This window comes from Parabacteroides sp. AF48-14 (assembly GCF_003477465.1).
Lineage (GTDB): Bacteria > Bacteroidota > Bacteroidia > Bacteroidales > Tannerellaceae > Parabacteroides > Parabacteroides acidifaciens.
In genome coordinates this window covers 1-57,671 of record NZ_QUDI01000006.1, presented here as the reverse complement: position 1 = coordinate 57,671, position 57,671 = coordinate 1, and the positions used below count along the sequence as shown (strand labels likewise).

Sequence of the window (57,671 nt, the reverse complement as noted above, 5' to 3'; positions counted from 1 at the left end):
AAAGACCGTTTCCAACACCTTGAAGATATCACTCTTCTTCGTATTCACAGAAACCCGGCGATTCAAATCGACATGTTTCGTATTGAAAAAGAACGAAAAATCCGACTGGTTTTCAATTTCATCCAAAACTGATTGGACAGTTTGATTCTGTATATTCAAACTGACAGTGGCTTTTTGAGCATAGCTGTTCGTGGCTTGAACCAAGCTGATCGAACAGAATAGTAAGAAGATGTATAACTTCATAACTCTTGGAATTTTGTTTAAGGTAAACCAAAGCGACTCTGGTACCCAAAACAGTTGGGTATTAAAATGTTTTTGCATAACTTTGTAGTGATCTGATTAAAAAAAATGATTTATTACTGCTTGTCGCCAAACAAGCGTTTTAAAGTTAACTCATTTCATCCGGGAAAATACGCCAATATTTTTCCGGATGTTTTTTCTTTAGGGAGGTCTGTTTCTCATGTTTACTTGATTTTTAATAGATTTCTATCCTCGTTTTTTCATTCATGGTATCCTGCGTATCCAAATAACGCCATTTGATATTAGATGATATTTTAAAGATTTCCAATATACGTTCCAACCGCTGATTACTGAAAGACCCGGTAAAAGCTTCCTTACGAAGCCGATCGTTGGATAAAACAAATGTCACATTAAACCGCTTTTCCAGCATCCGCAATGCTTCGGGCAAAGGGGTCGCCAGAAAAACGATCTTTCCGTCTTTCCAGGCTATTTCAGAGGCGCCACTCGTTTCTATCAGTTGTATCCGGGAGGAAGAGGAATCATAGGTCAGTTTCTGGCCGGGCTTCATTAAAACAGCCGTAGACCGTTGATTCTTCATATAGTCGAAGCGAACTTTCCCTTCGATCAGTGTAGTAGAGACAAAATCGTCTTTTTCGAACGCTTCGACGTTAAAAGAAGTGCCCAGCACCTCTATCTTCGTTTCATGCGGGGTAGAAATAACAAAACCATGTTCCGCATCTTTCTGTACTTCGAAAAACGCTTCTCCTTGCAGGGCAACCCTTCTTTTGTCCTTATCGAAGAAAGAGGGATAAGAGAGTTTTGATTCTGAATTGAGATGAACTCTGGTACCATCCGGCAAATCGACTGTTGTTGTCATACCCGGATTCGTTTTCACTTCAATCATTTGGGCGATTTCAACCGGACGAGGCTTCAGATTTTGTATACCGAAAGCAATCAAAAGAGGAATAAACAAAATCGCTGCAACGCGTTGCAGCCAAGTAACCATGGTTACTTTAGCATGTTCATTGCCCTTGCTCATCTTTTGGCAAACCGAAGACAAGGCTTTCTCCGTATCGACCGCCGACATGACCTGCATCGTATCCGTTGCTAAATAAAGGGTATGGATATGTTTGGCAATCCGGTAGTTTTCATCCGACTGCTTTATCCATTCCTCAACCATCCGGCATTCTTCCTCTGTCGCTTCACCGGAGCAATAGCGGGGAAGAATATATTCTATCATATTTGTATCAGGTGTTTCCATACCAGTTTATCGCTTGTTTATATAGTAGACAAGAGAAACCGGAAAGATTCCTAAACAAAAGGGAATATTTTTTTCAATATTTTTTTTCTATCGCAAAAAAGCTATCTTTGCGACCAGAGATATGAATGGAGAAATACTACAAACCACAGACGAACGCTTTTTACTTTCAGCCATACAGAATGGAGATCTAAAAGCCTATGGCATCTTGTTCAGAAGATACTATCCGATGTTGTGCGCTTATGCAACAAGGTTTGTAGAGCTGAAAGATGCCGAAGAAATCGTTCAGGACGTAATGTTATGGTTATGGGAGACCCGGCAAACCCAAACCTTCGAAACGTCATTAAGCCAATATCTGTTCCGGACAGTCTATCACCGTGCAATCAACCAAATCGTCCGCCACCAATCCCAATTAAGGGCAGACACGCTTTTCTACGAAAATATGCAGGAGATGTTGCAGGATACAGATTTCTACCAACTTGAGGAACTGCAAAAAAGGATCAAAGAAGCAGTGGAGGCCTTGCCCCCACTTATCGGGAGGCTTTTGTCATGCACCGCTTCGAGAATAAAAGCTACAAAGATATTGCAGAAATCCTGCAGGTATCATCCAAAACCGTTGACTACCGAATCCAGCAGGCATTAAAACAATTGCGGATAACACTGAAAGATTATCTGCCGCTGATTTTGTTATTACTGCCCAGAAATATTCTGTCGTAAATACAACACACATCCGCTATTCCCAACCAGATCGATAGTAACCCCATTACGGTTATCCAACTTGATATTCTTGATATCGACAACATCCTTTTTCTTTTCGGATGCCTGATAATAAAGTGTAGCGGTATAGCCTTTCTTGTTTTTCAGAAAATCAAAGGGTAAGGTGATTTGTTGCTGTTCTCCGGCATTCAACATACTAACATACCAATCGGAACCTGAGCGACGGGCAACTACAGCATATTTACCCATCTCTCCCTCCAAAAAGCGAGTTTCGTCCCATACTGTCGGGATAGAATTATAGAAACGGGTTACTGCATCTGTTTTGATCACAGATTCAGCAGAACCTGCACCACCAGCCCGTCTCGGTGATTTCTCGGGGCGATCATACCAATATACAAACTGCCAGGGGCTATAAAGAGCAACCAATTTAGCCAATTGGGCTGCACGTCCCCCCATCTTTCCTGTAACTCTTTCCGCAAAATAACAATTGGTGTAATCACCCGCTCCACAGATCATACGATTATATAACGTATAGATAGCCTGATCCAACGACGGACTTTCCTCATCACCACGGATACCTTCCTGAGTCAGTAAATTCGGATACGTGCGCGAATAGCCCGTAGGCCTATACTCGTCATGGATATCAACCATCAATTCATATTTGGCAGCTTTGCGCACAGCTTGATGCAACCATGCTGTAGCATACTGATCACCCACATTCACAAAACCATATTTTACACCTTTAATTCCCCATTTCTTATACAAAGGCAGAATTTCATCCAGTTGCTGATGCAGTGCTTTTTTATTTACATAAACAAGTATCCCAACTCCTTTTGAATTCGCATATTCTATCACTCGAGGCAAATCAAGCGGACCTTTCGAACGAGCCGAGTCGATCGTAACGGTAGTTGCATCCGATTTGGCATCTTCTTCCGCCCCATACCAACCGGCATCAAACAACACATAGGCGATATTGTTTTCGGCAGCAAAATCAATACAAGCCATACTGCCTGCCGTAGTTAACGTTACTTCACGAATCACCTGTCCAGGCTTGATCCAACTGGTATTCGCTATTTGATTCGGTTCATTCAAATTAAGGACGAAATAATTATTTTCGACCAATTTTCCCGGATGCCCGGCAACCATCACATAACGCCAGGGAGATTGATAGCCAGCCATATCCAGATTAACCTTTCCAGACAGTACAGATTGTACCCCAAAGCCAGTCTCACTCTTTTCCAACTTCATGCGGGAGTAATCGACAAGGGCAGCTTCCCCGATTGCCACAAAACAATTATTGTTTACCTGAATCACCTGCGGACGATCGGCAGCCCCTTTCAACGCACTCAACTTCGTTTCGGAATAAGCACCTTGCGCCATACCGGTCACCCAAGTTTTACAATCTTCCTGAAACAAAAATTGCGTTTTCTCATCGGTTACTGTACGGTTCCAGAAATCCAACTTATCGAATGCATAACGGAATGCTAATCCTTCATCATAGAGACGTACATACAAAACGATCTCTTTCCGGTTCTCATCCGACTGAAGGGTAAGTGCCACTTCATTATACCGGTCCGTCACAACAGAACGTTCTCCGTAAATAGGATGCCAGGCTGATCGATCGATTCTCTCTTTTGGCTGGAGACCTGCCAATTACCTTTCATAATATTTTCATCCAAAGAAAATTGTAAAGTCTTTGCTGTTACAACTTTTCCACCATCCGTGAATAAATCGATCTCTACATTCTTTCCTCCGACTTTAATATCGGCCTTCATTTTCCCAGCCGGACTAACAAGCGGGAAAGTAGCTTGCTCAGACCCACCCATGGATGGATTTTTCTTGATAACAAGACATGCTCCGCCGCCAGGAGCCAGCTTCAATGTCAGTTTATCATTGTTTGTCAGTTGTCGGGTTGCAACCTTCAGACTTTCACGGTTTGTCAGATAGTGGGCATCGTCGCCGTCCTCAATGACCTCGACAGTATATTTTCCTTTTTCCAGGAAAGAAAGAGGCAAATCTATCGTCCGTCCGGATTCATTCGTAGCGGCACCGACAAGGTAAGCTTCATCCGTTTCCCTCATCATAACGATATATTCCCCGATTTCACCAGCCAAGGTACGGCTCTCTTTCCACGGCATCTTCTGTGTAGACAGGAAGTTTAACAATGCCGGATATTTTCGGTAATATTCAGGAATATCCGGTAAAATGGTCACACCGGAAAAAGTGATCAACGTACGGGCAGCCTCCGAAACCAATGTAGAAGGAACCGGCTGGCTCTCATCCACACGCGTCGTATGTCCGGGACGAAGATCGAACATCCCATTGTTCATATCGACCGGACCCGCAACCATATTAACAAAGACAGTCGTCACAAATGTTTTAGGTTCGAACACATGATGTCCATCCAATTGGGCGTGGCAATATTCGCGTGTTACGGCATTCGGCCAGGTACGCATCTGTCCATAGGGATGAACCGGACCATCATGAAAATCGACTAACAAGTGGTTTTGCGCACAAAGTTCAGTAATCTTTTTCGTCCACTGATTCTTCTCCTCCTGTGTTCCACTCATAAAGCCGTATTTAACCCCGGCAGCTCCCCACTCGCCATACTGCTTCAACGTCTTTTCTATCGGAAATTTCTTCCCTCCGACATCATTCAGATAGAGCCAGATTCCGACGCCTTTCTGTTTTCCATACCCCAACAGCCGTTGGACATCTTGTGCTTTTTCACCTTTGACCGGATCAGAATCCGATTCGAACTCAGGTCCGTACCAATTAGCATCCAATACTAAATACTTAAATCCCTGTTCAGCTGCAAAATCGACCATACGGGTCCAGGATGGATAAGACATTCCATACGTAAAACCATCCCACACAGCTCCGTTGATACGCCAGTCCCAAACTGCCAATCCTGGCTTGACCCACGAAAAGTCATAACAAGGATCGGGATCCGGATTAAGCAACTCCAACAAATGGGAATCGGTCAACGTGCCCGGAGTCGTCCCATACAAAACGACACGCCAGGCTGAAGTATACCCCGGTGACAAACAGGCAGGCTTAGAAGCAACCGAAAAAAGCGATTCGCCCCCTTTGGATTGTAAGACAAGAGGTGCTCCTGTTTCCAGGCAGGCTTCATGAATTGCCATATAATGTTTATCACCAGCCTTGACGGTCATTACCGGCAAACGGGTTCCATCTGTTTCCGTCAACTTTTCCGGCCCTATATTATGATTCTCGCCGTTATAGAACCATGCCGTATAATTCCCGGCAAAATTATAGGCAGTCAATTCGGACTGCACATTTACACGTTGCCCTTCGCCTTCCGGTATTTTATAACAGAATGCAAAGCCGTCATTATATCCCCGGACTACCAGCTGCATCCACTTCGGTTGACTGGCCGGATTCCGCAAATCGATCATCAATTCATTAAAATGATCTTCGACCACAGCCCGTTTTCCCCAAAGTGGTTTCCATTCATTCCGGACTTCCCGGTCAGAGACGTTCTCTATTTTCCAACCGGAAGAAGGAACCGTCTCCTCTGATTCCAATCGAAAGCCCAATGGAGATTCTTTGATTAGTACCTCTCCATTCACAGCAAAAGTATAGGTCAACAAACCATCATTATGCCGTTGTATCCCCATCACTAACTTTCTGTCAGGAGAGAAAACCCGGTAATGTTCTGGCTGATATTGGGCACAGGCCATATCTACACCCAGCCATACCAATAGTAGAAAAACAAGTGTTACAGATTTTTTATTCATATATGTTTTTGTTGGTATTAATAATAGATTTACTTACAAAAGCCCATAATCTACCGGACAAATATAAGAACAAAAAGGGAGGTTTCCATCCCGGAGACCTCCCTTTAAACAAACAATCAACAAATGTGTCTAATGTGTCTAACCTAAATAATGTTATAGTGTTATTGGTGTACCGTTATAAAAGTCCAGGATCTTGGCACGGAAGATGAAGTTGTACTTGGCTTGTGCCTGTTCGGACAAACTCTGCGCATACTTCGTCTTGGCTTCGCTATATTCGAAGACGGTGCTCTTGCCGGCGGCATAGCGGTCTTCGGCATACGAGAAAGCTTCCTTGCTGGCAATGACCGATTTGTCGGATGCGATATATTTCTCCTGGGAGGCCGTTGCGTTATAGTAGGCCTGCTGGATCTCCTTATATAAGGCTTTCTTCGTATTCTCCATCATCAACTCGCGGTTGCGGATATTGATACGGGCGGAACGGACGCTGTTGCGGACCTGGAAGCGGTTGAAGAGCGGGATGCTCAGGCTGAAACCGACTGTCTTACGCCCGTTATTCTTCAACTGGTCGCTGAATGCGATATTATCATAATCTCCGTCACCTGAATAATGGTAGTATCCGTTGCTGTAGCTGGCTCCGAAATTCAACTTCGGATAATAACCGGCCTGCGCCACTTTCAACATCTTCTTCTGGCTTTCCAGCAGGTATTCCTGCTCCTTGATCTGCGGCTTGAAAGAGACGGCATGATCGTAGATATTATCCGGAGGCAGGATACTGCTCATATACTCTTCAACGGCATCCCCGGTTTCGGGAACGACGATATCGAAGTTCTCGCCGTCGCGTTCCAGCTCCAGACTCTGCGTCAGGTCGAGCAAAGCTAACTTGACATTGTTATTGGCTTCCGTCAGGGAAACTTCATCTTTCGCCAACTGCGCTTTCATATCATACAACTGGGAAAGGGGCACTTTGCCGTTTTTCACCAAGGCTTCGGTCCTCGTCACCTGCTCGCTGCTCAGCGCGACCTGCAACTCGGCGATCCGTTGTACTTCCTTATTATATAATACCTGTAAATAATAGGATGCGATATTGATCGAGAGGTCCTCTTTTGCCTTGTTCAACGTCTCGACAGCCGCTTTCAGGTCCAGCCGGCGGGCGGCGATATCGTTCGGGATTCTCATACCGTCGAAGATCGGCATGCTCAACGAAATGGAAGCCGAAGTATTGGCTGAGTTCTGGTCCACAATGACGCCGGTTTTGGACGGGGAACGGCCGAAGTCGAAGTTCTGTCCGACGTTGGCATTCAGGTCGGGCAACCAGCTGAACTTGCTTGTGTTCAGTTCCACTTCACGGCTTGCCTGCTCCTGTTGCCGCTGCTTCAGATCGATGTTATGTTCGATCGCATAGCGGATGCACTCTTCCAAAGACCATTGTTTGGCCGGTTCCTGCGCCCAGGCAAAAGAACCCGAGAAGAGTAAAGCTGTTGCTATTATCAATTGATTTCTCATTGCTTTCATATTTATAATCGGTAGTATCCGTTTTTATCTCTTTGCCGGATCGGCTATCGCACCGCGAATCTTATCACTCTCGGTTATGCCATCCTTGATCTCAATCCTGATACCATCGGACAAGCCTACTTGTACGGCACGCTTTTCAAACTTCTGCTCCGGCTTTTCCTGTGTCACGACCTGGACAAAGGTGGAATCGCCGCTAAACTCGACGCAGCTTTCCGGCACGGATAAAACATTCTCCGCACGCTTCAACACGATCTCGGCATTCGCACTGTAGCCGGCACGGATAAAGGCATCAGCCGGTATCTGCACGGCGGCTTTCACCTCGAACAACACGGCACCGTTCTCTTCCACGCCTTTCGGTGCCACATATTCCAGCATGGCGTCGAACGTACGGCTTTCCATGGCGCCGACAGTCAGTTTGATCGGCATACCTTCGTTGATACGGCCTACTTCCGTCTCGTCCACTTTTCCTTTAAAGATCATATTGTTCATATCGGCTACCGTGGCGATTGTCGTACCATCGTTGAAGGTATTGGACTGGATCACCGAGTTACCGACCTTGATAGGCACATCCAGAATCATACCGGTAATCGTTGAGCGCACCTGTGTCGTACTGGAGGCAGTCGACCGCTTAGAGATACCTTCACGGATAATTTCAAGAGCGTCCTGTGCATTCTCGGCCTCTTCCTGCGCCTTCTTATAGTTGGCAAAGGAGGTTTCGTAGTCTTCTTTGGAGATAACCCCTTGTTTATGCAGTTCTTCGTCACGCTTGAAAGTGGCACTGATCTGGTCGAGGCTGATCTTGGCAACCCGTACGCGCGATTCGGCACTGTTCAACTGGACCATTTCGGGAATCACCTTGATACGTGCGATGATCTCTCCCTCTTTCACCATCTGTCCGGCTTCTTTCAGCAATTCGGAAATGATACCCGACATCTGCGGCTTGATAAGCACTTCATCGCGGGGTTCCACTTTTCCGGTTGCCACTGTTTTCGTCTCAATCGTGTCCCGGGAAGGGGTTACCACTTCGTAGACGGTAATGACGGGCTGTGCTTTCTTCCATAAGAAGTAGAAAGTGCCGATAACTGCTGCTCCTACAAGTACCAGGAATATGATCCGCAGGATTTTTTTTTACGATACGATTCTTCATAATGATATCTTATTTTCAATTTTTAATTGCTTTTATTCTTCTCTGATTGCATCGATAGCCTTGATCTGCATTGCCCTCCAGGCAGGGATCAGCCCCGCCAGCAAGCCGCTGAACAACAGGATAACCGTAGCCGCCACCGCTGTCCCGATACGAATCTCCGGATTGGAGAAAAACGTGCCGTTCGACGAATCGCTTCCGCCACTCATCAAAGCATTGTTCACCACATCGAGCAAAAAAGTCCCGAGACTCAATCCGATCAGTCCGGCAAGCGAAGTCAAGAGCAGACTCTCACTCATGATCTGCGAAATAATATCGAACGGCTTCGCCCCGAGAGCACGTCGTACGCCAATCTCGCGTGTCCGCTCCCGGACAGTCACCATCATAATATTGCTGACACCGATAATACCCGCCAGCAAAGTTCCGATACCGACCAGCCAGACCAGGATATTAATGCCGGTAAACAAGAGGTCGAACGTCTCGAACTGCTTGGCAATGGTGAAACTGCTGATTGCATGCTCGTCCGTCGGCGAAATCTCGTTCTGCGAACGCAAGACAGTTTTTATGTCTTCCACCATCTTGTCGCAGGGATAACCATCGTCGGCCGTCGCACACAGGAACCAGAACTTATCGCCTTGGTTGGAAGCCTGCTGGAGCGTCTTGAACGGGAGCATCACACTCTCCTCCGTACGTCCGCCGATCTGTGCGCGGGGCTTCGGCTTGATCACGCCGGCCACCTGGTAATAAATGCCGTTCACCCGTATATATTGTCCGATCGGATCTTCATCGGGAGCAAAGAGGACTTCCCTCACGATACTGCCGATCAGGCACACTTTACGCCGCTCGATCATGTCTATTTCATTCAGCAGGCGTCCCGCCAGGATATGCTGCGTCTCGATATTGAAATATTCAGAATAGACGCCACGCACGTTGTACGTACCGGCTTTCTGTCCTCTTACGACATTATTCTGTCCGCCCCACTGCATAATCATCGGCGAGAGATAGCGAACACCTTTCACCCGCTGGCGTATCGTCTCCAAATCGCGGTTACGCATCTGCCAGTAGCGGCCTTTCTTATATCCTTTATAGGGTTCACCGGTCCGTTCCGAGAAGAAGAAAGCCGAGTTGGTCGAGAAACCATCTACATTCTTCATGACCCCGTTCTTAAACGCGTTACCGGAGCCCAACAGAATCACTAACATCAGGATTCCCCAGAACACGCCGAAACCGGTCAGTATGCTACGGGTCTTATTACGGGTTATCGTCACCCATATCTCCACCCAACGATCTATATCAAACATGAACATAATATTGAATTATGAATTTTGAATTATGAATTATTCCTCTCGCATCGCCTCGATAGCCGTAATCTTGACTGCTTTACGTGCCGGGAAATAGCCTGCCAGCACTCCGGCGCCTACAATCAGAGCCGTAGCGGACAAGGCCACGCTCAGGTTTACCGTCGGGTTCAGGAAGATACTCATATCATCCTGCGAAACATTCTTTCCGGCATTCATCATTTCCATAACGGCATTGATACCTTCCGTCAGTCCGATTCCCAGCACCATCCCCAAATAGCCGAATACCGCCGTAATCAGGATCGACTCGACAATGATCAGTTTCAGGATCGAAAAGGGAGTCGCCCCTATCGCTTTCCGGATACCGAACTCCCTTGTCCGTTCACGCACCGTTATCAGCATGATATTGCTCACGCCTACGATTCCGGCCGTCAGCGTCCCGATACCGATCACCCAGATAAAAAGGGCGATACCGTTCAACATGCCGTTCAGCATCATAAAGTCTTCGAGTGTGCTCCACATACCGATCGCCCTCCGGTCTTCCGGATCGAACTTATGGCGCAGCCCCATCTGCTGGCGGAACCGTTTCTCAAAAGCGTCGTATTCTTCTTGCGTGGAAATACCGTTAATGGTAAAGATGATGTCATCCAGCCCGTATCCGGCATTGTATAAAGTCTGAGCCGTACTGAAAGGGATATAGGCCGGAGCGTTGTTATCATTGTCCTCCGCTTTATAGACGCCTATCACCTGGTAAGCGACACTTCCGGCATTCACATATTTGCCTAACGGGTCAGCTCCTTTAAAGAGCACCTCTTTCATACGGGGACTAAGGACGATCACCTTCCTCTTTTCCCGCACGTCTATATCATTGATAAAACGCCCGTTGCCAACCGTCATCTTGATATTGTCAATGATAGCCTTTGACGGATGTACACCGTTCAGGGAGTAAGCATTATATTCTTCGCCATACGAAAGCGTATCGCCCCGGCTGATATTTGCCGTAATCAAATCCACTTCAGGATTTTCACGCGGTATGGCGATCAGGTCTTCATCTTTATATTCGATCCGCCGGTTCGTCTGCATTCCCTGATAGGGTTTGCTTGTGTAGCGCGGCCATGTCTCTACCCGGTTCATACTGAGATTACGGAAGTTAGACATGATCCCATTCTTCATCCCGTTTCCGGCGCCCAACAGGACAATCAGCATAAAGATGCCCCATGCCACCGAAAAACCGGTCAGGAACGTACGGAGCTTATTCTTTTTGATCGTGCTCCATATCTCGCGGAAGTTATCAAAATCAAACATGGCCCCGTCCTTTTTCGATTGTTTCTATCAGGCCGTCTTTCACACGGATAATACGGTCTGTGGCATCTGCCACGGACTGTTCGTGCGTGACGATTACCATCGTCATCCCTTCCTCGTTTACATTACGGAGAAGTTCCATCACCTCGACTGTCGTCTTACTGTCGAGCGCTCCGGTCGGTTCGTCCGCCAGGATCACCTGTGGTTTGGCAATCAGGGCGCGGGCTATGGCGACACGCTGTTTCTGTCCGCCGGACATTTCGCTCGGCATATGTTCCGCCCAGTCTTTCAGGCCGACCATATCCAGATATTCCATCGCCATCGCGTTTCTCTTCTTGCGGTTTATTCCCTGATAATACAAGGGCAGAGCGACATTCTCCATCGCATTCTTGAATGAGATCAGATTAAAGGACTGGAAGATGAAACCGATCATCCGGTTACGCAGCTCTGCCGCACGGGTTTCGCTCAGATTGCGGATCAACTGCCCGTTTAAGGTGTAAGTTCCCGTATCGTATGTATCCAGTATTCCCAAAATATTCAGCAAGGTGGATTTTCCCGATCCTGATGCTCCCATAATAGAGACCATCTCTCCCTTTTCTATATCCAAGTCTATGCCTTTCAAGACGTGCAGCGGTGCACCATTGAAATACGTTTTGTTAATTCCTTCCAGATGAATCATGATATTTGTAGTTGCTTTTATCTATTAGACGAACATTTTGAAAAATCGTTACACAAAAAGGAAACTATTTTGTTATTTATTGCCACAAATATAGGCCCTAACAAAATACCTTGTATCACATAGTACTGATTATTACAATATATTAACAACCCGATGCAAGGCCGGGAGAAGCGGACTTCCTACATCAGACCGGCGGCCTGCCGTAGAAAAACCAGCCAACTGCCTTGTAATTCCGATTGTCCCGGCACCTAATTCCGGCCGCCTCCCATCCAATCCTTGTTCGACCCGGGTCGAACAGCTGTTTGACGGAGGTCGGACAGCTGTCTGACGAGTGTCGAACAACTGTTTGACCCGGGTCGGACAAGGATTAAGTGGGAGGTGAACTAATTTAGGATGCTCATCCTTCCTAATTATCTCCTACATCGGCAAAAACATCTCCCTATACATTATATCAAGAATGCTTCTTTTTCTTTTTTGGAGAGAGACTGAAAGACAATATCATATGAGTCTTTTACAAGTTCTTTGATCTTGTTGTCCGAAACATCCTGATTGAAATAAACGCTAATCCAATATTTCTTATTCATATGCCAACCGGGAGTTATGCCGGAATACCGGGCCTGTAACTCTCCCGACTCGTCAGGATTGCATTTGATACAGCAAAAGTCAAACACTTCGATATTTACAAAACAGAACCATTTACTTCCCACATAAAAACACAGGACATCCCGGCTATACTTATCCGCCACATTCGGGAAGGGCATTTTCTCATATACGCCTTTCAATGAGAGGCAATATTCTCTAAATTCTTCAACATTCATACGCTCTATCTTTTCTATCCATTTTCCTGCTGTTTCTTATCCATCACAATATCAGTCAGTTCCTTATAGAAGGTCTGGTACTCCTTTTCCGTTATCGCCCGTTGGGTGGTAAGGATGACTAAAGGATGTGCATGATAGCCGTCGCGATAAGGAGGATGAGTGTGCGGATAGGGATTTTCATGGAAACCGCATCTTTTATAGAACCTCAAGCGCGCTTCCGAAACCTCATCGACGACCGGATCTATTTCCAACAGGACGATCTTTTCCGTCGACCGGATGAAATCACGCAAGATGGCGCTTCCGTATCCCGCGCCTCTCAATTCCCGGTTAACGGCAAAATGCTCGATATAAACAGATCCGTCAAACTCCCAATAAGAGATAAACCCGATAAAGACATCGTTTTCTTCATATCCGGTCAAATGATAACGGGTAGAAGCGAAAGCCTTTTCCTGTTGCATTTCCGTTCTCTGCTCGAAAATGGGGAAGCTAATCGAATAAAGGTCCTTGAATAAGCTATAGAGGGTATGTTTTGAAGAGTCTATATTTATGTATTCCATAATTCCGTATTTACTTGTTTGCAGGTGACGAAAATACACCATTTCACCCTAACAGCCAACTTTGGCCATCCATTTTTATCCAGCCATCCGGCAATACTTTTTACCGGTTCATTTCATTCTATTGCCAAGATTAACGTACCTTTGCATCCCCAAACGAAAGAAAATATATAACATTAATATAATATGGTAACAATAGGGACACCAAAATCGGCCACCGCAACCAAAGTTTTGCTTTGCGGTTCCGGCGAATTAGGAAAAGAGTTTGTAATCGAGTTGCAGCGTTACGGCGTGGAAGTGATTGCGTTGGACAAATATCCGGACGCTCCGGCGATGCAGGTTGCACACCGTTCATACGTCGTATCGATGCTGGACGGAGAAGCATTGCGCGAAATCGTAGAAAAAGAAAAGCCCGATTATATCGTTCCAGAAGTGGAGGCGATCGCGACACAGACGTTGATGGAACTGGAAAAAGAAGGATTCCACGTCATCCCGACCGCCCGCGCCACCTGGCTGACGATGAACCGCGAAGGCATCCGCCGCCTGGCAGCGGAAGAATTGGGCCTGCCGACTTCGCCTTACCGTTTTGCCGAAACGGAAAAGGAGTTCATAGAAGCTGTAAAAACAATCGGAATGCCTTGTGTCGTTAAACCGATCATGAGCTCAAGCGGCCACGGGCAGAGCGTCATCCGCAAAGAAGAAGATATCGACCGCGCCTGGCATTATGCGCAGGAGGGCGGACGCGCCGGCGCCGGCAAAGTCATCGTGGAAGGATTCGTGAATTTCGATTACGAAATCACCCAGTTGACGGTTCGCCATATCGGCGGCACCTCGTTCCTGGAACCGGTCGGACACGTGCAGGTCGACGGCGACTATCGCGAATCCTGGCAGCCCCAGGCCATGAGCCTGTTGCAAAAGAAAAAGCGCGCGAGATTGCGGGCAAGATAACGGAAGCGCTCGGCGGACGTGGCATCTTCGGTGTCGAGTTGTTTGTAAAAGGCGAAGAGGTGATCTTCAGCGAAGTATCTCCCCGTCCGCACGACACGGGCATGGTCACGATGATCACGCAGGATCTTTCGCAATTCGCCCTGCATGCCCGCGCGGTATTGGGCTTGCCGATACCTAACATCGCATTCCACGGAGCCGGTGCTTCGCGTGCCGTAGTGGTCGAAGGGGACAGCAAACAGCTTTCATTAGGTAATCTGGATAAAGTCCTGGAACAACCGGACACACAAATGCGTTTCTTCGGCAAACCGGAAGTCCACGGACACCGCCGTATGGCCGTGCTGCTGGCCCGCGGACTGGATGTGGCCGATGCACGCCGGAAGACAGGGGTGATGATGGAGCGGTTGGAGATAATATTATAATATTCAAGACTTCTCCAGAGCTCTTCGTATATCAGTAATAACATAAAAGCGCCTGTCAACAATCCGAACAGGCGCTTTTTTAATATTTCTTCTATAAAGAATCTATTGTTGCAGCATCCAAGCCGGTAACGCTCATGATAGTTGCCACATCTAAACCTTGTGCTTTCATTTGGGTCGCAGCAAGACGCATACCTTTTTCGATTCCTTTTGCCATGCCCTTTTCGATACCCTTTTCGATACCTTTTTCGATACCTTTTTCGATACCTTCTTTAATCCCCTTTTCTATACCTTCTTTTATACCTTTTTCTACCCCTTCCATATATCCTTTCTCTATTGCATAATCTAATACGCCCTGATTATCCCGATATATTTTAAGGCTCTCTTCATATTCCATACGTTCCTTCTTGTTCAGGTTGACTATTTTCGCTAACCTTTCCAATTTTTCAAATAGCTGCTTCTGGCCTTTGAATGGTAATGTTTCCAACTTCTCCATATACTTTAATGTATAAAGCCAATAATCTAAACTCGTTTTACATTCAGCCTCTTCTTTATTAAAGAAAGGCATCTCCAAATAGATCTGGCGCATCGTTTCACTCATTTGTTTTCCTGTTTCACGATCTGCCAATACGATATCGGTACGCACTTTATCCGTTTTTCCGGATTTAAAATTCAGCAGGAAAATACCATATACCGGATAAAGTTCAAACCTCCAATCATTTCCACGTCGGTCCTGACCACTGATAATACGACAAAGATAGTATAATCCTCGTTCATAAAAATAAGTTTGGGGAGCATTTTGTACTTCGACAATAAAAATACGTCCATCCTTGTCTTTACATTTCAAGTCAAAAACTGCCGCACGACCGTCCGTACTTTCCGCCGGCATTTCTACATTCAAAAAAGATAATTCCGTGATTAACCGTTCACCTTCGAACAGGCCGTTCAACAGGTCGATAAGGAGTTCTTTACTGTCTTCTTGTCCGAAAAGATGCTTGAAGCCCCTATCTACAAAAGGATTGATAAATGTTGCCATAGTTATATGGTTTTAGGTTGTTGTCATCCAATAGGCGAATGATGCGCCAAATATCTTGTTTTTATTTTGAAAAAACAAACATTCTTAACTATTAATTTCCTTTCATATCGAAAAGAAGAATTTTATCTTTGTACAACAAGAATACAGCCTTCCGTGTTTTGTTTATAAAAAGAAAGGAATGTAGAAATGAGACTGACATATATCTATCACAGTGGTTTTGCGATCGAGGCGGACGGCTTTGCCATCCTGATCGATTATTTCAAGGATACGGGAAAGTCACCTGACAAAGGATTCGTACACGAGAAGTTGCTTAATCGCGCGGGAACATTATATATATTAGCGTCTCATTTCCATCCCGACCATTTCAACCCGGAAGTGTTGGAGTGGAAAACATATAAAAAAGACATCGTCTATATCTTCTCGAAAGATATCCTGAAAAGACGCCGGGCGGGGAAGGATGACGCCCTTTACCTGAAGAAAGGAGAGTCTTATCAAGACGAGAACTTGCGAATCGAGGCATTCGGATCGACAGACTCCGGCATCTCTTTTCTGATCGATGCCGAAAGTAAACGCCTTTTCCATGCCGGCGACCTGAACAACTGGCACTGGAAAGACGAATCGACTTCCGAAGAAGTGGCGGAAGCGGAAAAGAACTACCTGAAAGAGCTGGACGACCTGGCGAAAGCGACCGACAAACTGGATGTCGCCATGTTCCCGGTCGATCCGCGTATCGGAACGGATTTCATGCGCGGCGCACAACAGTTCGTAGATCGCATCAAAACTAATATCTTTGTCCCGATGCATTTCTGGGAACGCCCGGCCGAAGTAGAGGCTTTCGGCCCTTATGCCGAATCGCGCGGATGCCGGTATGCACTGATTTCCGTGCCGGGAGAAGGAACGGAGGTTTGAGAATTAAAAATGAAGAATTAAGAATTAAAAAATAACACCAATAAGAGTCTATGGAGATAAAGAGTAGATTTGATCATTTTAATATTAATGTCCTCGATCTGGACAAGAGTATTGCGTTTTACAACAAGGCGCTCGGACTGAAAGAACATCACCGCAAGGAGCGGCAGACGGTTCGTTCATCCTGGTTTACCTCACAGACAACGAAACCGGCTTCCTGCTGGAACTGACTTGGCTGCGTGACAAAAAAGAAGCCTACGAGTTAGGCGATAACGAAAGCCATCTTTGTTTCCGCGTGGCAGGCAATTATGACGAGGTGCGCGAATATCACCGCGAGCTCGGATATATATGCTTCGAGAACACGGAGATGGGCTTGTATTTCATCAACGACCCGGACGATTACTGGATTGAGATTTTACCTGCTAAATAACATATTAGGTAACATATTCACGCCTATTTCGGTTTTTTTTGAATAAAATCATTGCTCCTTACCAGATTCCTCTTATATTTGCTTTCCAGAAAAAGCATTATTAATCTAAAATATAAAATCATGGAGAAGCCTTATGTAGTAGGTATCGATATAGGTGGTACCAATACTGTTTTTGGCGTAGTAGATGCAAGAGGTTCAATCTTGTACAGTGGATCAATCAAGACTGGTAAATATACCGATGTTGACGAGTATGTTAGCGATCTGGCAACAGGTCTGAAATTAGTGATCGACCAGGCTGGCGGCCCGGATAAAATAAAAGGTGTAGGCGTTGGTGCTCCTAACGGGAACTTCTTCAACGGCTGTATCGAATTTGCCCCGAACCTTCCCTGGAAGGGTAAAATTCCTTTGGCTCAGCTGATCAGCGAAAAGTTGGACGGAATACCCGTTGCATTGACAAACGATGCGAATGCGGCTGCTATCGGTGAAATGACTTATGGCGCAGCACGTGGTATGAAAGACTTTATCGTGATCACTTTGGGTACAGGTGTCGGCAGCGGTATCGTAATCGGCGGTAACCTGGTTTACGGACATGACGGATTTGCAGGTGAGTTGGGTCACGTGATCATGCGCCGTAACAACGGACGTCCTTGCGGTTGCGGTCGTCAGGGCTGTTTAGAGGCATACGCTTCTGCAACAGGTGTTGCCCGTACAGCACGCGAATTTCTGGAAATCCGTAAGGACGACAGCTTGCTTCGCGAACTGGACCCGGACGAAATCACATCCAAAGACGTATATGATGCAGCAATGAAAAACGACAAGTTAGCGCTGGAAATCTTCGAATTTACAGGAAACATCCTGGGTGAAGCATTCGCTGATTTCGTTGCTTTCTCAAGTCCTGAAGCGATCATTCTCTTCGGTGGTCTGACTAAATCCGGCGATCTGATCATGAACCCGATCAAACGCTCGATGGAAAAGAACATGCTGAAAGTGTTCGAAGGTAAGACAAAACTGTTATTCTCTCAATTGAAAGAAAGCGATGCAGCCGTATTGGGCGCAAGCGCACTGGGTTGGGAAGTAAAATAAATTTAATTGACAATTGACAATTAACAATGGACAATTAAGGAACGGCTTTCAGCCGATCTGAACGTGCCATCTACTAATTGTCAATTGTCAATTTTTAATTGTCAACTGCCATGCATCCTTTACACCAATTTGCGTACTGTCCGAAATGCGGAGCCAAAACATTTGTGGAACGCAACGAAAAAGCCAAACAATGCACCACATGCGGATTCGTCTACTATTTTAATCCATCCTCTGCTGTTGCCTGCTTCATCCGGAATCCGGAGGGAGAGTTATTGCTTGTCCGCCGCGCCAAAGAACCGGCCAAGGGGACGCTCGACCTGCCCGGCGGTTTTGTTGACATGCACGAATCGGCCGAAGAGGCCGCCCACCGGGAAGTAAAGGAAGAAACAGGGCTGGATCTGACCGATTGCCGCTACCTTTTCTCCATTCCCAACATCTACCCCTATTGCGGCTTTGACGTCCACACGGTCGATATGTTCTTCGAATGCCTCACCGAATCCTTCGACGGAGCTAAGGCGGAAGACGATGCCGCCGAAATAGTAATCCTCCCCGCCAGCCAACTGAATCCGGACGATTTCGGCCTGCAGTCCATCAAAAAAGCGGTAGGCCGCTATATAAAGTAATATATTTCTTATATTTGCAACTTAGAACTAACGGATACCGTTATATTTATATATATCTGTATTATAAAAGCTAAGGAGTGATGAAAAGAATACTTATTCCACTGTGCATAGTTGTGGGGAGTCATGTTGCGCATGGGCAACGGTCATACCAGTTTGATGCACCGGACCGCCTATTTGTAGAAGGGAAAGAGTTGTTTAGTTTAAAAAATTATGCCGGTTGCATCGACAAGCTGGAGGCTTATAAACAGCACTCCACCGACGCAGACCTGATTCAGGAGGCTGACTATATGCTGGTTTACGCCGCCTACGAGCAGGGACGTCCCAACGCAGACGAGCTTCTGAAAGACTACCTCGAAGAATATCCGGCTTCCCGTCACAGCAATGAGATTGATTATATGATCGGGTCCATCCATTTTGAACGAGGAGAATACGAGAAAGCAATCTTCTGGTTCAACGAAGCCAACATCGACGTCTTGAGTCCCGAACAACAGGAAGCCTATTCCTTCCGTCTGGCTTACTCGCTGTTGCAGACCGGCGAGATGGAAAAAGCGCGCGGCTACTTTGCCCGCATCGAGCAGATCGGCGATACATACAAAGAGGCATCGACCTACTATGTCGCCTATATCGACTACGCAATGGGCAAGTACAACAACGCCTTATCGAGTTTTCCCGCCTGAAGGAAAGCCCGAAGTTCCGCGAACAGTCGCAGTACTACATCGCACAAATCTATTTCATCCAGGGAAAATATGACAAGGTGGTGAAAGAAGGCGAAGAACTTCTCTCCCTCTACCCCGACAGCAAGAACAATAGCGAGATGTACCGCATCATTGGTGATTCGTATTACCACTTAGGCGACCAGAGCAAGGCGATCCAGATGTTGAGCAAATATGTTTCCACAACGGAAAACCCGCTCCGCAGCGACCTCTATATCCTGGGTGTCTGCTATTATAATAAAGGTAACTACAGCAGCGCCGTCAACGCCCTGAGCCGGACAGTCCGCCAGAACGACGAGCTGACGCAAAACGCTTACCTCTACCTCGGACAGTCTTACCTGAAGTTAGGCGACAAGAACAACGCCCGTATGGCATTCGAGGCAGCCGCCACCTCATCGTTCGACAAGCAGATAAAGGAAGTGGCGATGTACAACTATGCACTGCTGATCCACGAAACGGCCTTTACCGGATTCGGCGAGTCGGTGACGATCTTCGAAGATTTCCTGAACGACTTCCCCAATTCGAAATATGCCGACAAGGTGAACGATTACTTAGTCGAAGTCTACCTGACGACCAAGAACTACGAAGCGGCCTTGAAGTCGATCAACAAGATCAAGCATCCGAGCACCAAGATACTGGAAGCCAAACAAGACATCCTCTTCCAGCTCGGGACACAGGCCTTCACCAACGTCAAGTTGGACGACGCCGTCAGCCTCTTCAGCCAGGCGATCACACTCGGTTCCTACAATATGGAGGCCCGCAACGACGCCTACTTCTGGCGCGGCGAATCGTACTACCGCATGGGAGAATATGAAAATGCGATCTCCGACTACCGGACCTACCTGAACAATACACGCCAGCGCAATACGGATATGTACGCACTGGCCTATTATAACTTAGGTTACAGCTATTTCAAGCTGAGAGACTACAGCGCCGCCCTGAACCGCTTCCGCCAGTATGTCGACCTGGAAAGCAACCAGCAGGCAGCCTCGTTGGCCGACGCCTATAACCGTATTGGCGACTGTCTCTACCAGAACCGCCAGTTCAGCCTGGCCGAAGAGAACTATTCGCGTGCCGCCCAGCTGTCTCCTTCCGCCGGCGACTACTCCATTTACCAGAAAGGATTCTTGCTCGGCTTGCAGAAAGACTACAGAGGCAAGATCAGCGCCATGGACCGCCTGATCACCGAATATCCCGAATCGCAATACGTAGACGACGCCCTGTTTGAGAAGGGACGTTCTTACGTGCTGCTGGAAAACAGCTCTTCCGCCGCACAAGCCTTCGAGAAGCTGATCCGAGAATTTCCACAGAGCAGTCTGGCGCGTAAGGCAGGCATCCAGCTCGGTTTGCTTTACTACAATGACAACCAGCCGGAGAAGGCGCTCGCAGCCTACAAGAACGTCATCAGCAACTATCCGGGCAGCGAAGAAGCGAAGGTCGCTTTGCAGGATTTGAAATCGGTCTACATCGACCTCAACGATATCAACGCATACGCTAACTACGTAAACTCCTTGGGCGGCAATATCCGCCTGGAAGTGAGCGAACAGGATTCGCTGACCTACATCGCTGCCGAAAAGCTCTTTATGCGTGGCGATAACGACGGCGCACGCCGCAGCTTAGTCAACTACTTGCAGACATTCCCCGAAGGTGCATTCAGTTCGAATGCCAACTTCTATTTGGGAAGTATCGCCTTCGCCAAGAAAGAGTTCGACGAGGCAATCCAGCGCTTCAAATCGGTTATCGCAAGCGGCGACACCAAATTCCTGGAAGAATCGGTTGCCCGCACCGCCGAAATCGAATACTTGGGCAAGGATTACCCGGCAGCACTGGAAAGCTTCAAGCGCTTGCAGGTCGTAGCCGAAAGCCCCGAAAACAAACAGGCCGCCCGTTTAGGTATCATGCGTTGCGCTTTGCAGACCGGACAGCAGAAAGACGCGCTCCTGGCAGCGGACGAACTGCTGAAAGAACCGAAGCTCTCGCCCGAACTCGAAGCGGAAGCCCGCTACGTCCGTGCCAAAGCCTACATCGACCAGAAACAGGGGAACAAGGCATTGGCCGACCTGAAAGAACTGAGCAAGGATACACGTACGGTACACGGCGCCGAAGCCAAATACCTGCTGGCACAATTATACTACGACACCGACAATGACAAGGAGGCGGAAAAAGTGTTGATGAACTTCATCGAGAACGGCACGCCTCACCAGTACTGGCTGGCTCGCGGATTCATCCTGCTGGCTGACATCTACATCCGCCAGGGTGACGACTTCCAGGCTCGTCAGTATCTCACCAGCCTGCAGAACAATTATAATGGTGATGACGATATCGCCGGTATGATAGAAAATAGATTGGGTAAACTTAAGAACTAAGAAGAAGTGATGAAGACAATATACAACATCAAAGCACTGTGTGTGATGGCCCTGTTAGGAAGCGTCGCAACCGCCGGTGCACAGGAAGACAAGACGAAGGAAAAAGACCTGAACCGGGAAATGACACTCGAACGCGAGTACGACCCGACCGTACAGGATGCCAGCAAGGTGAACACGCTCCCGGTCATCAAAGAACCGGTTGTCAAGAAGATGCCGATCGACTACGCTACTTTCACAATTCCTACGGAACCGGAAAAAGAGATCAGCCTGCTTCCTTCGGGAAACATCATGACGGACATCCAATACAACAAGCGCCGGGGTTACTTCAACTTCGGAGGCGGCACCTACCTGAACCTGAACGGTGACTTGGGCTATCATATCCTGAGCACCGACAAGGACAAGCTGAACATCTGGTTCTCACATCGCTCGACGAATGGGAAGGTGAAATATTTCGACACGGACTTCGACAAGGTAAAGGCTAAGTTGAACGACAACATGGGCGGCCTCAACTTCAAACACGCCTTTGATAAGATGTCATTGGATATGGGGATCAAATATGGATACTCGGCATTCAATTACTACGGTCTGCCGATCGCTAACCCCGTATCCTCGGCGACATTGGACCCGGACAAGTTCGACCGTGAAACCAATCAGGTAAACCAGACGATCCAGGCAAAGATCGGCATCGAGTCGAAAGAAGATGCGCCCGTCGGCTATATGCTCGACTTAGGATATACAAACTTCTCGCACAAATATGCATTGAGCAAGGATCAGGACGGACCGACCGAACATACGTTCGACGTCAAGTTCGACTTGAACGCCCGTTTCGGTGGCGAGCAACGGATCGGATTAGGCGGTAACGTGGAATATTTTAACTACAGCCTGCCAACACTGAACGGACAGGAATATCTGGAATTTGAGAACCATGCCGAAGCAACCCTTTCTCCTTATTATAAGGTGGCGGGAGACAACTGGAATTTGAAATTAGGTGCTAACGTGATGTTTGTAACCGGTGATAACAGCAAGTTCATGGCTTCGCCCAATATCGCGGCGGATGTGGAAGTGGCCGACAAGACGCAACTCTACCTTGTTGCCGGCGGTAAACTCTACTCCAACAGCATGTACGATATGTCCCTGATCAACCGTTATATAAATCCGACGATGGAACTGCTTCCTTCGCGCAATTACCTGGACGGTACGGTCGGCATCAGAAGCGGTGTCGCTCCCGGTTTCTGGTTTGATGTATTCGGCGGTTATAAGATCACGAGTGACGAAGTTTTCTTCGTTCCGACGCTCCTTGCTCCAAGTATGCAAGGCGGTATTTTTGCCAACACCGGCACAGCTTTGCAAGCGAATGCCAAACAAGCATTCGGAGGCGTGAACCTGAAATACAGCTACCAGCAATTATTCGACATCAACCTGAAAGGCGTTTACAACCATTGGAGCGTAGACGACCTCGATAACGCTTACGGCAAACCCGAAATGGAAGTGACGGCAGGTGTGACAGTCCGCCCGATCAGCCAGGTCACCGCATCTTTGAATTATTACCTGGCCACCGGACGCAAGACTTACTTAGGAATGTCCGGCGAAGAAAAGATGAAGAACATCAACGAACTGAATCTGACCGGTTCATACACGCTGAACGACACCTTCGGCCTGTATCTGAAACTGAACAACGTCTTGTTCCAGAAGTACGAACTCTATTACGGCTATCCGCTCAAGAGTTTCAGTGCAATGATTGGCGTGAACATTAATTTCTGATTCATCTGCAGATAAACTTCATAACAAAGCCTCGCGGTGCTTCCGTGAGGCTTTATTATTTATGGATTCCACGTCAAGCTCTGGATTGAAGCACTATTGGCACCTGTAATGAAAGATTGAACGGTTTTAGTCTATTTATTTTATTGTTGGTATCTTTGCAACCAAATACGAAACGGACATGCAAGGGACAAAGAATCTGACGGAAGGACCTATCAAGAAGCAACTGTTTAACCTGGCACTTCCCATAATGGGGACCTCGTTTATTCAGATGGCGTATAGCATCACCGATATGGCTTGGGTGGGACGTCTGGGCAGCGAAGCGGTGGCGGCAGTCGGAGCTGTCGGTATTCTGACGTGGATGACGAGTTCCATCTCCTATCTGAACAAAGTAGGTTCGGAGGTCAGCGTTGCGCAAAGCATCGGGGCGCAGGAGGCGGAAGAAGCCCGGAACTTTGCTTCCCACAACCTGACTATCGCGCTGATTATCTCGATCTGTTGGGGATTGCTGCTGTTCGCCCTCGCGCATCCTGTCATCGGTTTCTTCAAACTGGATGCCGCCATTTCGGCACACGCTGTGTCTTACTTGCGGATTATCTCAACGGCTTTTCCTTTCGTACTCCTGTCGGCGGCCTGTACCGGAATTTATAATGCGGCGGGGCTGAGCAAGATACCGTTCTACGTCAGCGGAAGCGGATTGATAATGAATATGATACTCGATCCGCTGTTCATATTTGGCTTCGGGATGGGGACGGACGGAGCTGCCTGCGCGACCTGGCTGTCGGAGGCGACTGTCCTTGCGATTTTCATTTATTACCTGAAAAAGAGATACAAACTGTTCGGAGGCTTCTCCTTCTTCGTCCGACTGAAGAGCCGGTACAGCAAACGGATCTTTCAGTTAGGACTTCCTGTTGCGATGCTGAACAGCCTCTTTGCCGTCATCAACCTTATGATGGCGCGTACGGCGTCGACCTACGGCGGACATATCGGACTGATGACACTGACTGCCGGAGGTCAGATCGAGGCGCTTGCCTGGAACACCTCGCAAGGGTTCAGTACGGCACTGAGTACCTTTGTCGCCCAGAACTATGCCGCCCGCAAGAAGGAGCGCGTCCTCGGGGCTTATCATACGACATTGAAGATGACGGCGATATTAGGAGTCTTTTGTACTCTGTTGTTCGTCTTCTTCGGCAGCGAACTGTTCTCCCTGATTGTCCCGGAAAAGGCGGCTTACGAGGCGGGCGGCATCTTCCTCCGCATCGACGGTTATTCGATGATCTTCATGATGCTTGAGATAACGATGCAGGGCTTGTTCTACGGGACAGGCCGCACGGTTCCGCCAGCCATCATCAGCATCACGTTCAACAGCCTGCGCATCCCGATGGCGATCGGACTAACAGCCATGGGACTGGGAATAGCGGGTGTCTGGTGGGCAATCAGCATTTCCAGCATGCTGAAAGGAATCGTCTTGTTCGCCTGGTTCCGTATTTTACAGAAGAAGATATTGTGATAGTAACGAACTATTCCTTATTTTTGCCGGATAATAACAAATACTTAGTAAAACATTACCATAATGAACAATCCATTAAAGCCGGAAACCCTCTGTGTGCAGGGAGGCTGGCAACCGAAAAAGGGAGAACCGCGCGTCCTGCCCATCTATCAGAGTACGACATTCAAGTATGACACCAGTGAACAGATGGCCAAACTGTTCGACCTGGAAGAAAGCGGATATTTTTACACTCGTCTGCAAAACCCGACCAACGACGCCGTTGCGTCTAAGATTGCTGCTTTGGAAGGCGGTGTAGGCGCCATGCTGACCTCTTCGGGACAGGCTGCGAACTTCTATGCCGTATTCAACATCTGTGAGGCGGGCGACCACATGGTTTGTTCTTCTACTATCTACGGCGGAACGTTCAACCTGTTTGGCGTGACGATCAAGAAATTGGGCATCGACGTGACATTCGTAGACCCGGATGCGCCGGAAGAAGAGATATCGGCAGCTTTCCGCCCGAACACGAAAGCGCTGTTCGGCGAGACAATGTCCAACCCGGGCATGAGCGTGCTGGATATCGAGAAGTTCGCCCGCATCGCCCACAGTCATGGCGTTCCTTTGATTGTCGACAATACCTTCGCCACACCTATCAACTGCCGCCCGTTCGAATGGGGAGCAGATATCGTGACCCACTCTACGACCAAATATATGGACGGCCATGCGACAAGCGTCGGCGGCGCAGTAGTAGACAGCGGTAACTTCGACTGGGATGCCCACGCAGACAAATTCCCCGGCCTGACAACTCCGGACGAATCCTATCACGGCCTGACCTACACGAAGGCTTTTGGCAAGATGGCCTATATGACAAAGGCGACGGCACAGTTGATGCGCGACTTAGGCTCCATCCAGTCTCCGATGAACTCATTCCTGCTGAATCTGGGACTTGAAACCCTGCATTTGCGTATGCCGCAGCACTGCAAGAACGCCCAGCAGGTTGCCGAATGGTTAGAAGCAAATGAGCAGGTGGCTTGGGTCAACTTCCCCGGCCTGAAGAGTAATAAGTATTATGAACTGGCTCAGAAATATATGCCGAACGGCACTTGCGGTGTCATCGCTTTCGGCCTGAAAGGTTCCCGCGAAGATGCCATCCGCTTTATGGACAACCTGAAGATGATTTGTATCGTTACGCATGTGGCCGACGCCCGCACCTGTGTCCTCCACCCTGCCAGCCATACGCACCGCCAGTTATCGGACGAACAGCTGATCGAAGCAGGCGTAGCTCCCGACCTGATCCGCCTCTCCGTCGGTATCGAAAATGCCGGCGATATCATTGCCGACATCGAACAGGCGCTGAAATAGTATAATTTACCGGACGCAGATAACGCAGATGACGCAGAGTAACGCAGATAATATTTATTTTAATAATAAAAGTCTGCGTTACTCTGCGTCATCTGCGTCCGGTACTATGTATTGACTTTATTCCGTCCGGCTGATTGTGAGGATCTCAGAAAATGAGATAGGCCATTCGATTGCATTCATCAGGGTTTCAAATGCAATCCGAAAATTGAGGGGAACATGAGTATAACCGGAATAGAAATCACAGACAGTCAACGCAAGTAGCATCTTCTTATTGTAGTGCATGCCTTTCAAGACAACCAGGCTGGACAAGACCGACGCCGAACGCGCCTGTTCGAAGTCAGAATCGGCTATATTCATTTTCCCTTTCAATGATTGATAGTGACGGCAAGCCTCTATATCGTCTTCCGCCCCCATAGCCTTCATAACATCCAGTAAAACACAACATATTGCAATTCTTTCCGATTCACCTGAGCTCATACTGCTATTATTGCCGCCCTGCTCCCCTATGTTTGGCATCTATATGTTAAAAAGCGTGGGAACTGTAATCTACTATTCGAAACTGAGGCATCGCCAAACACCCATCGGACAAATAATAAACAACAGCCCACGCTTTATTCTATATACACGAGTATATATAACAAGCGTGAGCGTCCAGTTGTCTATTATCTTTGTCCGAGTTGAAAGTTGGCGATTTTCAGTTCCAAAGATAATATCTTAAACGCTTAAAGCTTCCTACCATAAAACAGCCGAAAAGTCAAAGCTCCGACGATTTTAGGTCTGCCACAAAGATAAGCAAAAACGATGAACTATATAGTTTACAAAGAAACATTAACAGATATGAATCTAAGATTTCCCGCAACCAAAAAGGGCGGCCTTTTACAGCCGCCCTCCCCAATCTTCCGATTGTCAAAAATCCCCCTTAGATATCGTGTAATTATTTCTCTACCGTAAACTTATAAAGGCATTCGCTGAAGTATTTCTCACCCGGACGCAGCACTACACTCGGGAAATTCGGCTGGTTGGGAGAGTCGGGATAATGCTGTGTTTCCAGGCACAAAGCACCGCGATGCGGATAGACAACACCCAGTTTTCCCTTATCGCCGGCTTTCGCCATTGCGTTTCCGGCATAGAACTGGATACCCGGTTCGTTAGTATAGACTTCAAGACCGATGCCGCTTTTTGCCGATACGGCTTTTGCAGCCAAAACATTCATGTCACAATTATTATTCAAGACCCAGTTATGGTCATATCCTTTACCTCTTACCAACTGTTCGAACGGCTCATCGATATGTGCACCGACAGCAACCGGCTGGCGCAGATCCATCGGAGTACCGGCTACATCTTCCAACACTCCGGTCGGAATCAGTGTCTCGTCTACCGGAACATATGTGTCGGCATTAATCATGATCGAGTGGTCCAGAATCTGGGAACCCGGAACGCCGGAAAGGTTGAAATAGCTGTGATTAGTCAGGTTGACAACGGTCGGTTTGTCTGTCGTAGCCTCGTATTTGATATCGACGGCATTGTCGTTTGTCAGCGTATAGGTAACCTTTACGTTCAGATTACCCGGGAAACCGGCTTCACCGTCTTTGGAAAGATAAGTCAGTTCGACAGTCTGGTCGTTCACCTGTTTGGCATCCCAAACAACTGTGTGGTAACCGTTCGGGCCGCCATGCAGGCAATGGCCGTTGTTGTTCAGCGGAAGCTGGTAGTCGTTGCCGTCCAATGAGAACTTACCGTGTGCGATACGGTTGCCATAACGTCCGATCAACCCGCCGTAGTTGTTATCAGGATTGTCGACATACTGCTGGATATTGTCGTAACCTAAGACGACATCCGTCATCTTGCCGTCTTTGTCGGGCACCATAACCGAAACCAGGCGTCCTCCCCAGTTTGTTACACAAGCTTCTGCACCATTCTGGTTTTTCAACACATATAATGCGGTCGGTTTTCCTTGTACTTCTGATACGAAATCAGATTTCATCAGTCCAGAAAGAGTGGCTTCCTCTTTTTTCTCCGCACATGACAATAAAACACACATTGCCATGACAGCCATACATAGTCTCTTCATCTTCGATACTAATAAATTAATGTTTGTTAGATATGCTGGCAAATATACAGTATTATTGTCAAAAACAAACGATGCTGCTGAATAATGTTGTTTAATACAAATCACTTTCGTACATTTGTGATGCTTAATAGAGAAAAATGAAACAATATTTAGATTTACTCGATCGTGTCCTCCGTGAAGGAGTTAAGAAAGAAGACAGGACCGGAACCGGTACATACAGTGTGTTCGGACATCAGATGCGCTTCAATCTGGAAGACGGTTTTCCTCTGCTAACGACCAAGAAACTGCATTTGAAATCCATTATATATGAACTGCTATGGTTCCTCCAGGGCGATACCAACGCAAAATACCTGCAAGACCATGGTGTACGTATCTGGAACGAATGGGCGGATGCAGACGGTAACTTAGGGCATATCTACGGTTTCCAATGGCGTTCATGGCCGGACTATAAAGGCGGCAGCATCGACCAGATCAGCGAGGCGGTGGAAACAATCAAGCACAATCCCGATTCGCGCCGCATCATCGTCAGCGCCTGGAATGTCGGGGATTTAGACAATATGAACCTGCCTCCCTGCCATGCATTCTTCCAGTTTTATGTGGCAGACGGACGTTTGAGCCTGCAGATGTACCAGCGCAGTGCCGACATCTTCTTAGGTGTTCCGTTCAACATCGCGTCGTACGCACTGTTATTACAGATGATGGCTCAGGTGACAGGCCTGAAAGCCGGAGATTTCGTACATACGCTCGGTGATGCGCATATCTATACGAACCACATCGAGCAGGTGAAGTTGCAGCTGACACGCGACCCGCGTCCGCTCCCCCGTATGGAGATCAACCCGGAAGTAAAAGACATATTCAGCTTCCAATACGAAGACTTTACTCTGACAGGATACGACCCGCACCCACATATCAAGGGTGAAGTGGCCGTCTAAATAAAAATAAAGACAGCAAGATTATTTAATTCGATAAGTTTATGAGTACTATTTCAATTGTAGCAGCTATTTCCGACAACAATGCTATCGGGAAGAATCTGGGACTGCTCTGGCACATGCCGGCAGACATGAAGCGTTTTAAAGACCTGACAACAGGCCACGCCGTAATAATGGGACGTAAAACTTTCGAGTCTTTACCTAAAGGCGGACTGCCCAACCGCAAAAACGTAGTACTGACGACCATGCCGGAAGCCGGTTTCGTCAATTGCTTCGCTTGCGAATCGATGCACGACGCTTTGGATATTTGCGAAAAAGAAGAAGACATCTTCATCATCGGCGGTTCCTTAGTTTACAGACAAGGATTAGGCATTGCCGACAAGATGTATCTGACCCGCGTACACGGCGAGTTCCCCGATGCAGACGCGTTCTTTCCGGTTGTCAACTGGGATCTGTGGGAAGAGGTGGAACGCCAGGAATTCGAGGCAGACGAGAAAAATCCGTACCCCTACACATTCCTGACTTACGTACGTAAAAAATAGAATTACTCCTATTTAACAGTAGTTTTACAACTTTTTGCTCTTTCTTTGTATCTATACACTAAAGGTTGTTTGTTTAACAAGTAAACTCATATAGATATGAAGATAAGAGCATTTATTGTTTTAGCCCTGATCGCTTGCGGAATATTGTCTACGGTATTCTACGTGCAGGCAAACCGGGCCTCCCTCGATGAGAAGGCGATAACAGAAGCCATCCAAACGAAAAACACGCCGCAGTTAATCCAGTCGCTTATTACGAAGATGAAGAATCAACTGGAGAAAGACAGCGAGACTTTCCCCGAACTGATAAAAGAGTTGGAAACATATACCGCCGTATGTCCTGATTCGGCCTCCGTCGCCATACTCCACTCCATGATTGCGGAGATGTATAACAACTATTACAGACAGAACCGCTGGAACATCAACCAGCGGACGGAACTGGCCGGTTACGTGCCCGACAATATCCGCGAATGGACCTCCAACCTCTTCACAGAAAAGATTAAACAGGAACTGACGCTCTCCCTCGAACCCGCCCGTTTGCTGCAACAGACACCGGTCGGCCAATACAACCTGATCCTGAAGAAAGGGAAAGACAGCCCCGAACTCCGTCCGACACTGTACGACTTCCTAACTTTCCGCGCCATCGAGATACAGCCGGCGGCAGAATGGTATAACGACCTGATCGCTTTCCGCCGCACCCAGCCGGAAAAGAAACCCCTGCTACTGGACGAATTGGACTACTGGCAATATAAATACGACAGCAGGCTGACAACCGCGGCAGACTATAAAACCGCATTAGACAGCCTGTTCCAGGTGTACGGAAAAGAACCGTTTGCCATCGAAATAGAGATCGCACAGATGCATCGCCTCCAACGCGAACGCTATCAGGGCAACAAAGCGCACCAGGATTCCATCCAGGCCGCCATCTATGCACTTTGCAAGGAAAGCATCGCCCGATATGCCAAAAACGACCGCGTCAACGCGTTCAAGAACCAATTAGGGCAAATGGAAATGCCCGTCCTGAACGTCGAATCGCAGAACAACGTCTATCCGGGAAAGAGCCTGACGCTCCGGATCAGATACACCAACACCCCGCAACTGACAGTCCGCATCTACAAAAGCCTCCGTCAGCCGCAGGAAGCCTGGCGGAACTATAATAAAAACAGCAAGAACATGCTGGGCGAGTTAGTGAAAGAGCAGACGTTCAAAATGAATATGCCCGACACCTACACCGAAGGCGATTCCACACTCTCCATTCCGATGGATAAATTAGGATTATACGAATACGTCATCACGGTTCCGGGCAAGCAACTGACCGTCTCCAACCGTTTCAGCGTGAGCCGCCTGGCCGCCCTTACCCGCAGCCAGACGAACAACTCGGAAGTACTCGTCACCGACCTGGAAAGTGGCAAACCCATCGAAGGCGCAACCGTGATCTACTACAAGACCGATATGATGAAGGGAACGCTTCAACGCCAGGGAGAAGTGAAAACAGACCGTTTAGGAATAGCGGTCCTTCCCGCCAAAAAGAAGATCGAACAAATCCGTCCGGTCTTCCGCGATGACACCGCTTCCATCATCACGAGCATCTATCCTTACGGCTCCTTCCGTCCGGAAAAGGAACAGGTGGAACTGTCTCTTTTCACAGACCGCGGCATTTACCGTCCGGGACAGAATGTCTTCTTCAAAGGCATCGCTTACGTAAAAGACACGGACGATCCGCATGTTGTGGCGGGACGAACCTATACCGTCACCTTGCGTGATGCCAACTACAAGGAAGTGGCAACTAAAGAACTCACGACCGACAAGTTCGGCTCCTTCAACGGCGAGTTTACCATACCGGCGCAGACATTAAGCGGCAGCTTTACCCTCGTGTCGGAAAGAGCCCGCACGAATATACGGGTGGAAGAATACAAACGTCCAACCTTCAAGGTGGACTTCCTGCCGATCAAGGAAGAGGTAACATTCGGCAAACCGGTCAGGATTACGGGTGAAGCGCAGACATTCTCCGGCATCGCCCTTCAGACAGGCGAGGTCAACTGGACCATCACCCGCCGCCCGTTCTGGGCACGTTTCTACATGCCGAATCCATTCGATTATACAACCGAGCAGGTCGCCAACGGAACGGCAAAGGTCGACAGCAAAGGCTACTTCTCCCTCTCCTTCGTTCCCGAACGGCCGGAAACGACCGGCATGCGTCCTGCCTACCAGAGTTATGAAGTAACGGCAACCCTGACCGACAGCAAAGGGGAAACGCAGGAAGCGCAATACACCTTCTCCGTAGGCGACACCGGCATCCTGTTGGATATCCAAATGCCCGGAGAGGAAATGGAAAACGACTCCGCCAAAGCGGTGATAACAGCCTATACGGTAAACAGGCAGAAAGCATCCGCCGAAGGCAGTTACACGATTTACTCCCTGTCAGACGAGAAAACAGAACCGGACCAGTTCGGCATGGATCAGTATAAGATAGACAAACTGATGACCGTCGGCACCTTCATCACAGGAGACGAACTCTCGCCCGCCCTGTTCCGCAACCTCCCGGCCGGACGTTACCGCTTGGAAGTGAAAGCGACCGACTCCAACGGAAAAGAAGTTTCCGCTAACCAGGACTTTATCCTCTACAGCCGCCGGGACAAACGTCCGCCGGTATTCATGCACACCTGGCTGATCGAGGAGCGCACGACCTGTGAGCCGGGAGAAGACGCCGAGTTTGTGTTCGGCACATCCGACAAGGATGCACACGTCTTATACGAAGTCTACAGCAGCGACCGGAAATGCACGGAACGGAAATACATCCGGATGAGCGATGAAAACCGGACGTTCCGCCTCCCGTTTAAGGAAACGGACGGAGACGGGTTTACCGTCACCTTCACCTTTGTCAAGGAAGGAAAGATGTACGTCAAGCAGGTTCCCGTCTACCGCCGCCAGCCGGACCGGAGACTGAATATCCTGGCCGAGACATTCCGCGACCACCTGTTGCCGGGCAGCAAGGAGAACTGGAAATTCCGTATTACGGATGCGGACTCCGTCGCCGTCACAGCCGAAGTGTTAGTCAGTATGTACGACGCATCATTAGATAAGATCATGCCTTTCGGCTGGTCATTCGTCCCCAAAAGATATATTAATCTATATGCCCCGCAATTCTCGGAAGGGACAGCCTTTACAAGCAACAACAAGTACGAGACGGGGACAAACAAGAACCTGCGCATACCCGAATACCAGTACGACCGCCTCAACTGGCAGGATGTATTGTCTTTAGGCTCCCGCTACGGAAGTAACCGTGTCTACGCATCCGGAGTCATGATGAAATCGGCGGCTGCCCCGGCTGTGGCCGAAGCCTCAGTATCACAGACGACAGCGCCGTTCTGGAAGAATCCGCCGTACAGGCCGACCAGGGCGTTGCGGATATCATTGCGGAAGAGGAACTGCCCGCTCCGATCAAGCTACGCGAAAACTTCGCCGAAACCGCCTTCTTCTATCCGGCACTCGTGACCGGCAAGGAGGGCGACGTTGCGTTCAGCTTCACGATGCCCGAAAGCAATACGACCTGGAAACTGCAACTGTTAGCACAGACGGAAGACCTGAAATACGGCTACCTGTCGCGCGAGATCATCACCAGCAAGCCGCTGATGGTGACCCCGAACCTGCCGCGTTTCCTGCGCCAGGGCGACGATGTGACAATCACGGCACAGGTCAGCAACCAGTCCGGCGAAACCCTCAGCGGACGCGCCAGCCTGGAACTGTTCGACCCAGAGGGCGACCAGCCGGTCGTCTGCCTGACCAAATCGCAGAAACCATTTACCCTGGCGACCGACAGCACGACAACCGTCAGCTGGTCTTTCCGCGTCCCCGCAGCGGCGAATGGCGTTATCGGCTGCCGCATCATAGCCGATTCGGACAAGGGAAGCGACGGCGAACAGCACCTTATCCCGGTTCTCTCCAACGAGATATTAGTGACGGAAAGCACCCCGTTCTACCTCTTCGACAAGAACGAAGAGGTGATCCGCCTGAAAGACCGTAGAGACGCACGGCCGTTCCGCACGACACTCGAACTGACGGCCAACCCCATCTGGTACGCCGTCCAGGCCCTGCCGACCCTCACGCAGCCGGAAGACGACAACGTCATTTCCTGGTTCGCCTCTTACTACAGCAACACGCTGGCAAGCTACATCGCGACGGCCCATCCACGCATCCAGCAGGTCATCAGCCTGTGGAAAGCACAGGGCGGAAACGCCTCCACGCTCTATTCCAACCTCGAAAAGAACGCGGAACTGAAAGACATCCTCCTGCAGGAAACGCCCTGGGTATTAGAAGCAAGCAACGAGACGGAGCAGAAACAACGCCTCTCCCTCCTTTTCGACCTGAACCGGGCAGCCGGGCAGCGGGAAATCGCCCTCCGACGCCTTCTCGACCTGCAAAGGCCGGACGGCGGGTGGAGCTGGTTCAAAGGCATGTATCCAAGCCAGGAAATCACACTCTATATCCTGAAAGGAATGACCCAGTTGGTGCAGTTGAACGCCATCGGGTATAACCAGCAGGAAAAGGAGATGCAGATGAGAGCGCTGAAGTTCATCGACCAGCAAATCCAGTCCGACTACAAAGCGCTCCAAAAGATCAAGAACTGGCAGAAAAACGAAATTTCTCCCTTGGAAATCGAATACCTGTTTGTCCGCAGCGCCTACCGCGACATCCCGGAACTGGGTTCGGCCCGCGAAGCGATCCGCTACTACACGAACTTAGCGGAAAAGCAGTGGAGCAAACAATCCATCTACGGAAAAGGTGAAATCGCCTGGCTGATGCTCCGCAACGGCAAGAAAGAAGTTGCAAACAACATCCTCGCCTGGTTGCGCAAGACGGCGACCACATCCGCCGACCGGGGCATGTATTGGGCGAACAACCGGAGCGGCGCAAGTTTCTTCACCTCACCGATCGACACGCATTGCCTCTTGATGGCCCTCTTCAACGAAACGTCGGCCAACCGGCAGGAGACCGACCGGATGAAGCAATGGCTCCTCAGCCAGAAACAGACGCAAAACTGGCCCTCCGTCCCGGCCACAGTCAACGCCATCTACGCCTTGCTGCTGACCGGAAGCGACTGGCTGAGCGACAGCAACACCTGCACCGCCGAATGGGGCAAGGAAACCTATAGCACCACAAACGGCGAGTTGGCCACCGGCTACCTGAAAGTCACCCGTTCGGAAGAAAAAGCCGTTGCATCCGGCGGAAACACCATCACCATCCGCAAGGAAGGCGCCGCGCCTGCCTGGGGAGCAGTCTACGAACAATACCTCCGGAACATCAACGACATAAAGAAACAGAAAGGCGCGCTGAACGTCGAGAAGATGCTCTTTGTCGAGACGAACAACGGTTCCGAACGTCAACTGCGTCCCGTCACGCCCCAGCAGCCGCTCCGTGTCGGCGACAAGGTTATCGTACGCCTGACTGTCCGCACCGACCGCACGATGGACTACGTCTTCCTGAAAGACCTCCGCGCCGGATGTTTCGAACCGGCTGCCCAGCTTTCCGGTTCGACCTATCGGGACGGAGCCTGGTATTACCAGTCGCCGACAGACGTCTCGGAAAACTTCTTCTTCGACCGTCTGCCCCAAGGCACATACGTCCTGGAATATGCCGTATATGTATCTCGCCCAGGTGAATACGCAGGCGGCATCAGCACGATCCAATGCCTGTATGCTCCCGAGTTCGTGTCGCATACGGAAGGAGGACTTTTAAAAGTCTTAGCTTCGGAGTGATTCGTATAAGGACAAGCTGTTCCCAAATAATAAGAGGTTGCCCGCAGCCAGGCTATAAAGTCGGGTGATGCGGAGAGCAACCTCTTGTTTATAAAAGTGATAATCTGTTAAATTGACAATAACCCCCATTTCGGACGTTTTTCTATTTCATCTGAAATCTTGATCGATTTTGGATTGACTCTTTTCATAGTTTAAGCTCCCCTTTCTGACAATAGGAAAAACGAGGTGCGCAGCCCGTTCCAGAAAGCGTGCAATTTGATTACCGGGAGGTGAAAACACCAGCAAAGTGATAAACCTTAACTCCTGGAGAATCGAATATTTGCGGACTAAGGCGGACGGCGTTCCAAATATCCCAAGGAATTTATGAGGGCTTGTCACCGTGAAGTGCGCAGAAAATTGCCGTGAAGTAACGCTTCATCGCTCTGAAGGTTGACTTCGCGCTATATGAAGTCAACCTTCAGAGCAACAAAGTTCCGGATCAGAGCAATAAAGTCCCTTTTCATGACGATAAAGTGCCTGATCATAGGAAAAAGCCCCTTTTTGACAACTGCAAAGCAGATTAACATTTGTTTTGTTTCGAATATCTTTCGAACCGAAAAAATGCGTTTTATACAATAAGCCTCCCACATCGCAGGCCCTCTTTCTTGTTATTGCAAATGCGCAACGGCCCGTTGCGCATTCGAGCGCATTGTTGCCCCAACCGATTTGTTTTTGACTTTCTGATAACAGTTTACCAATATTCCAATACATGGTAAGCATTTCTTCATTGGCTGCGTAAATACTCTCATCTTTTATTTCTTAATCGCAGATTTTTTGTCTAAATTTGCATCTTAAACAATAGCTAAATAAAGAGAAGATGAAACAGATTATTTTTATTTTCATGACAATCCTGCTGGCTACAGGAATGGCGTCAGCGCAAGGCAAGGCTGTAATTTCAGCAGATGAGACCTCTTTCGATTTCGGTACAATCAAAGAGGCGAACGGAAATGTATCGCATACTTTTAAGATCAAGAATACAGGCGAAGCCCCGCTCGTCCTGACACGCGTCATTGCTTCCTGCGGTTGCACGACACCGGAATGGACCAAAGAGCCGATCGCCCCGGGGAAGACAGGTGACATCAAAATCACGTATAACCCGAAAGACCGCCCCGGTCCTTTTGTGAAGACTATATCCGTTTACAGCAATGGTAAAACCGGTAGTTTTATCCTGACAATCCGGGGAGAGGTAGAATAATAACACAGGAAAAGCGAATCACTTAGAATGTTGAATAGAAACAAACTGATCTCTATCCTTGCCGGCATACTGTTTGCAACAAGCAGTATGCTGGCACAAAATAACGCCCAAATCAGCGCTGACGAACTCATCTACAACTTCGGAACGATTGGAGAGTCCGACGGATTGGTCAGCCACGTCTTTACAATCAAAAACACAGGTGACGGCCCGCTCGTCATCACACGGATCACGGCCTCATGCGGTTGCACGCAGCCGGAATGGTCCAAAGAGCCCATCGCCCCGGGAAAGACCGGAGAGGTGAAAGTGACCTACAACCCCAAAGGACGTCCCGGTCCTTTCTACAAGACAATCGCGATCTACAGCAACGGAAAGAAAGGCAGTTTCTCGTTAGGCATCAAAGGTAACGTGACGCCCAAAGAGGCACTCCCGATACTTATTTATCCGTACAGCATCGGCGACCTGAAACTGCAAACAAAGAATATCCTCTACAGCACGATTCGTCCCGAAGAGACTTTAGGGGAAAAAATCAGCGTAATCAATGAAGGAAAGACATCCCTGACCATCCATTTAGGGAAAACGGCCCATTACCTGAACGTCGTAGCCAACCCGACAAAGTTAGCTCCCGGCGAAACAGGCGAAATATCCATCCTGATGAATGCGAAAGAGGCTAAACGGAAGGGGCGCGTAGCAGACGAAATCCCCGTAACGATCGAGAGCATCGGACAGAAGAAAGGGACGGAAGGCGAGATACACGTGGCTGCCAATATCATAGACGACTTCAGCAAACTGACGGCATCCGACAAGGCGAAAGCTCCGATAGCCCAGCTATCCGGCACGCTGCTCGACTTCGGCAAACTGCCCGATAAAAGCAGCTTCATCCCATTGGTCGGCGGAAGGGTCAGCGGCACGATCGACGTGACCAACTCGGGCAAATCGCCGCTCATCATCTACAGTGCGACCTGCGACGACGAACGCGTAGCCATCTCCGGAGGTAAAAGAGAAATCAAACCGGGCACGACAGCCACCTTCAAAGTGACCGTACGCCCTAAAGAGATAAAGACAAAGCTGGAAGCCCTTATCAACCTCGTATGCAACGACCCGAACGGTCCGGTACGGTTAGTGAAGGTGACAGCAGAGAAATAATATGCCAATTATTCAATATGCCAATATGCCAATGCAGAGAAAGACTTCTTAATTGGCACATTGCATATTGGCAAACTAAATAATTATTTATTATGGAACATCCCGAAAACGACGATCTATACAAAGGATTAAAGGTAAACAAGGGAGTAGCTGACGTACCGACAGTCAATCCTTATCTAAAAAGAAGAGTTCAACGCAAAGAATATACTCCTTCCGAGTTTGTGGAAGGAATCCTGAAAGGAGACATAACGATCCTCAGCCAGGCTGTGACACTGGTGGAAAGCGCCAAATACGAACACCAGCAGGTTGCACAGGAAATCATTGAGAAATGCCTGCCGCATGCCGGCAAGTCCGTCCGCATCGGTATCACCGGAGTGCCGGGAGCCGGCAAAAGTACGTCTATCGATGCATTCGGCATGCACCTGATTAACGAAGGACGCAAACTGGCAGTCCTGGCGATCGACCCGAGCAGCGAGCGTTCGAAAGGCAGCATCCTCGGCGACAAGACCCGTATGGAGGCGTTGTCGCGCGAGAAGAATGCCTTTATACGCCCTTCACCATCGGCAGGTTCGTTAGGAGGTGTGGCACGCAAGACACGCGAAACGATTGTCCTTTGCGAAGCGGCCGGATTCGACACGGTATTCGTCGAAACGGTCGGTGTCGGACAGAGCGAGACGGCCGTCCATTCGATGGTCGACTTTTTCCTGCTGATCCAGCTTGCCGGTACCGGTGACGAACTGCAAGGCATCAAGCGCGGTATCATGGAAATGGCAGACGGCATCATCATCAACAAGGCGGATGGCGACAATATCGAAAAGGCGAACCTTGCCGCCGCGCAGTTCCGCAACGCCCTGCATCTGTTCCCGGCGCCGGAATCCGGTTGGTTCCCGAAAGTATTGACGTACTCCGGATATTACAACTTGGGAATCAAGGAAATCTGGGATATGGTCGGCGAATATATGGAGTTCACCCAAAAGAACGGCTACTTCAACTACAAGCGCAACGAGCAGGCCAAGTATTGGATGTATGAAAGCATCAACGACACGCTTCGCGAGAAGTTCTATCACAACCCGGCTGTCGAAGGCATGTTAGGCATGACCGAACAGCAGGTATTGAACAACGAAATCAGTTCGTTCGTCGCGGCTAAGCGGATGATGGATTTGTTCTTAGAGAATCTGTCCGGAAAGAAATAAAGAATCCTTGTCCCCGCGCTTGACGCGGGGCCGCAAAAGGGCAGGCTTTATTAATCAGTTGTTTATACTGCCGGTTCTAATGCGATCCCGCGTCAAGCGCGGGAACGGGACAGTTTTGACGCATCTCACTTTTATCTAAATTATCATGAAAAAGAAGAAACTTATACTGCTATTACTAAGTTGTGCCGCATTTGCGCCGGTAAACGCCGCCTATCAGGGCCGCGTGTATGTAGATGCCAACCGGAACGGAGTCTACGACAAAGGAGAGAAAGTATTGAAAGACGTCCGGGTTTCCGACGGGCTGAACGTTGTGAGAACAAATGCCGAAGGTCTTTATACGCTTCCCGGACACGAACGGGAACGCTTCATCTTCATCACGACCCCTTCAGGCTACAAGACGGATAACCGGTATTACCGGCGGATCAGCGGGGAAGAACAAACCTACGACTTCGGGCTGCAACCCTGGAAAGGACGCATCCGGCCGGACGGAAGCCACAAGTTTATCCACATCTCCGACACCGAGATATTCAACACCGACGATCAGGAAAGCTGGGCGAACAACATCCGCGATTACGCCGCCAACCAGGAAATAGCCTTTATCATCCACACCGGCGATATCTGCTACGAGAACGGATTGAAGAAGCATATCCACCTGATGAATACGTCGAACATGGATTGTCCGATGTTTTACTGCCTCGGCAACCACGACCTGGTAAAAGGGAAGTACGGGGAAGAGGTCTTTGAAAGCGTCTACGGGCCGGTCTACTATTCCTTCGACTTCGGCAGCGTCCACTATATCGTCACGCCGATGGCGGGAGGCGACCATCAGCCGGGCTATACGAAAGAAGACGTCTATCGCTGGCTGAAGAATGACCTGGCAGAAGTCCCGGCAGGCAAACCGGTCATTGCATTCAATCACGACCTGCTGACCTCCGGGGATAAATTCGTATTCGGCATCAGCGACAGCGAGCAGATCAACCTGAACGAACACAATCTGAAAGCCTGGCTCTACGGACACTGGCATAATCACTTTGTCCGCAAGCAAGGAGATGTCCTGACTATTTCGACGGCGACACTCGACAAAGGCGGCATCGACCACTCGACTTCCGCTTTCCGCGTGATAGACGTGGACCGGAAAGGAGATGTCCGGACAGCGCTTCGCTATACATATATAGATAAGTCTATCGAAATAGTGTCTATCTCCAATGATGCGTGTGCAATCACGGCGGACGGAAAACTCCCGGTGTCGGTCAACGCTTACAACGCAGTTGCGCCTGCCACGCGTGTCACCTACAATTGCACGGCAGACGGGAAAACAGTCGTCCCGGAAACACAGCTTTCCCAAAACACGGACTGGAACTGGTCGGGCACGGCCAAACTGCCGGCAGACTGCAAAGGCAAGCGTGTTTTCATCACCGCCAAGGCTGTGTTCAACAACGGAGAAACAGCCGTCAGCCGCTCTTCCTTCCTGTACAGACCGGCGGAGACAATTAATACGCCGCAGCTTGCCTGGATACGCAATGTCAATGCAAACTTATACTTTGCCTCTCCGGTCATTGCCGGCGGAAAAGTATATGTCGCTTCCCTCGACGAAGACTTAAAAGGGGAAGGCGCAGTCTCCGCCCTGGATGCAAACTCCGGCGAACTGCTATGGAAATGCCCGGTGCGCAACTCCATCAAGAATGCGATTGCCGTAGACGGCGGAACGGTCTTCGCGCAAGATGCGGAAGGCTATTTATATGCAATCGACGCACAAACCGGCAAGTTGAAATGGGACAGGAAAATGAATGTAGCCGGACTTCCCGTGCTTGTCGACGGACTGACAGCCGCCAACGGTATCGTCTACGCAGGCAGCGGAAAAGGATTCGGAGCATACAACGGAAAGACGGGCGAACCGCTCTGGCTGAACAAAGGCTGGGCACAAGGCGAGGCGACCACTTCAAGGCCATTGTTAGCTGACGGAGTAATCGTTTCGGGTGCCAACTGGCGGGGCTTCTACGGCAACGATGCGAAAACGGGTGAACTGCTCTGGAAACTCGATAAGGACGGAATCACTGACCGGGGCGCCACACCTGCGCTGGTCGACGGCTTGCTCTACGTCGCCGCCCGCAAGTCTCTCTTTATCATCGACAGCCGTTCGGGCAGAGTCGTCGTCCGCAAAGAGCTGCCGTTCAACATGCAGGTAAACTCGACTCCGTTAGTCACTGACGACCTGATTATTGTCGGCACACAGACAGATGGCATGGTTGCGCTCGACCGCCAGACGTTCGAGGTCAAATGGACGGCCCGGACATCGCCTGCCTTAGTTTACACCGCACCCTATTCGCGCCATCCGGCAGCAACAATCGAGACAAGCCCTGTCCTGATCGGCAAGACCGTCTACTTCGGAGCTTCCGACGGAATCATCTACGGAGTGGATAAAGAGAGCGGACGGACAATTTGGAAACATAAAACGGGAGCACCTTTATTCTCCACGCTAACAACTGACGGCAGGATGATCTTCGCCGCCGACTTCGGAGGGAATGTTTATGCTTTCAATATAAACTAAAAGGAGTCAAAAGGGGTGTGTCAAAAGTCCTATTTATAGCGTCTGTGTCCTGGCGGGCTTGACCCGCCATCTCATCCTAATTACTGTAAATAAGTTTAGTATGAGGTTGCGGGTCAAGCCCGCAATGACACGCTAAAGCGTTAGAACTTACTTTTGACACACCCCCCTATTAGATAGAGGAAACACGTAATGTGTCCAACAAATCGCGGTTTATCGGTTTGTCGTTCTTGATCGCTTTAGAGAAGGGAACGTAAACGATCTCATCGTTCTGGATGCCCATCATCACATTGCGCTGGTCATCCAGCAGAGCGTCGATAGCAGCAACACCCATGCGGGTAGCCAAGATACGATCCTGAGCCGTCGGTGAACCACCGCGCTGCAAGTGTCCTAAGATAGAAACACGAACATCGAACTGCGGATATTCCTTCTTCACACGTTCGGCCACGCCCATAGCACCGCCGGTCACTTCGCTTTCCGCTACCAGCACGATACTACTGTTCTTCGATTTGCGGAAACCCGTTTCAATCATTTCTGCCAACTGGTCTTTCTCCATCGATATTTCCGGAATAATGGCAGCTTCCGCACCCGAAGCGATCGCTCCGTTCAAGGCAAGGAAACCGGCATCGCGTCCCATCACTTCGATAAAGAACAGACGGTCGTGAGAAGTCGCCGTGTCACGAATCTTGTCCACACACTCCATAATCGTATTCAGAGCCGTGTCGTAACCGATCGTCACGTCAGTTCCAAACAAGTCATTGTCGATCGTTCCGGGCAAGCCGACGATCGGGTAGTTAAATTCCTGCGCAAAGATACGGGCACCGGTCAAAGAGCCGTCGCCACCAATCGAAACCAGGGCATCGATTCCGTGCTCCATCAATCTGTCATAAGCCAGCTTACGGCCTTCCGGAGTCTTGAATTCCTCGCAACGGGCAGTCTTCAGGATCGTACCGCCGCGCTGGATAATATTACTTACGTTCTGAGTCTTGAAATCTACAATTTCGTCGGTTATCAAACCCTTGTATCCACGATAGATACCTTTGACGGACATTCCGTTATAAATAGCGGAACGTGTCACTGCCCGAATAGCAGCGTTCATTCCGGGAGCATCACCTCCGGACGTTAAAATGCCAATACACTTAACTGCAGACATAGCGTCTTATATTTTAATTGTTCGCGGCAAAAGTAATAATTATTTGCCAAAATGCTGTCTTTTTTCCAAAACTTCATGCAATCTTAATCCGAAAAGTCAACGTCCGGAATTCAGTTCCCGGATGCGGACCGCCACTTCCTCCATCAACCACTTCGGTGTAGATGTGGCCCCGCACACACCGACGCTTCGCACGCCTTCCGGCAACGGCTCGGTAATCTCTTTTGCCTCCGAGATAAAGACCGTATTCGGATTAGCCTTCCGACATTCCTCCAACAACATCTTCCCGTTGGAGCTTTTCTTTCCGGCAACGAAATAAACCCAGTCATGCCGGGACGCAAAGACTTTGATGTTCGGCAACCGGTTCGCCACCTGCCGACAGATCGTATCGAAATATTCGAACTGCACGCCGTCCGCCATGCGTTGCTGGATGGCCGTCACCACCTCGCGGAAACCGTCGAGCGACTTAGTCGTCTGGGAGAAGAGGCAGATATTCCGGTTAAAATCCAGCCGGTCCAGGTCCTGCACCTTCTCGATGACGATAGCCGTGCCTTCCGTCTGTCCGACCAGGCCGTTCACCTCGGCATGTCCTTTCTTTCCGTAGATCACAACCTGCGTATGGCTGTCGCGTGTCGCTTCGTAGCATTTATGAATCTTGCGTTGCAGGCGGAGCACAACGGGACAGGTCGCATCCACAATCGTGATGTTGTTCCGCCGGGCGATCTCATACGTCGAAGGCGGTTCGCCGTGCGCACGGAGCAGCACCTTTTCCCCTTCGAGGCGGCTGAACTCGCCGTGTCCGATCGTCCGCAAGCCCGAAGCCTCGAGCCGTTCCACTTCGAGGCTGTTGTGCACGATGTCCCCGAGGCAATACAACGTATTCGTATTCTTCAGTTCGCGTTCGGCACTTTCGATAGCCGTTACCACACCGAAACAAAAGCCGGAACCGTTATCTATCTCGACTTCTATCATAATCAATCCGCCGTTACGACCTTTTTATACTGTTCCAACAGCCAGGCTTTCTGCTCGGCAATCGTCATCTGCGAGTTATCCAACTCCAGCGCGTCGTCAGCTTTACGGAGCGGACTTTCCGCACGGGTCATATCGATATGGTCACGTGTCTTTACGTTTTCAAGCACCTCCTCGAAGGAAGCCGCTTCGCCTTTAGCCTTCAGTTCGTCCAAACGGCGCTGGGCACGCACTTCGGGGCTGGCTGTCACATATATCTTCAGTTCCGCATCCGGAAAGACAACCGTTCCGATATCCCGTCCGTCCATCACGATTCCTTTCGCACGGCCCATCTCCTGTTGCTTGGCAACCATCGCACGGCGCACAAAACCTAATGCAGCGATCGGGCTTACCCGGTTGGCGACTTCCATTCCCCGGATTTCCTTTTCCACCTTTACGCCGTTCAGATACGTGTCGGGCCGTCCGGTTTCCGGATTCAGGCGGAAGGAAATATCGATGTCGTTCATCGCGGCCTGCAACTTCGGCTCGTCGATCCCGCCGTCCGTAAAGAATCCATGTTGCAGGCTGTACAACGTCACGGCGCGATACATCGCCCCGGTGTCGATATAGGTATAACCCAGCTCCTTCGCCAGGTCTTTCGCCATCGTGCTCTTCCCGGTAGAAGAGACACCGTCTATCGCTATAATTATCTTTTTCATCGTTCGATATTATATTAATGTAAGAGGATACAAATATACAACAGTTTGCGGCTCCCTTCTGCATAAATTATCCGATTCATCCTCGTCCGTTAACATTTTCCTGCCATTCCATTAGTTGTCCGCTTGGTGGCGAACGATCGTTCGCTTGCCGCCGGACGATCGTTCACCGCCAAGCGGACGATCGTTCACCGGGCGGCGGACAACTTACGAGACGTTAGTAAAAGGATAAAAGGTGCCCATGAAAAGGACAGTCCTTAGAAATCGCTGATCGTAGTAGAGATACTCAGCATCATGGAAAGAGCCGACGGATGATATTTGGCAACCGAAACGCCCACGTCGAACATCTTGATCTTCACACCGGCGCCACCGGAGAAACCGGCAAGGGCATTCCCGCCTTGTAGCTTCATGTCCAAAGCCGTCTTGGGGTTATATCCGACGCCGAGCCAGAAGTTTTCGGAAGGGACATAATCGACGCCGATCACCATGTGTTTGATGAAAGACTTGAAGAAATTGTCTTCCTTGTATGTATTGTCGGTGTCGTCCACATAATCGAGTTTCCATTTAGTCAGGTATTGGGCAGTCAGCGACAGGCGGATCGGAGCGTGTGCCATCCGCTTTGTGATTCCCATCTGGATATCCCAGGGCATCTTCTGCCTTTCGTCTTCATACGCCTTCAGTTGTGCCCCGATATTCTTGAAGGCAAAGCCGAAAGAGAACTCCTTTTCCGAATTATAATAGCTCAACCCGGCATCGACAGCCAGTCCCATCGAAGTGTAATCTCCTATGCCGGAATAAAGGAACTTGAGTGCGACCCCGCCGCGCCAGCGTTCGGAAAGGTCGTATGAGAAGAAACCGTTCACGCTGATATCCTTAGCCGTAAAATCACCCGTCGGAAGTCCTTCCACCGACATGCCCCGGATATTTCCCTGGCTGAAGAACGAAGCTCCCACGCCCCAGGCCGCTTTTTCCTTCAACGCGCGGGTGAAAAGGGCGCTGCCGACATTGATATCCGATATATAATTCAAGTAGTTCAAGTTGACCATCTTATCCATTTCCGCCCCCAACAAGGCCGGGTTATGAAAGATCAGCGAAGGGTCCCGCTCGATCAGCGACATCGTATTGCCGCCCATCGCGTTCGCCCTTGCCGAAGACGGATAACGCAGGAACGTGTATCCGGCATCGCCGGTCTGGGCAACGACAGCCTGTAACAGAAAGGAAAAGAAGAATATAAACAGAAAATGTCTCATATTTATCTGGTAAAATGCGTACAAAGATAATAAATGCGGGCATATAACATCCCAATTACAGAAACGGGAAAAAGCGGAAAAAGGTATATGGAAGCTATTATTTTTATTTCCAGTCAAAAAAAAAGTAAAAATGCATCAGTATTTAATACGAATCGTTCGGATTTAGAAAATAATCCGTATATTTGTCGCAAAAGAAAAACACATCTTTAAACATTAAGAGATATGGAAGTTAAGAAATCACCAAAAGCGGACCTGGAAAAAGGTAAGACGTTAGGTGTCCTGATGGGCATGATCGTCGGACTTGCAGTACTGTTCGTCGGCTTCGAATGGAGCGACCGCGAGGTCACAATCGTCCAGAGTGGGGGCGTTGCTGATATCATCGCGGAAGAAGAAGTGGAAATCACGAGACCGGAGGATACTCCTCCCCCTCCTCCGCCACCCCCAGCACCTGCTATTGCAGAGGAATTGAACGTTGTAGAAGATGACGTTAAGTTGGATGATGTAGACATCATTTCTTCTGAAGACGACGCTTCTTCAGCACAGGTTGAAGCCTATACGCCTCCTGCAGTAGTAGAGGAAGAAGAAGAATCTTCACAGCAGATCTTTACGGTCGTAGAAACAATGCCTGAATTCCCGGGCGGCCAGATGGCTTTGTTACAGTACCTGTCAAAATCAATCAAATATCCGGTTATTGCACAGGAAAACGGAATCCAGGGTCGTGTATCCTGCTCGTTCGTGGTTAACAAAGACGGTTCCATCGTAGACGCTGAAGTTATTCGTGGTGTTGACCCATCGTTGGACAAAGAAGCTCTCCGTGTGATCAACAGCATGCCGAAGTGGTCACCTGGTAAGCAGAGAGGTAAACCCGTACGTGTTAAATATACAGTGCCTGTTACATTCAGGCTGCAATAATAACATGTAAATAGTATAAAAGGCTGCGATTGAAAGCAGCCTTTTTTATTTAAACAAATGATTTATGTACGCTTTTAATGATATCTTACAAAAGATAGAGCAGGAAATCGCCCAGCTTCAATTCCCCCATCCTCCCAAAAGCTTATACGACCCGATCGAATACATCCTTTCATTGGGAGGGAAAAGAATCCGTCCGGCATTGGTATTGATGGCTTGTAACCTGTATAAAGAAGATGTAGAGGATGCGGTCAAACCCGCACTCGGACTCGAAGTATTCCACAACTTCACGCTTCTGCATGACGACCTGATGGACGAAGCCGACATGCGAAGAAACAAACCGACCGTACACAAAGTATGGAATGCAAACACGGCTATCCTCTCCGGTGATGCCATGCTGATCGCGGCCTACCAACTGATCGGTGAAACGAAATCCGAATCATTAAAAGAAATACTGAACCTGTTTACCGTTACCGCACTTGAAATCTGCGGCGGACAACAGTACGACATGGAGTTCGAATCGAGAACAGACGTGACGGAAGAAGAATACATTGAAATGATCCGGCTGAAGACGGCTGTACTGATCGCCTGCGCCTTGAAAATGGGAGCGATTGCAGGAAATGCTTCGAAAGCTGATGCAGAAGCATTGTATCAATACGGTATCAACATCGGGCTGGCATTCCAACTGCAAGACGACCTGCTGGACGTATATGGAGACACAGCCACTTTCGGCAAAAACATCGGCGGGGACATCTTGTGTAACAAAAAGACATTTATGCTGATCAACGCGCTTCGCCGTGCTTCGGACGCACAAAAAGCAGAGCTGGAAAACTGGATCAGTAAAAAGACATTCGATCCGGCAGAGAAGATCGCGGCTGTAACAGATATTTACAGCCAATTACATCTGAAGGAGTTATCCGAAGACAAAATACACATTTATTACGAACAGGCAATGAAATGCCTGGCATCGCTAAGTGTTGCTCCCGAAAGATTGAACATATTAAAAGAAGTCAGTGCCCGTTTAATGAACCGCCAGTCTTGATATGAAGCTGATCGACACACATAATCATCTATATCTGGAAGAGTTCGACCCGCAACAGGATGAACTGGTCGCCATCGCAAAAGAGTCCGGCATCGACGCCTTGCTCCTTCCCAATGTAGACACGACTACGATCGGACGAATGCACGACCTCAGCGACCGCTATCCGGATTTTGCCTATCCGATGATGGGGCTGCATCCGACAAGTGTGGACGAGCACTATGCCGAAAACCTGAAGACAACGGAGTCCTGGCTAAATAAACGCCCGTACTGCGGAATAGGCGAAATCGGCATCGACCTGTATTGGGATAAAACCTATCTGAAGCAGCAGAAAGAAGTATTCGAGGAACAACTCCGATGGAGTATCGACCTCGGGCTGCCGGTCGCCATTCACACCCGTGATGCGTTCCCGGAAGTTTTCGACTCCTTATATAAGGTAGGGTGTGAAAAAATGACCGGAGTATTCCATAGTTTTACAGGAAACGAGGACGAGCTTGAAGAGATAAAAAAATTAACAAACTTCAAAATCGGAATCAATGGCGTAATAACTTTCAAAAACTCACGATTATCGGAAATTATCCGGCAAACAGACATCCATAAAATAGTTTTGGAAACAGACGCTCCCTATCTCGCGCCTGTCCCTTACCGGGGAAAAAGGAACGAGCCGGTCTATATTTGGAAAACAGCTGAAAGAGTCGCTCAAACCTATGGACTAACACTCGAAGAGACGGTTGAAACGACAAGAAAAAACGCGTTGAATTTGTTTAAAATCGAGAATAAACCGAGATAGTGAGATATTTTCGTCCGTATTCTAAATTTATCCGCCAGATATTGTGAATATATCAGGCAAAAACTATAGATTTGTGCACTGAAACGTTTGGATATGCGATTTTTTTCGTATTTTGCACCCGTTTTAGAAAAAAGCGGTAGCTCGCTTTTGGAGAGATGCTCGAGTGGTTGAAGAGGCACGCCTGGAAAGCGTGTAAACCTCTAAAGGGTTTCGCGGGTTCGAATCCCGCTCTCTCCGCTTTAAGGAACCATGATGATTATTAATAACAAAAAAATAAAAACAAATAAGAGAATTATTAATCTTAAAAATTAAACACACAATGAAAAAGTATTTTGCAAAAACATTCATGAGTTTATGTGCTCTTGGAATCACTTCCGTAGCATTCGCGCAAGAAGCAACCGAAGCCGCTATTGAAGGTGGTATGTACCAAGCTTTAAAGACTAAGTTTATCGAAGGTGGTGCCAACTTTATGAGTTTGGTTGCCATTGCATTGATTTTCGGTTTGGCTTTCTGCTTGGAAAGAATCATCTACCTGAACTTGGCTGAAACTAATTCAAGCAAATTGCTGAAAGGTATTGAAGATGCATTGGATAAAGGAGATGTAGAAGGAGCTAAAGCTATTGCTCGTGATACAAGAGGTCCTATCGCTTCTATCGCATACCAAGGTTTGATGAGAATTGATCAGGGTATTGACGTTGTTGAAAAATCTATCGTTTCTTACGGTGGTGTTCAGGGCGGTCTTTTGGAAAAGAACATGTCTTGGATCACATTGTTTATCGCTATGGCTCCGTCATTAGGATTCTTGGGTACTGTAGTCGGTATGATCATGGCGTTCGATAAAATCGAACAGGTTGGTGATATCAGCCCGACGGTTGTTGCCGGTGGTATGAAAGTGGCTTTGATCACAACAGTAGGTGGTTTGATCGTAGCTTTGATCCTTCAGGTATTCTATAACTATTTGTTGAGCAAATTGGAAGCTATCCTGAACCAGATGGAAGATGCTTCTATCACTTTGCTGGACTTAGTTATCAAATACAACCTTAAATTCAAAAAATAATAGACAACTATGGCAGTTACTAAAATAAGAAAAATGTCCAGCTGGACACTGCTGATCGTGTCATTGATCAGCCTTGTCGTACTGGGTATGTTCTTCGGGGGAGGCGTAGTCAACCCGGGCGAAGAAATGATAGAATATGTACATACAGGTCTGTTGTTAAACTGGACTTCTGCATTATTCTTTATCACGATCATTAGTATGGTGTTATTTGCTATCTGGCAGTTTATCACCTTACTGAAAGTAAATCCTAAATCAGCAGTTACCTCATTAGTTGTAGTAGTTGCATTCGCAGCAATGATGTTCATTACTTATTCCATAGGTGATGCTACTCCGTTGAATGGATTGAATGCAGACTCACAAGAATTCAACACAGCCGGTTGGTTGAAAATCACAGATATGTGGATTATGTCTACAGTTGTCCTGTTGGTTTTGATCATTGCCTGTGTAATTTGGGGCTCTGTTAAAAGAATGATTAAATAATAGTAATAACGAAATTTGATTAAACAAGAAAGAAATGGGTAAGAAAAGAAAGACACCGGGTATCAATGGTTCTTCTTCAGCCGATATTGCTTTCATGTTGCTGATCTTCTTCCTTATTACTACATCCATGGATACAGATAAAGGTTTGGCAAGACGTTTGCCGCCTCCTGTACCTAAAGATCAAAAGAAGAATGATGTTGATGTAAACAAGAGAAACTTGCTGGTCGTACTGATCAACAGTAACAACCAGATTCTCTGCGGCGATCAATTCGTCGACATCAAGCAATTGAAAGACAAGGTTAAGGATTTCATTGATAATCCGTTTAACGATGCTAATAAGCCCGAAAAAACAGAAGAGGATGTTCCTTTCTTCGGAAAAGTGATGACCGCTAAAAAACACGTTATTTCTTTGCAGAATGACCGTGGTACTGAATATCAGGCATATATTAGTGTTCAGAATGAACTGGCTAAAGCATACAATGAACTGCGTGATGATATTTCCAGAAAGAAATTCGGAAAAGCATTTGCAGATCTGGAAGAAGAACAACAAAAGGCTGTGCAGCAGATTTATCCGCAAAAGATATCTGAAGCAGAACCCAAAAATTATGGAGATAAAAAGTAATGGGAAAGTTTAGTAAAGCGGGCGGACGTGAAATGCCCGAATTGAATACGTCATCATTACCTGACTTGGTGTTCGCTTTCTTGTTCTTCATCATGATGGTAACATCTATGCGTGAAGTAACATTGATGGTACAATTCCGAGCTCCACAGGCTACTGAACTTCAGAAGCTGGAAAAGAAATCGTTGGTTACGTTCATCTATGTAGGAAAGCCGACAGCGGAATATCAGGCTAAGATGGGTTCTGAAGCTCGTCTGCAGTTGAACGACAAGTTCGCTGAAGTAGCAGAAATTCAGGATTACATCGCACAGGAAAAATCCAGTATGAAAGAAGATGACCAGCCGTTTATGACTGTATCTATCAAGGCCGATCAAGAAACCAAGATGGGTCTGATCACAGACGTTAAACAAGCGCTTCGTGAAGCATACGCATTGAAGATTAGTTATTCTGCCCGTCAGGCAGCAGACTGATCCGAGGATATACTTACAAAAAAGGCGAGGTGAAAACCCCGCCTTTTTTTATTGCTTTTCCATCCGGATCATAAACCTTTAACGCCATAAACATACTTATGCAGACAATTCTTTACCTGCTCGAAAGAATGTTCCAGATCAATATTTCCATACGTCATAAGCCGCATTTCCAGCCATTCCCCGCCATCCCTGTAAGGCGGTTGATGATAGACATGATGATCTAACGTATAGCCTAAGCGCTCATAAAAGCCGATTCTGCGCCGACTCATCTCGTCAGCAGGCATCTCTACTTCCAATACGACCGGAGTTCCGCAAAAGGCAAGGAATTGCTTCATAGCCTCAGCCCCTATCCCGCCGTTACGGGCTGACGGATCGATGGCAAAATGCTCCGCATACGTGTAACCATCGAAAAGCCAACCGGTGATGAAGCCGGCATACCGGCCATCTCTCGACAAGGCATATACGACAAAACGAGGTTCGTCTTTTACCAAACCACGCACAAGCGAGAAGTCACGGCGTTCCTCTTCCGGAAAAGATTCCGTATATGTCTTCTCTATCAAATCCAATACCGGATCGGTAAAATCCTTAACCGGCTTACATATTACTGTTGATTTTAAATCCATAAGACCATAAAATTGATGATTACTATTACAAAAGAGACTTACAAAATAAAATATTATACTAAAAAATATGGATTAATCATTAGAGATTAATTATATTTGTATTAAGATTGTAAGAACAGATAATACAGATATACAAATATAGATAAATTATGGCACACCATCAACTGGATGAACTTGACGAGAAGATATTAAAATTAATCATAGGCAATGCCCGTATGCCTTTCCTTGAAGTGGCAAGGGAGTGTAATGTATCGGGGGCTGCTATACACCAACGCATTCAGAAACTGACAAATCTGGGTGTTATCAAAGGTTCCGAATTCATTGTCGACAATACGAAAGTCGGCTATGAAACATGCGCGTATATGGGCTTATTCCTCAAATCACCCGGACAGTTTCCCGCCGTAACGGAAGCTCTAAAGGAGATTCCCGAAGTAGTAGAATGCCACTATACCACAGGACAATATGACCTGTTCATTAAGATATATGCCAAAAACAACCAGCACTTACTAAGCATCATCCATAATAAACTGCAGCCGTTGGGACTTGCCCGGACCGAATCGCTCATCTCCTTTAAGGAAGCATTCAAACGGCAGATTCCAATCGACCTGGATGATGAATAAATAAAAAAACTCCGCGCAGACTTCTGGACTACGCGGAGTTTTTTATTTATTATGCGGATACAGATTAGAAATCTGCATTCTTCGGTGTACGCGGGAAAGGAATCACATCGCGGATGTTTGTCATACCTGTAACAAACAACAGCAGGCGTTCGAAACCTAAACCGAAACCGGAATGAGGCACAGTACCAAAACGACGTGTATCGAGATACCACCACATATCCTTCATCGGAATGCCCATTTCATTGATACGGTTCATCAACTTGTCATAATCAGCTTCACGTTCGGAACCACCGATGATCTCACCGATTTTCGGGAACAATACATCCATCGCACGGACTGTCTTGCCGTCTTCATTCTGCTTCATATAGAAAGCCTTGATCTCTTTCGGATAATCAGTCAGGATAACCGGACGTTTGAAATGCTCTTCAACGAGATAGCGTTCATGCTCGGAAGCCAGATCGACACCCCAATATACCGGGAATTCAAACTGATGGCCCTTGGCAACCGCTTCTTCCAGAATCTTGATTCCTTCCGTATAAGCCAAGCGGACAAAGTCGTCTTTCAACACACCTTGCAGACGTTCGATCAGGCCCTTGTCGAACATATCGTTCAAGAACTTGATATCGTCCATACAGTTATCCAAAGCCCATTGTACGCAGTACTTGATGAACTCTTCAGCCAACTGCATATTGTCCAGGATATCGTTGAAAGCCACTTCCGGTTCGATCATCCAAAACTCGGCCAAGTGACGCGGCGTATTGGAGTTTTCAGCACGGAAAGTCGGGCCGAACGTATAAATCTGTCCTAAAGCCGTGGCAGCCAACTCGCCTTCCAACTGGCCGGAAACAGTCAGACTCGCCTGCTTGCCGAAGAAGTCGTTATCATAAATGATAGATCCGTTTTCATCCTTCTTCAGATCGTACAGGTTCATCGTCGTTACCTGGAACATCTGTCCTGCGCCCTCACAGTCGGAAGCTGTGATCAGCGGTGTGTGGAAATAGAAGAAACCTCTGTCATGGAAAAATTTATGAATGGCATAAGCATGTTATGACGGATACGGAATACTGCCCCGAACGTATTCGTACGCGGACGGAGGTGAGCGATCTCACGCAGGAATTCCATCGAATGACCTTTCTTCTGCAAAGGATATGTATTCGGGTCCGCACTACCGTAAATTTCGATCTCGGTAGCCTGGATCTCAACACTCTGGCCTTTCCCCTGCGACTGCACCAACGTACCGTTTACACTGATACTGGCACCTGTCGTAATCGCTTCAGATATTCTTCGCCCAGCTTATCCACGTCTACAACGATCTGAACATTATTTATTGTAGAACCGTCGTTCAGGGCTATAAAACTAACCTGTTTACTACCACGCCGGGTACGCACCCAGCCTTTCACATTAACGGTCGTACCGAAAGCATCGCTTTTCAGCACATCTACAATCTTTGTTCTTTTAATTGCTTCCATGTTTATATTTTTATTCTTAGGTAATCAAAACAAGTTAGCCGGCTTTTCCAACCGGCTAAACTCTTATATTTATTCAAAAACACCCATGCGGAGCGCGTTCACCTCACGTTCGTTCAGATAACGCCACTTTCCACGTCCCAGGTTCTTTTTGGTCAAGCCGGCAAAATAGACACGGTCCAGTTTAATCACATGATAGCCGAGTGATTCGAAAATACGGCGTACGATACGGTTACGTCCGGAGTGGATTTCGATACCTACCTGGCTCTTATCCTCTTCGCTTGCGTAACTGATTGCATCGGCATGGATTTCTCCATCTTCCAGCTCCAATCCGTTAGCGATCTTTTCCATATCTTCGATAGACACGTTCTTATCCAACCATACATGATAGATCTTTTTCTTCTTGAATGACGGATGAGTCAGCTTGGAAGCCAGATCGCCATCGTTAGTCAACAGTAGTACACCTGTCGTATTGCGGTCCAGACGGCCTACCGGATAAATACGTTCCTGGCAAGCGTTCTTTACCAAATCCATAACAGTCAGACGTTCCTGCGGATCATCGGATGTCGTCACGCAATTCTTCGGCTTATTCAGCACGATATACACCTTGCTTTCGATCTGAACCGGCTGTTCGTTGAACAACACCTTGTCCTGGCGTGTGATCTTCGTACCCAATTCAGTTACCACCACGTCGTTAACCTTAACGGCACCAGCCTGGATAAATTCATCTGCCTCGCGACGTGAACAAACACCTGCGTTAGACAAGAATTTATTCAAACGGATCGGTTCGTTCGGATCAGCCAACACTTCCTTATACTTCAACTGCTTCTGGAAGTTGTACTTCGCATTCGGATTATAATCACCCGTACGGCGATTATTGTTCGGACGTCTGTTATTATTATAACCGCCACGTCCGCCACCGCCATTATTGCCATAAGGACGATTGTTACCGTATGAAGGTCTGCCGCCGCGATTATCACGGTTGTCGTAAGGCGAACTTACGCGGGTATCCCCTACACGCGGTCTTCTTTTCTTTACGCCGTCACCCGAAACACCTTCACCGGCCGGAGTAGCAGAGTATGCTTTACCCCTGTCTTCATAGTTGCTGGGACGAGTCGGACGATTGTACGGACGATCGCCATAGGACGGACGATCACCGCCATAAGAGCGGTCATTGCCGTAAGAAGGACGATCATTTCCGTAAGACGGACGATTGTTTCCATAAGAAGGTCTGCTGTTGTAACCTCCTTCACGATTGTTACCATAGCCACGGTTTCCACCATTGTCGCGGTTATACGGTTTATTGTAACCGCCACCTTCGCGGTTATCATACGTACGCGGGCGACTCGGTCTGTCCCCATAAGAAGAGCGGTTGTCCCCATAAGAGTTATAACCGCCACGGTCATCCCGAGTTGGACGGTTATACGGTCTCCGTTCATAGTTGTTTCCTTCAGGTCTGTTATAACCTTGATTGTAAGGTCTTCTTTCAGAATCCTGGTCTGTGTTTTCCCGTCTGATACTTGGTATCACCTTTCTTGGACGCGGTTGAGATTCATCTCTTTCTTCTGTGCTCATTTGTTGTAAATTAAATGATAATTAACTACTTGGTAACCTCACGGCTACCCATTGTTTCTCACTAAATACCTGTATAATTATGCGGCGTTATCGCCTTTAATTCTGCTTTAACGGCATCGCTAACCTGCAACTGATCGATAAAATCACTGATCGATCCGGCAGTAATGCCTTCGTTTGTACGGGTTAAGGCTTTCAATGCTTCGTAAGGTTTCGGATATCCTTCACGACGAAGAATAGTCTGAATGCCTTCGGCCACCACAGCCCAGCAGTTATCCAAATCCCGGTACAACGCTTTCTCGTTCAATAACAACTTACCCAGTCCTTTTGTTAAGCTTTTGAATGCTATTTCAATATGGGCCATGGGTACACCGACATTACGAAGCACCGTAGAGTCTGTCAAGTCGCGCTGCAAACGCGAAATCGGCAACTTCATCGCCAGATGTGTCAAGATAGCATTTGCCATCCCCAAGTTACCTTCTGCGTTTTCGAAGTCGATCGGGTTTACCTTATGCGGCATGGCGGAAGATCCCACCTCGCCGGCTTTGATCTTCTGTTTGAAATATTCCATCGAAACATACTGCCAGAAATCGCGACACAGGTCGATCAAGATCGTATCGATCCGTTTCATCCCGTCGAAAATAGCAGCCAGGTTGTCGTAGTTGGAAATCTGCGTGGTCCATTCCTCACGGCTCAGCCCTAACACTTCATTCACAAACTTATTTCCAAATGCCTTCCAGTCATATTCCGGGTAAGCCACATGATGCGCATTGAAGTTACCGGTTGCCCCGCCGAACTTGGCAGAAACAGGGGTCGCTTTCAACAGCTTCACCTGCTGTTCCAAACGGTAGACGAACACCATTACTTCCTTCCCCAACCGAGTCGGAGAAGCCGGTTGCCCGTGTGTCTTGGCCAACATGGAAACCTCCGCCCAGTCTTCGGCATATTTCTTCAACATGTCGATCACTTCCTGCAAGCCGGGGTAGTACACCTCGTTCAACGCATCTTTGATAGACAAGGGGACAGAAGTATTGTTAATATCCTGTGAGGTCAATCCGAAATGGATAAATTCCTTATACTCCTGCAAAGACAACTGATCAAACTTTTCCTTAATAAAATATTCAACTGCCTTTACATCATGGTTTGTTACGCTCTCGATCTCCTTAATACGGGTTGCGTCCTCAACTGAAAACTCGCGGTAAATTTTCCGCAAAGCCTCTTTGTTCTCCGCAGTAGCCAAAGCTTGAAGCTGCGGGAGAAACTCGGACAGAGTAATAAAATACTCTATCTCCACCTGCACTCTATACTTGATGAGTGCATATTCTGAAAAGTAAGCCGCCAGGTTCTCGGCTTTATTTCTGTATCGCCCGTCTACAGGCGAAATTGCTGTCAGTGTCGAAAATATCATATACATTATTAATATGGAGCTGCAAAGTTACTATAAATCTTAATACATATAGGTAGAGAAGCAGTTTTTTTCTACTTTTTCTCTAAAATATTTGGAGGTAATAAAAAAAGCCGTATCTTTGCAGCGCTTTAGAGAGATAGAGCGTACAACTTTACTTAATGAAGAATGAAAGGGCGTTTAGCTCAGCTGGTTCAGAGCATCTGCCTTACAAGCAGAGGGTCGGCGGTTCGAATCCGTCAACGCCCACCATTTAATAGAGAGCAATCATGATTTGCATGATTGCTTTTTTTTATTTTCCCAACCAACACAAAAGAGCACCTTACTCTCCCGCTATTTAAAAGAAAAGGCTAAACACAACCAAAAAGCTGGAACAGGGTTCCGGCCTTTTTTGGTTGTATAAACATGAGTGCAAATTGAAAAATCCAGATCCATCACAGCAGGTCATTTTGCGTTCCCTTCCAACTTTCAACTTTCAACTCTTAACTTTCAACTATCTGGGGGGGGGACTTATTGTATAAAACGTTTTTTTCAAGTTCAAAAGACATCCGAAACTCAATAAATATTAATCCGCTTTTTTGGCCTCAAAAAAGGACTATTTCCTCTTTTTCGAGCGTTTTCCGCCATTACGACCGTCCTCTTTGCCATTACGCTGCTAATAGATAGTGCACTCGGCACCTCGCGAAGATTAGCACGGTCGTAATGGCGATTTGGACGGTCGTAATTGAAAAGAG

General features: G+C 48.1%; 41 protein-coding genes, 2 tRNA genes and 7 pseudogenes (1 of these 50 running past the window's edge). 27 read left to right on the top strand and 23 right to left on the bottom strand.

Features of this window, described 5'->3' with window-relative positions:
* Both DW083_RS04305 and DW083_RS04300 read right to left on the bottom strand, forming a co-directional pair.
* Window positions 1-243 carry the 5' portion of a TonB-dependent receptor gene (locus DW083_RS04305; RefSeq protein ID WP_122331554.1) on the bottom strand. 3,033 nt of this gene lie to the left of the window's left edge, so the window shows 243 of its 3,276 coding nt (coding positions 1-243); its start codon is at window positions 241-243; its stop codon lies off the left edge, out of view.
* Window positions 244-475: 232 nt separating this feature from the next.
* Window positions 476-1,501: a FecR family protein gene (locus tag DW083_RS04300; RefSeq protein ID WP_122331553.1), complete on the bottom strand. Its 1,026-nt coding sequence runs from the start codon at window positions 1,499-1,501 to the stop codon at window positions 476-478.
* Window positions 1,502-1,622: 121 nt separating this feature from the next.
* On the opposite strand from DW083_RS04300, the pseudogene DW083_RS04295 reads away from it, so the two are divergent.
* A pseudogene (locus tag DW083_RS04295) lies at window positions 1,623-2,215 on the top strand (RNA polymerase sigma-70 factor).
* Here DW083_RS04295 and DW083_RS04290 read toward each other — a convergent pair.
* From DW083_RS04290 to DW083_RS04250, 9 genes are all read right to left on the bottom strand, one after another.
* Entirely contained in the window at window positions 2,189-3,796 is a 1,608-nt protein-coding gene (locus tag DW083_RS04290; RefSeq protein WP_199659140.1) for a glycoside hydrolase family 97 protein, read from the bottom strand. The pseudogene DW083_RS04295 and the gene DW083_RS04290 sit on opposite strands and share 27 nt — an antisense overlap.
* The gene (locus DW083_RS04285) at window positions 3,793-5,976 is read right to left on the bottom strand and encodes a glycoside hydrolase family 97 protein (protein ID WP_233551754.1); all 2,184 of its coding nucleotides are present in this window, start codon (window positions 5,974-5,976) and stop codon (window positions 3,793-3,795) included. Before DW083_RS04285 ends, DW083_RS04290 begins: the two co-directional genes overlap by 4 nt.
* A 153-nt stretch (window positions 5,977-6,129) precedes the next feature.
* Window positions 6,130-7,479, bottom strand: coding sequence for a TolC family protein (locus tag DW083_RS04280; RefSeq protein ID WP_122331591.1), 1,350 nt, complete (start codon window positions 7,477-7,479; stop codon window positions 6,130-6,132).
* Window positions 7,480-7,512: 33 nt separating this feature from the next.
* Window positions 7,513-8,610, bottom strand: a complete 1,098-nt coding sequence (locus DW083_RS04275) for an efflux RND transporter periplasmic adaptor subunit (RefSeq protein WP_199659142.1) — start codon at window positions 8,608-8,610, stop codon at window positions 7,513-7,515.
* Between the two features lie 57 nt (window positions 8,611-8,667).
* Window positions 8,668-9,933: an ABC transporter permease gene (locus tag DW083_RS04270; RefSeq protein WP_115499394.1), complete on the bottom strand. Its 1,266-nt coding sequence runs from the start codon at window positions 9,931-9,933 to the stop codon at window positions 8,668-8,670.
* Window positions 9,934-9,969: 36 nt separating this feature from the next.
* The gene (locus tag DW083_RS04265) at window positions 9,970-11,235 is read right to left on the bottom strand and encodes an ABC transporter permease (RefSeq protein ID WP_122331551.1); all 1,266 of its coding nucleotides are present in this window, start codon (window positions 11,233-11,235) and stop codon (window positions 9,970-9,972) included.
* A complete protein-coding gene (locus DW083_RS04260) occupies window positions 11,228-11,911 on the bottom strand; it encodes an ABC transporter ATP-binding protein (protein WP_115499353.1) in 684 nt (227 codons plus the stop codon). Before DW083_RS04260 ends, DW083_RS04265 begins: the two co-directional genes overlap by 8 nt.
* A 446-nt stretch (window positions 11,912-12,357) precedes the next feature.
* A complete protein-coding gene (locus tag DW083_RS04255) occupies window positions 12,358-12,729 on the bottom strand; it encodes an MmcQ/YjbR family DNA-binding protein (RefSeq protein WP_115499354.1) in 372 nt (123 codons plus the stop codon).
* Window positions 12,730-12,743: 14 nt separating this feature from the next.
* Window positions 12,744-13,286, bottom strand: a complete 543-nt coding sequence (locus tag DW083_RS04250; RefSeq protein ID WP_122331590.1) for a GNAT family N-acetyltransferase — start codon at window positions 13,284-13,286, stop codon at window positions 12,744-12,746.
* 183 nt (window positions 13,287-13,469) lie between these two features.
* Here DW083_RS04250 and purT point away from each other — a divergent pair.
* Window positions 13,470-14,650: pseudogene (gene purT / locus DW083_RS04245) on the top strand (formate-dependent phosphoribosylglycinamide formyltransferase).
* 91 nt (window positions 14,651-14,741) lie between these two features.
* On the opposite strand, the gene DW083_RS04240 reads toward purT, so the two are convergent.
* Entirely contained in the window at window positions 14,742-15,683 is a 942-nt protein-coding gene (locus DW083_RS04240; RefSeq protein ID WP_122331550.1) for an Rpn family recombination-promoting nuclease/putative transposase, read from the bottom strand.
* Window positions 15,684-15,869: 186 nt separating this feature from the next.
* Between DW083_RS04240 and DW083_RS04235 the strand changes: the two genes are divergently transcribed.
* The 8 genes and pseudogenes from DW083_RS04235 (at window position 15,870) to DW083_RS04200 (ending at window position 26,413) form a co-directional block, all read left to right on the top strand.
* Window positions 15,870-16,592 carry an MBL fold metallo-hydrolase gene (locus tag DW083_RS04235; RefSeq protein ID WP_122331549.1) on the top strand — a complete coding sequence of 241 codons (723 nt, stop codon included), beginning with the start codon at window positions 15,870-15,872 and terminating at the stop codon, window positions 16,590-16,592.
* Window positions 16,593-16,642: 50 nt separating this feature from the next.
* Window positions 16,643-17,019 (top strand): annotated as a pseudogene (locus DW083_RS04230) (VOC family protein).
* Window positions 17,020-17,139: 120 nt separating this feature from the next.
* Entirely contained in the window at window positions 17,140-18,102 is a 963-nt protein-coding gene (locus DW083_RS04225) for an ROK family protein (protein WP_115499359.1), read from the top strand.
* 110 nt (window positions 18,103-18,212) lie between these two features.
* Window positions 18,213-18,725 (top strand): NUDIX domain-containing protein, encoded by a 513-nt coding sequence (locus DW083_RS04220; RefSeq protein ID WP_122331548.1) that lies wholly within the window; start codon window positions 18,213-18,215, stop codon window positions 18,723-18,725.
* 80 nt (window positions 18,726-18,805) lie between these two features.
* Window positions 18,806-21,804: pseudogene (locus DW083_RS04215) on the top strand (tetratricopeptide repeat protein).
* A gap of 9 nt (window positions 21,805-21,813) precedes the next feature.
* Entirely contained in the window at window positions 21,814-23,565 is a 1,752-nt protein-coding gene (locus DW083_RS04210) for a TonB-dependent receptor (protein ID WP_122331547.1), read from the top strand.
* 178 nt (window positions 23,566-23,743) lie between these two features.
* Window positions 23,744-25,072: an MATE family efflux transporter gene (locus DW083_RS04205; protein ID WP_122331546.1), complete on the top strand. Its 1,329-nt coding sequence runs from the start codon at window positions 23,744-23,746 to the stop codon at window positions 25,070-25,072.
* A 63-nt stretch (window positions 25,073-25,135) separates the two neighbouring features.
* Complete coding sequence (locus tag DW083_RS04200) at window positions 25,136-26,413, top strand: O-acetylhomoserine aminocarboxypropyltransferase/cysteine synthase family protein (RefSeq protein WP_122331545.1); 1,278 nt, start codon at window positions 25,136-25,138, stop codon at window positions 26,411-26,413.
* Between the two features lie 117 nt (window positions 26,414-26,530).
* Here DW083_RS04200 and DW083_RS04195 read toward each other — a convergent pair whose 3' ends face one another.
* Both DW083_RS04195 and DW083_RS04190 read right to left on the bottom strand, forming a co-directional pair.
* Window positions 26,531-26,890, bottom strand: a complete 360-nt coding sequence (locus DW083_RS04195; RefSeq protein ID WP_115499396.1) for a hypothetical protein — start codon at window positions 26,888-26,890, stop codon at window positions 26,531-26,533.
* A gap of 457 nt (window positions 26,891-27,347) precedes the next feature.
* Complete coding sequence (locus tag DW083_RS04190) at window positions 27,348-28,484, bottom strand: aldose epimerase family protein (protein WP_199659139.1); 1,137 nt, start codon at window positions 28,482-28,484, stop codon at window positions 27,348-27,350.
* A gap of 137 nt (window positions 28,485-28,621) precedes the next feature.
* Between DW083_RS04190 and DW083_RS04185 the strand changes: the two genes are divergently transcribed.
* The 3 genes and pseudogenes from DW083_RS04185 to DW083_RS23545 all read left to right on the top strand — a co-directional run bounded on the left by DW083_RS04185 (window position 28,622) and on the right by DW083_RS23545 (window position 35,708).
* Window positions 28,622-29,416 (top strand): thymidylate synthase, encoded by a 795-nt coding sequence (locus DW083_RS04185; protein ID WP_122331543.1) that lies wholly within the window; start codon window positions 28,622-28,624, stop codon window positions 29,414-29,416.
* A 41-nt stretch (window positions 29,417-29,457) separates the two neighbouring features.
* On the top strand, window positions 29,458-29,955 hold the full coding sequence (locus DW083_RS04180; RefSeq protein ID WP_122331542.1) for a dihydrofolate reductase: 498 nt from the start codon (window positions 29,458-29,460) through the stop codon (window positions 29,953-29,955).
* Between the two features lie 96 nt (window positions 29,956-30,051).
* A pseudogene (locus DW083_RS23545) lies at window positions 30,052-35,708 on the top strand (alpha-2-macroglobulin).
* 678 nt (window positions 35,709-36,386) lie between these two features.
* On the opposite strand, the pseudogene DW083_RS23540 reads toward DW083_RS23545, so the two are convergent.
* Window positions 36,387-36,494, bottom strand: a pseudogene (locus DW083_RS23540) (DUF1016 domain-containing protein); the annotation flags it as partial.
* 70 nt (window positions 36,495-36,564) lie between these two features.
* On the opposite strand from DW083_RS23540, the gene DW083_RS04165 reads away from it, so the two are divergent.
* The 4 genes from DW083_RS04165 (at window position 36,565) to DW083_RS04150 (ending at window position 41,826) form a co-directional block, all read left to right on the top strand.
* Complete coding sequence (locus tag DW083_RS04165; RefSeq protein WP_115499372.1) at window positions 36,565-36,942, top strand: DUF1573 domain-containing protein; 378 nt, start codon at window positions 36,565-36,567, stop codon at window positions 36,940-36,942.
* A gap of 27 nt (window positions 36,943-36,969) precedes the next feature.
* Window positions 36,970-38,085 carry a DUF1573 domain-containing protein gene (locus DW083_RS04160; RefSeq protein WP_122331541.1) on the top strand — a complete coding sequence of 372 codons (1,116 nt, stop codon included), beginning with the start codon at window positions 36,970-36,972 and terminating at the stop codon, window positions 38,083-38,085.
* Between the two features lie 92 nt (window positions 38,086-38,177).
* The gene (gene meaB, locus DW083_RS04155; protein ID WP_122331540.1) at window positions 38,178-39,278 is read left to right on the top strand and encodes a methylmalonyl Co-A mutase-associated GTPase MeaB; all 1,101 of its coding nucleotides are present in this window, start codon (window positions 38,178-38,180) and stop codon (window positions 39,276-39,278) included.
* 145 nt (window positions 39,279-39,423) lie between these two features.
* Window positions 39,424-41,826 carry a PQQ-binding-like beta-propeller repeat protein gene (locus DW083_RS04150; protein WP_122331539.1) on the top strand — a complete coding sequence of 801 codons (2,403 nt, stop codon included), beginning with the start codon at window positions 39,424-39,426 and terminating at the stop codon, window positions 41,824-41,826.
* A 169-nt stretch (window positions 41,827-41,995) separates the two neighbouring features.
* Here the strand turns inward: DW083_RS04150 and pfkA are convergent, their stop codons facing one another.
* The 4 genes from pfkA to porQ all read right to left on the bottom strand — a co-directional run bounded on the left by pfkA (window position 41,996) and on the right by porQ (window position 45,887).
* Window positions 41,996-42,976, bottom strand: a complete 981-nt coding sequence (gene pfkA, locus DW083_RS04145; protein ID WP_115499376.1) for a 6-phosphofructokinase — start codon at window positions 42,974-42,976, stop codon at window positions 41,996-41,998.
* Between the two features lie 96 nt (window positions 42,977-43,072).
* On the bottom strand, window positions 43,073-43,945 hold the full coding sequence (locus DW083_RS04140; RefSeq protein WP_122331538.1) for a 4-hydroxy-3-methylbut-2-enyl diphosphate reductase: 873 nt from the start codon (window positions 43,943-43,945) through the stop codon (window positions 43,073-43,075).
* A gap of 2 nt (window positions 43,946-43,947) precedes the next feature.
* Window positions 43,948-44,640 carry a (d)CMP kinase gene (cmk, locus tag DW083_RS04135; protein ID WP_122331537.1) on the bottom strand — a complete coding sequence of 231 codons (693 nt, stop codon included), beginning with the start codon at window positions 44,638-44,640 and terminating at the stop codon, window positions 43,948-43,950.
* Window positions 44,641-44,894: 254 nt separating this feature from the next.
* On the bottom strand, window positions 44,895-45,887 hold the full coding sequence (gene porQ / locus DW083_RS04130; protein WP_122331536.1) for a type IX secretion system protein PorQ: 993 nt from the start codon (window positions 45,885-45,887) through the stop codon (window positions 44,895-44,897).
* Between the two features lie 222 nt (window positions 45,888-46,109).
* Here porQ and DW083_RS04125 point away from each other — a divergent pair, with 222 nt between their 5' ends.
* The 8 genes from DW083_RS04125 to DW083_RS04090 all read left to right on the top strand — a co-directional run bounded on the left by DW083_RS04125 (window position 46,110) and on the right by DW083_RS04090 (window position 51,251).
* Window positions 46,110-46,799 (top strand): energy transducer TonB, encoded by a 690-nt coding sequence (locus tag DW083_RS04125; protein ID WP_115499380.1) that lies wholly within the window; start codon window positions 46,110-46,112, stop codon window positions 46,797-46,799.
* Between the two features lie 64 nt (window positions 46,800-46,863).
* Window positions 46,864-47,838, top strand: coding sequence for a polyprenyl synthetase family protein (locus tag DW083_RS04120; protein WP_122331535.1), 975 nt, complete (start codon window positions 46,864-46,866; stop codon window positions 47,836-47,838).
* 1 nt (window position 47,839) lies between these two features.
* Entirely contained in the window at window positions 47,840-48,625 is a 786-nt protein-coding gene (locus tag DW083_RS04115; protein WP_122331534.1) for a TatD family hydrolase, read from the top strand.
* A gap of 149 nt (window positions 48,626-48,774) precedes the next feature.
* Window positions 48,775-48,862 (top strand) — tRNA-Ser (locus DW083_RS04110).
* Window positions 48,863-48,944: 82 nt separating this feature from the next.
* Window positions 48,945-49,682: a MotA/TolQ/ExbB proton channel family protein gene (locus DW083_RS04105; protein ID WP_115499383.1), complete on the top strand. Its 738-nt coding sequence runs from the start codon at window positions 48,945-48,947 to the stop codon at window positions 49,680-49,682.
* Window positions 49,683-49,691: 9 nt separating this feature from the next.
* Entirely contained in the window at window positions 49,692-50,162 is a 471-nt protein-coding gene (locus DW083_RS04100) for a hypothetical protein (protein WP_122331533.1), read from the top strand.
* A gap of 34 nt (window positions 50,163-50,196) precedes the next feature.
* On the top strand, window positions 50,197-50,784 hold the full coding sequence (locus tag DW083_RS04095) for a biopolymer transporter ExbD (RefSeq protein ID WP_115499385.1): 588 nt from the start codon (window positions 50,197-50,199) through the stop codon (window positions 50,782-50,784).
* Entirely contained in the window at window positions 50,784-51,251 is a 468-nt protein-coding gene (locus DW083_RS04090) for a biopolymer transporter ExbD (RefSeq protein WP_115499386.1), read from the top strand. The genes DW083_RS04095 and DW083_RS04090 overlap by 1 nt, the downstream gene beginning before the upstream one ends.
* Before the next feature lie 68 nt (window positions 51,252-51,319).
* On the opposite strand, the gene DW083_RS04085 is transcribed toward DW083_RS04090, so the two are convergent.
* Entirely contained in the window at window positions 51,320-51,874 is a 555-nt protein-coding gene (locus tag DW083_RS04085; RefSeq protein WP_115499387.1) for a GNAT family N-acetyltransferase, read from the bottom strand.
* A gap of 149 nt (window positions 51,875-52,023) precedes the next feature.
* Between DW083_RS04085 and DW083_RS04080 the strand changes: the two genes are divergently transcribed.
* A complete protein-coding gene (locus DW083_RS04080) occupies window positions 52,024-52,494 on the top strand; it encodes an Lrp/AsnC family transcriptional regulator (RefSeq protein ID WP_115499388.1) in 471 nt (156 codons plus the stop codon).
* Between the two features lie 64 nt (window positions 52,495-52,558).
* Here DW083_RS04080 and asnS read toward each other — a convergent pair.
* The 3 genes and pseudogenes from asnS to purB all read right to left on the bottom strand — a co-directional run bounded on the left by asnS (window position 52,559) and on the right by purB (window position 56,940).
* Window positions 52,559-53,963 (bottom strand): annotated as a pseudogene (asnS, locus tag DW083_RS04075) (asparagine--tRNA ligase).
* Window positions 53,964-54,032: 69 nt separating this feature from the next.
* A complete protein-coding gene (locus tag DW083_RS04070) occupies window positions 54,033-55,535 on the bottom strand; it encodes a pseudouridine synthase (RefSeq protein WP_122331532.1) in 1,503 nt (500 codons plus the stop codon).
* A gap of 61 nt (window positions 55,536-55,596) precedes the next feature.
* Entirely contained in the window at window positions 55,597-56,940 is a 1,344-nt protein-coding gene (gene purB / locus DW083_RS04065) for an adenylosuccinate lyase (protein WP_122331531.1), read from the bottom strand.
* Window positions 56,941-57,111: 171 nt separating this feature from the next.
* Here purB and DW083_RS04060 point away from each other — a divergent pair.
* Window positions 57,112-57,189, top strand: a tRNA-Val gene (locus DW083_RS04060).
* The last annotated feature ends 482 nt before the right edge of the window (window positions 57,190-57,671 follow it).

Coding starts and splice junctions, on each gene's coding strand:
- DW083_RS04300 (WP_122331553.1), bottom strand. CDS start 1,501: ATGGAAACACCTGATACAAATATGATAGAATATATTCTTCCCCGCTAT.
- DW083_RS04285 (WP_233551754.1), bottom strand. CDS start 5,976: ATGAATAAAAAATCTGTAACACTTGTTTTTCTACTATTGGTATGGCTG.
- DW083_RS04280 (WP_122331591.1), bottom strand. CDS start 7,479: ATGAGAAATCAATTGATAATAGCAACAGCTTTACTCTTCTCGGGTTCT.
- DW083_RS04270 (WP_115499394.1), bottom strand. CDS start 9,933: ATGTTTGATATAGATCGTTGGGTGGAGATATGGGTGACGATAACCCGT.
- DW083_RS04265 (WP_122331551.1), bottom strand. CDS start 11,235: ATGTTTGATTTTGATAACTTCCGCGAGATATGGAGCACGATCAAAAAG.
- DW083_RS04260 (WP_115499353.1), bottom strand. CDS start 11,911: ATGATTCATCTGGAAGGAATTAACAAAACGTATTTCAATGGTGCACCG.
- DW083_RS04255 (WP_115499354.1), bottom strand. CDS start 12,729: ATGAATGTTGAAGAATTTAGAGAATATTGCCTCTCATTGAAAGGCGTA.
- DW083_RS04250 (WP_122331590.1), bottom strand. CDS start 13,286: ATGGAATACATAAATATAGACTCTTCAAAACATACCCTCTATAGCTTA.
- DW083_RS04240 (WP_122331550.1), bottom strand. CDS start 15,683: ATGGCAACATTTATCAATCCTTTTGTAGATAGGGGCTTCAAGCATCTT.
- DW083_RS04235 (WP_122331549.1), top strand. CDS start 15,870: ATGAGACTGACATATATCTATCACAGTGGTTTTGCGATCGAGGCGGAC.
- DW083_RS04225 (WP_115499359.1), top strand. CDS start 17,140: ATGGAGAAGCCTTATGTAGTAGGTATCGATATAGGTGGTACCAATACT.
- DW083_RS04220 (WP_122331548.1), top strand. CDS start 18,213: ATGCATCCTTTACACCAATTTGCGTACTGTCCGAAATGCGGAGCCAAA.
- DW083_RS04210 (WP_122331547.1), top strand. CDS start 21,814: ATGAAGACAATATACAACATCAAAGCACTGTGTGTGATGGCCCTGTTA.
- DW083_RS04205 (WP_122331546.1), top strand. CDS start 23,744: ATGCAAGGGACAAAGAATCTGACGGAAGGACCTATCAAGAAGCAACTG.
- DW083_RS04200 (WP_122331545.1), top strand. CDS start 25,136: ATGAACAATCCATTAAAGCCGGAAACCCTCTGTGTGCAGGGAGGCTGG.
- DW083_RS04195 (WP_115499396.1), bottom strand. CDS start 26,890: ATGAGCTCAGGTGAATCGGAAAGAATTGCAATATGTTGTGTTTTACTG.
- DW083_RS04190 (WP_199659139.1), bottom strand. CDS start 28,484: ATGAAGAGACTATGTATGGCTGTCATGGCAATGTGTGTTTTATTGTCA.
- DW083_RS04185 (WP_122331543.1), top strand. CDS start 28,622: ATGAAACAATATTTAGATTTACTCGATCGTGTCCTCCGTGAAGGAGTT.
- DW083_RS04180 (WP_122331542.1), top strand. CDS start 29,458: ATGAGTACTATTTCAATTGTAGCAGCTATTTCCGACAACAATGCTATC.
- DW083_RS04165 (WP_115499372.1), top strand. CDS start 36,565: ATGAAACAGATTATTTTTATTTTCATGACAATCCTGCTGGCTACAGGA.
- DW083_RS04160 (WP_122331541.1), top strand. CDS start 36,970: ATGTTGAATAGAAACAAACTGATCTCTATCCTTGCCGGCATACTGTTT.
- meaB (WP_122331540.1), top strand. CDS start 38,178: ATGGAACATCCCGAAAACGACGATCTATACAAAGGATTAAAGGTAAAC.
- DW083_RS04150 (WP_122331539.1), top strand. CDS start 39,424: ATGAAAAAGAAGAAACTTATACTGCTATTACTAAGTTGTGCCGCATTT.
- pfkA (WP_115499376.1), bottom strand. CDS start 42,976: ATGTCTGCAGTTAAGTGTATTGGCATTTTAACGTCCGGAGGTGATGCT.
- DW083_RS04140 (WP_122331538.1), bottom strand. CDS start 43,945: ATGATAGAAGTCGAGATAGATAACGGTTCCGGCTTTTGTTTCGGTGTG.
- cmk (WP_122331537.1), bottom strand. CDS start 44,640: ATGAAAAAGATAATTATAGCGATAGACGGTGTCTCTTCTACCGGGAAG.
- porQ (WP_122331536.1), bottom strand. CDS start 45,887: ATGAGACATTTTCTGTTTATATTCTTCTTTTCCTTTCTGTTACAGGCT.
- DW083_RS04125 (WP_115499380.1), top strand. CDS start 46,110: ATGGAAGTTAAGAAATCACCAAAAGCGGACCTGGAAAAAGGTAAGACG.
- DW083_RS04120 (WP_122331535.1), top strand. CDS start 46,864: ATGTACGCTTTTAATGATATCTTACAAAAGATAGAGCAGGAAATCGCC.
- DW083_RS04115 (WP_122331534.1), top strand. CDS start 47,840: ATGAAGCTGATCGACACACATAATCATCTATATCTGGAAGAGTTCGAC.
- DW083_RS04105 (WP_115499383.1), top strand. CDS start 48,945: ATGAAAAAGTATTTTGCAAAAACATTCATGAGTTTATGTGCTCTTGGA.
- DW083_RS04100 (WP_122331533.1), top strand. CDS start 49,692: ATGGCAGTTACTAAAATAAGAAAAATGTCCAGCTGGACACTGCTGATC.
- DW083_RS04095 (WP_115499385.1), top strand. CDS start 50,197: ATGGGTAAGAAAAGAAAGACACCGGGTATCAATGGTTCTTCTTCAGCC.
- DW083_RS04090 (WP_115499386.1), top strand. CDS start 50,784: ATGGGAAAGTTTAGTAAAGCGGGCGGACGTGAAATGCCCGAATTGAAT.
- DW083_RS04085 (WP_115499387.1), bottom strand. CDS start 51,874: ATGGATTTAAAATCAACAGTAATATGTAAGCCGGTTAAGGATTTTACC.
- DW083_RS04080 (WP_115499388.1), top strand. CDS start 52,024: ATGGCACACCATCAACTGGATGAACTTGACGAGAAGATATTAAAATTA.
- DW083_RS04070 (WP_122331532.1), bottom strand. CDS start 55,535: ATGAGCACAGAAGAAAGAGATGAATCTCAACCGCGTCCAAGAAAGGTG.
- purB (WP_122331531.1), bottom strand. CDS start 56,940: ATGATATTTTCGACACTGACAGCAATTTCGCCTGTAGACGGGCGATAC.